The sequence below is a fragment of the candidate division TA06 bacterium B3_TA06 genome (genome assembly GCA_005223075.1).
Taxonomy (GTDB): Bacteria; Hydrothermota; Tepidihabitantia; order B3-TA06; family B3-TA06; genus B3-TA06.
Genome location: NJBO01000007.1, coordinates 1 through 56,951, shown reverse-complemented (window position 1 = coordinate 56,951; position 56,951 = coordinate 1). Strand labels below are relative to the sequence as shown.

The following is a 56,951-nucleotide window of genomic DNA, read 5'->3' as shown; positions in this document are numbered from 1 at the left end:
GGCAGCGATCTTAAGACCCTCAAGAAGCCAGGGTAGATAGTGTGATGGCGTGACCCAGTTGATGTTGTGAACGCCGGCTTTCTGGAGCTTAAGCATCCCCTTTGCGAAGTCCTCAATGGATATATTCACGCCCTCACCCTCCAGGCTCAGCTGCCAGTTCTGGCAGTATCGGCAGCGCAGCGAGCAGTGTGAGAAGAAGACCGTTCCGGATCCGCGCCAGCCGGAAAGCACCGGCTCCTCGCCAAGGTGTCTGATGAACGAGGAGACCCGCAGCACGTCACCAGCCTTGCAGACCCCCTTCTCGCCCTCAAGTCGCCTGATCCCGCAGGCGCGTGGGCATAAGTTACAGTTTTCCGCGAGTTGCCACGCTCGTCTGATTCGTTCGTCCAGCTCGCCGGAGCGCACCAGGCCAAGGTAGCGGGGAAAACTATCGCTCATTCGGGAATTTTATTCATTTATAGAAGGGGGTCAAGGGGCTGCAGGTTTTATGGACAAAAACTGGACAAAAGGTGGTCAGAAGGTAGACAAAAGTTGGACAAATGACAGCTCACGGCTGACGGCGAACCGTATGGGTCCCCGGGCGTACACGAAGCGGACATCTGGGGTAAAAAAAGCTGGACATTGTTCCGAGGTTCCATAACCAACCTGCGCCGGATAGCTTGACTTTTTTGAAATTTCATTATCATATAACCAAACCGAGGAGGATTGAATGAATGAGCAAGAAGAGAAATCAGTTTTTCCGCCTGAAGAGCCTGATTTTGAAGACCCTAAATTCAACTGGGAAGAATGGGATAAGCTGGGGTTCAAAGGAGTTGCGGAGAATATTGTTACCGATATTGAAGCATTTGGAACGCCACTTATCTATGGGGTTTACGGTCGTTGGGGTAGTGGTAAAACATCAATGATGCGTGCAATTCAGGATTGCCTTAAGGCACGTAATGGTTACAAAACCGTTTGGTTTGACCCTTGGTGGTATGATCATGCAGATAAGGAACAGCTATTCCTGGGTTTGTTGAGGAAGATAGAAAAAGAGATTGCGCCTCAAGATAATACAACTCTCACAGAGATAGGTGTTAAGTTTACCGCAGGTGCGATCGCGGCCTTACGACTTGTTGTTGACGCGGGAACATCATTGCTGGGAATCGGTAAAGTGACAGAAGATGCTAAGAAATTCTATAAAGAAGCTCTGGAGTTAATCGAAGGAGAACAAAAGAAACAGATCGATGCGGTGGAGGAAACCCGAACCAATCTTTGCAAGGCGATTGACAGCCTGTTGAAAAAAGACGAGACTTTAATCCTGGTCGTTGACGATTTGGATCGGTGTCTTCCTGATCGGGCAATTTTATTGCTTGATCAGTTAAAGAATTTTCTTTACTTATCGAGGGTAGTGACTGTTTTAGGTATTGATGATGAAGTATTTGCTAATATGCTAAATATACATTATCAATACCACTGGGGACATCAATATCTAGATAAAATCATTAGACATGCGTATCGACTTGGAAAAGGAACAATCGAGAAGTGCCTAGCGACTTATTTACCGTATTCTGATTGGTTGCGTCGCAACGAGAATATGTACTTCCTACGTGCGCTCGCAAATCTTTGGTCTATGACAGGAGAGATAAACCCCAGGATAGTGCACAGAACGATGACAACCTTTCTGCAGATCATCAAAATCCGACCTTTAGAAAGTATGAGCTTTGGATTCAAACATCCCACCGGGTTCTTTGAGGGCAATATGCGAAAGGAGTGGCTTTCATTTTTAACAAAAATGAACGGTATGATTCCTCTCCCTGTAAGTGATAGCGGAGGGGAATTTGTCAAATTCACGGAGGATCAATGCTTTGGTGTATGTCTCTGGTATACCATTGCTCTAAGTAAGCGATTCCAGTTACCTCTGATACAGGACAAAGGTGGGGTACTCCCACTTCTGTTGGATCCAACTGAAGGATTTATACCCCTTTGGGTAGTTAATCGAATCTACGAAATTTTCAAAACTTGGTTTTAATTCCATTGTACCCATTTTATTTCGATGTGCCATGAGATTGCTTCGGAGCTTCGCTCCTCGCAATGACAAAGGGAAAGGTCGGCCCCTATTATATCTGCGTAATCTGTGAAATCTGTGGTTTATTCCCCCCCCCAGTTCCCTTGCTATCTTGGCCGCGATGATTACCCATCTTGGCGGTAACGGACTGGAGAGTCCGTTCCACATTATTCCCGACGCGTGGGGTGGTTCATCCCCCAGCTCCTTTCGCAGGCGCTTTCAGCTCGTCGCCGAGGTGGTCTCTCCCATCCCTCATTATTCGCCTCTGAGTCAGGCAGTATCCTGATTTTCCGTGACCTACATCCAGCGCAGCTGCTGTATCGGTTGGAAGGTTGCTTTGATGTCAATCTGTCCGTTGATTGTATCGATGTTTATCACCTGGATAAGCCCGTAGTAGCCGTCCTGGGTAAGTATGGCGTAGGTCTCGCCTGCCTGCACGGAATCAGCGACACTCGCGTAGCCCAGCGCCGGAACTACCTCTACGTCTTCGATACCCGATACATCCAGCGCCTCGGTTATACCTGTTGAGCGCCAGCCGGTGACACCTCCTGAATAGCCTGGATCATAGATAACCCGATTTGCACTCGCCAGATAGTACAGTCCTCCGAACCCGCCGGAGAAATCAACCCAGTTGGTGAAGTAGCAGTCTATGTCATCGCGGTTGGTCGAGTCTGTCATCATGTAGATAGCTATTGACTTGGCAGCCGGATCGAATCCTACCCCGCTTGCTCCTTCGCCGTTGAGTTCCCAGACCTCAAGGGTGACAACATCTATGGGCGCGACGGAGATTTTGGCCGGATCGGTTTCCCCTGCGGAGCCAAAACCAACTACTTCTATTATATGACCGTACTCATACAGGTCGTACTCGGTTTCCTCCAGCGAGTCTGCAACCAGTTCGTCGTCCAGGTACAGGGCGTAGAGCCAATCCTCGGTTTTCCCCCAGCAGCCTGAACTATAGGGAGCAATTGAACTCCAACTGACCTTGACTCCATCGCCACCCGACAGGGCTACGACCGAGATATTGGCTATGTCGGGAGCTACGTCGAAGGTAGCGCTGAGGAAAAAAATCGCTCCCACGACAAGAAACACTATCTTGACGCTCTTATGCATTTATGCCTCCTTATGAGGATTGTCGGCCTGAATACTTTTTTGTCAAGCCCTTACCACCACACCGAGAAGTAGGAGCAGCGGTTGCAGGGTGATGGAAGGCGTCCGTCCTGGGCCAGGTGACGCTTGCGGTAATGGTTAATCGCCTGGTCTTGCCATATCTCAACGAGGCTCTTTTTACCGAAACGCCCTACCCATCCCTCAGCCTCGTAATCCAGACAGCAGATGGGCACCGTGCCGTCCCAGTAGACGTTCAGCTGGGTGAAGGGATAGATGCACGGCGGCCAGAACCTTCTCCTGCGACCGCGATGCGGGGTGTAGACCTCCGGCTCAAGTTCTATTCCTCCGATCCAGTCCTGGGGCTGTCGGACGACGATTGAATCTACAATTGCACCCCAGTCGCGGCGGGCAATGGCGACCTGATCCCAGTTTGACCCGATCAACACCATCTCAAGGTTCAATGCTGGTTTGCCGCCGCGCTTGAGTCGGGATAGCCTGCGGATGTTTTCTGCCACCACATCGAAGTCGAGCCCTATGCGGATCTTGTTATAGACCTCTGGGCTGAAGCCGTCGATGGAGACGTTTACCTCGTCCAACCCGGCATTGATGAGTTCTGCTGTGCGGCGTTCATCCAGGAGCGAGGCGTTGGTGACGATGGAGGTCCAGAGCCCCTTGGAGTGGGCGTAGGCTACCTTTGCGGCCAGTTCATTATCGGTGAGCGGCTCGCCGAATCCTGAAAGGTATAGGGTTTCGAGGCCGCAGCGGGCGCACTCGTCTACGGCATCGGCAAAGACACTCCAAGACATACGTCCCCTGGCTCGCTTCATAGCGGGATAGGTGCACATCACGCAGCGGGCGTTGCAGAATGCAGAGGTCTCCAGGGATACGGTTCGGGGGAAGTCGCTGTAGCGCTGGATGACGCGCTTGATTCGTCTGCGGTAGGCGCGGCGGTAGATCGGGTTGCGATTGAGCCATGGGTTTTTTAGAATCCGGTAAGCTGCTCTGCGCGGGGCGGCGGAGGTCTGCACCAAGCCTCGAAGGGTATTGCCTTTCATTCAACCCCTTTCCGCAGCGTGAGTGTCGGATTGATAAGGGGTTTCTTTAGCATCTTCTAGATTATTCCTCTAACACCTCAAGTCAAGCCCATAAAAAGAAGGCCAGGGGCCTTCTTGGAATTTCTCTCTATGCCTATGATTAGACCTTGGGCCGCCGGAGGCGGTTTAAGTATGTGTTTACTTTACCAGCTTGCGCCTCGGCTTGGATAAAGGCATACCCATCTTCTCGCGGAGTTCGTCCACCTCATAGTAAAGCGCTTCCATATTCTCGTGGAGAATCACATCGTTGGCGTTGGCTTTGGAGATGTCAGCACTAAAGGTCTGAAGATTCTCCAGGGTTGCTTCTATCTTATCCAGGCGGGCCTCGATCTCGTCCAAGCGAGGGCCGTAGTCGGCCCGGATGGTTGGGCGGCGCACGCATCCGGCTAATATAACCACACCTGCCAGGACCAAACCGACCACAAGGATTTTCTTTACCACGGTTAACCTCTCAACTTAAAGGAGGGAGAGGCACAGCCTCTCCCTCCGGGATTTCACGAGTAAGGGAGTTAACCCTTAGAACAGACGAAGTCCTTGAATCGGCTGGAAGGTCGCCTTGAAGGAAACCTCTCCTGTTGCATCGTCAATATTGGTTACCTCAATGATGCCGAAGTAGTCGTCTTGGTTGGAGACAGCATAGGCCGAATTTATCGTAACTTCAGTGACGTTAAAGTAGTTTTCTTCGCCAGTCTGTGCTTTAGTCCCTGGAACCGTATCGATGGCTTCGATGTCACCCTCGAGTGCATTGCTGATTCCCGTCACACGCCAGGCGTCGAAGTCGTAATCAAGCTTGCCCGGGTCGTCAACTATTTCAGAAGGGCTTGCCAGATAGTAAGGTCCTGGGAACTCGGTAGTGCCAGCCTCCCAATTGCTGAAGTAGCAATCGACTTTGTCGAGGTCATTAGAGGTTACAGCCATGGAGTAAAGGTCTATCGTTTTACCTATCACATTGAAGGTGATGCCGCTGTTGCCCTGACCGTTAAGTTCCCAAGCGCTTTTGGTCTCTATTGTTATGGGTTCTGTGGAGAATTCAGCAGGATCACTTTCCTCGCCGCCTGCGACCGCGATGATTTCATACTTGCCTGCCTTGCCTGGATCGGTATCGATGTATTCAGTGGCTGTGATCTCATCCAGCAACTCTGTGTCCTCGAAGGAGACGGTGTAGGTTACGTCTTCGCCTTCGACGGTCACTGTGTTCCAGCTAAGCTTGACGCCTGCTCCGTCGTCTGTAGCCACCCCTGTAAAACCTGTAGGAGTAGGTACTACAGGGATCGGACCGCAGCCCACCACGGACATGATGAACGCTCCAGCCGCTACAAGCAGAGCTAAACTCAATACCTTCTTCATAATGAGTCCTCCTTGGCTTTGATTGCTTTACTTGACCACTTTCCGGATGGGTCTCTTTGCGCCGCCGCCGGTGGTGACCGGTTTGCGCTCCGGCGGCTTCTTGCCATGTAACTCTTCCATGTGCTCGTCGTACTCGTCCTGAAGCTCGGTAAGGGTTACGGCGATAGCCTCAACATCGGCCTCGAGGGTCTCGACCCTGTCCTGCAGGTCAGTTATCACCTCGGCAGCGCCGCCCACCTTGCCGCAGCCCAGGACTGTGCCTGCAGCCATCACAAGACCGGCGATAGCCAGAATAGCGAAGAGTTTCTTCATTGGAAAACCTCCTCGGTTTTTGGGTTATACAGTTTCACCTTAGACTTGTTTTTATGCTCGATCGACTTCAATGCCTAATAATAGGAAAAAGAGGGGGCTTGTCAAGCCCCCCGCATTGCCTCATTAAGAATCTACTTGAAGTTGGATCGTTGCCTCACGTAAAAATCTACTCGAAAGGAGGTATAGATGATGCGGGCCGACCTTGAGGTCGGCCCCTACGGACTAAATTTACCGCAGGGAATGTAGTCCGTGTATATCATCTGGCAACTAACGATCCTGAAACCCTTTCTCGGCAGCTGTGCTCGTACCTGCGAAAAATCCTGGATGAGGTTCAGGCCCGCTGGGCTTCTAATAAATATTTCAAGCCAAGAATGAAGTTTTTGGGAGAAGGGATCGAGCATCACCGGCGAAAAAGATATATCGAATCTGTGCTTTTATTTTTGCCTCATGTGGAGGCGATTTTATTAGACTACTTAGACGATCGCAAACTGCTTAACGAAATAAGGCAAAAGAAACAAAAACTCCAATGGCGCGATACAATCGGTCCTCTTGAAGAAATGGAACTAGAAAGTTTGGTGAACGAAATTACCAAGAGCTACTTGATTCAAACCGCCTTAAAAGAAATCTGCAAATTTTCAGACGAGATTAATCCTCCATTCCCTAATAGAGACAAAATACTTCATGGAATCAGCTTGGAATACGACACGGAAGAAAACTCAGCGAAACTTATCTATTTACTCGATGCAATCTGCGAAATTACCCAAGCAGAGATCAACGAAATCAAAGGCAACCCTAAAGGACCATAAGGAACATTCCCTTCAGGAATAGATCGGGCTTGGCTACACCACTCGCGATGACGTTAACTATGAGTATGTAGCACAGGCTCAGCGTGCCCCAGTCGGGTGCTTCAGCCTGTGCATGAGATATCCCGAGGTGCTAGAGAGCTCCATAGCCGGAGGTTTTAATCTCAGCTCCCCCATTTTGCTCGTTGTGTTGCAAGCCAGGCTTCGGTGCCGATGCGGCTTCGTTCCACGAGGTTCTCGATGTGATAGCCGGGCGGGCATCCAGGGCGATCATCGGGGATAAAGCGGGCAAGTTTGGCGCACGGCAGGTCTTCGCAGAACCCGCAGTGCTCGATCCCTTTCGCCAGGCAGCACTGGATAAAGTGGCAGCCTTGATGTTGTTCCGGGATGCATCCGGCGCACTTGCGAGGATAGTTCGGACACTTCCCGCAGTAGTCCCCGCAAAAACCCGCTAGAGGATCGCTCATGCGGGGATCCTACGCTTACCGGAGTAATAGTCAAGTCGTAGGGGGCGACTTTAGCTTAATTTGCGATCTTTTACCCCTCCGGGGCACAGGTGTCTTTTGGGACAAAAGGAGCACTTCCTCGGGGCCCCCGCACGGCTGCGCAGCAGACGTGTGGGGTGATCAAAAGTACACCAGGGCGCGGTCGTCAATGCGCATGGAGCTTATAAGACCTTTTATCAGATGACGCCACAGGAAGCCAGACCCCTGCTGGCGTAGCTCATCCAAGATGAGGCGTTTAATACCCTTCCGGTAGAGGTCAACGGGTCTGTTAAGGAAGCCTTTGAAGTACTTTAAAAGGTATCGCATTTGGACAGATGAGATGTGGGGATGGTTCCACACCAAATGCATGCCACCGTAATGACGATAGGCATGATCAAAAATCCCATACTTGGAGACAATCTCGTCCCGCAAGGGTGTACGAGGATAAGGGGTGAGAACACTTAAGTTGTGGGCATCAAACCCCAACTGTTTGAAGCGAATCACATCGTCGATTAACTCCTCGGCGGTCATGTGCTCGTATCCGATTATGCAGTTACCGAACCGGAACATGCCCGGCTTTTCTCGGCTACGACGGGCGTACTCTATGACCTCTTCGATCTTATGTCTCTTCTTTACACTGTCGAGAGAACTTTGTGTCATTGACTCCACGCCGATTGCTGGCATGCGCAGCCCGCGTTCATACCATACATCCAGATAACGCCGGTAGAGTGCAGCACGCGATTGCACCCACCAACGCATCTTGTAGTGAGCTAAAAGACGGGTGAGTTTATCCGCGAACTTGGGGTGGGTACCGAACAACTCGTCCATGACGGCTATATCGTTGATGCCTATCTTGTGATAGTACGCTACTACTCGCTTGATGCTCTCGAAGTTGATGACGAAATGGCGGGATTCAAAAGCCTGAGTCTGGCAAAACGTGCACCGAAAGGGGCAGCCGTGCGTGGTGTAGAGCAGTCCGAGCGTAACGTGACGTAGGCCCAGGACGAAACAGACATGAACCATCATCACCGGATGCTGGATATCTTCGTCTTTGACCCGATGGCCGAAGACCTGGGCGATTCTATCCTCCCCAGGGCCGATAAAGACGCGATCCACCAAGCCGGGAATATCATTGTCAAGCGCTCCGTAGCCGCCTGCCCAGATTTCTCGAACCCCGTGCCGTCGGGCCTCTTCTATCATCTTACGGATCTCACCGATATGGATCTGGAAGAAGCTGAATCCGACTACGTCCCAACCTTGCTTAAGCTTTTCTACATACTCGTGCCAAAGTGGGTACTCAAGGATCTCGACTTCAGGAACGTTCTGCTTGATGAAACGTAATCCGGGGCTCACCCTGAGCGCCATCCCTGCCCTGGGGTGGCTGTAGACAGCTCTGCCTGCGATGTCCATGTAGTCGCCGCGAAATCGGCGATAAACGGTGCATAAAAGCACGCGGGGATTGGTTGAAAGGCTTTTCATGAAAGCCTCCTCCTTATACTTATCCAACCTATCTCTTAGACGATACGCTCCCCTTTCTCATCGCCCTCGGAAAGACGCCCCAAATCTTAATGTCAGTCGATAATACCAAAATATCTTTGTTTGTCAAGCCGTCTGAGGTTTAATGTCCCGATGCCTAGAGAGGGGGCGGGGCGAATCTCCCCAGGCGTCAAGGGGACGCTCCGATAGAACGACGCTAGGTTACCCGGTGCCAATAATTGCTTCAGTAATGGATCGCCGCTCACAATGGCCAGGACTTCTGAGAGGGTCTTTTGTGAAGTCCCCTTCTGGTACTTCTAAACGCTTTGCCTGAGGGTTAAAGGCAAGGGTTCTCCGAAGCCGGCAGATCAGATTCGTGGGGTATACTTCACTCCCAGCTGACTTCCCAGCAGCATCCGTCGCCCCCCTCTTCCCAGCGGCAGGAGCGCTCTCTTACCTTGACCTTCGAGCCGCTGAGAAGTCCGCATACCCGCTGTAGCCACGTTCGTGTAACGAAGCAGTGCAGGGAGCCCCCCTCGTAGCCCGAAATCACCAGCACCGCATGCCTGAGCCTCTCGTCCACAGAAAGGACCTTAAACTCCCCGCAGTCCTTGAATCTTGACCACAGATAGGGGATACGGGCCACCACCCGGGGCATGGGAATCAACGCCAGACGGGACCTGGGAGCACCACCAAGCTCCGCATCCGCAATTGCGCTGCCTAAGTTCTCCAGAACCTTCCCGTTGCCGTTCCCCAGATGAACTGCGATGCCCTCGTAAACCTCGCTCAGATACTCCAGAGGATACCAGGACCATCCTTCGCCCTTGGAGAGCACGCGCGCCACAGGGGGCCGCATCTGAGAGAGAAAGCCTCTATAACCTTCGCTCTTCAGACGCCCGGAAAGCCACTGGCTTATGGCTACAAAGGCACTTCCACGAACGCTTGCCACTAAACCTCCTAGAATAGTATCATCGCCTAGCATAAATAATAACGCAAACCGGCCAAGTTGTCAAGCCCGTAAGTCATCGGGGTATACTGTTTATGATTAATATATCGTTACTAGGCAGTAGAGGCTAAGGGGAATGCCTTTACCCAAGTGCGTACAGCTAAGATGCAAGGTGTCACCCTCTCTTTTATTCTACCCGACGGGGGCAGTTCGTAGCCTGTCTAAGGGAGAAGACGGCAAGGAATTTACTCTCCCCCGATCGAAGAAAGAAGATGAAGACGGCAGGGAAACCTGTTCTCTTCCTTCGAGGAAAGGGAATGGTAAGCCGACCGCCTTTACATGTATTTCCCCCTCCCTTGACAGGACAGCGTGCCCTGTTAATCCCACCGTCTGGGGCCGTCGGGTAGGCGGCCAGGGTGATCCTTTAAGAGGAATCAGTCGTTGCGAGGAAGCAATCTCACAAAGATTTTGACCGTGCTGAAAGAAAGTATCCGCGTATGGGGAATTGATTGCCCCCTTGCCGCCCATATGTAAAAAAAGTCTGTCTGCGCATTCATTCTGCAGCCAAGAAGTTGTCGCGCTTTTTCAATAACTCCCCTGACCTCATACCCCGGCAGGGATCTTCTGGTGCACAGATTATACCCCCTTTACCCGCTTCGATTTATGACTATAATTTATTCGTGAGTATTCCACGACGTCGCGATCGGCTGCCCCGCGCAAGGATCCTATCCAGGCCGATCCTTATATCGCTGGTTGTGATCCTCGGGCTTGTTCTCAGCCTGTATCTGCTGCGCAGGAAAGTGGCGCCGCCTGAGGCAATAGATACACTCCAGGTTGCCTCGCAAGGGCTCAGCCTGAACGGCGAAGAAATCTCCTTAAAGGAGCTTTGGGAAAGATACGCAAAGGTGCGTACCCCACGCAGGATAGACGTGATCTTTGACACCCAGATGCCGTGGGGCGAGAGCTGGGCGATCCGCGATACACTCAAACGGTTGACAGAACTCCAAGCTAACCTTACGATCACCGGGCTACAGGAGTGGTAGAAGCACTCATCATCCATCCTGTGACTGGGCTCCGCATAGCCATCATACTCCTCGCCCAGGTCCGTCCGAAAACGAAGATCCCGAATGCCTCCCATTGCAACACACCCTTAAGAATTGACAAAACCACTGGATTCGGATATAATATTTAAGTATGCAAGGAGTGGTGATTATTCCTACTTATAATGAGCGTGAGAACATCGTTCCACGCTCAGGCGGCAGGCGCGATCCTTCCCGCTACGGGATAATCGATGCGGTGCACGAAAATCTGCCCCAGGCGGATGTATTGGTTATCGACGATGCATCCCCTGACGGTACGGCTGAGGTGGTGAAGGAAAAAATGAGGAACGACTCCGGGCTTCACCTCCTGGAGCGCGAGAGCAAGCTGGGCTTGGGTACGGCATACATCCTGGGGTTCGGCTGGGCGCTTGATCGGGGCTACGACTACGCGTTCGAGATGGATGCCGACTTCTCGCACAATCCGCATGATCTCCCGCGGTTCGTGGCCGAGCTAGAGAGTGGGGCTGATCTGGTGATCGGCTCCCGTTACGTCTCCGGCGGCGCGATAGTAGACTGGCCGCCCAAACGGATGCTGCTGTCCCACTACGCCAACATCTACGCCCGCTTCGGCACGGGCACACCCATCAAGGATATGACCGCAGGATACAAGTGCTACCGAACCGAGGTGTTCCGCCACATCCACCTCGATGATATCACCGCAGACGGCTACGGATTCCAGATAGAGATAGACTACCGCGTATGGCGTGCCGGTTTTCGTGTGCGTGAGATCCCGATAATCTTCCAAGACCGACGCGTTGGGGTCTCCAAGCTTAGCAGACGCATCATCTGGCAGGCGCTTTTCCTTGTTCCCCGCTTGGGATTGTGGAACCTGTGGAGATGACGTTAGCTCGTGGCCGCCAGCACTCCTCGATCTAGAAAGAACCCCACCCCAATTGTCTCCGTCATAATCCCTGCATATAACCCCGGGAAACTGCTTGAGCGATGTCTTTCCTCAATCCCTCGCAAGGGGACAGAGGTAATCGTGGTTGACAACGGGTCAAAAGAGGAAAGCCTGCAGGAGGCACGAGAGCGCTTCCCACGCGCACGCTTTATCTTCCTTGGACGTAACACCGGCTTTGCCTACGCATGCAACAGGGGAGCCGAACTCGCACGCGGGAAGGTGCTTTTGTTCCTAAACCAAGACGCGGAGATCGTTGAAGCAGGCTATCGCGCTGTAGTAAAGTTTTTGCTTGCAGATAAAAGTCGGGCTATTGCATCTGGGCGGATTCTTTATCCTACCGGTCTCATACAGGAAACACTGCGCCGTTTTCCAAACTACTCCAGTTTCTTATTCGGACGCCGCACTCTCCTCACCAAACTATTCCCCGGCAACCGGTGGAGTCGTTACTATCTCTGCAAGGATATCGATCTGAATAAAACCCAACAGGTAGAGGTATGTGCCGGTATGGTCCTCATGGTACGTGCCAACGTGTTCCGCAAGCTGGAGGGGTTCGACGAAGGGTTTTTCTTCTATGTGGAGGACACGGATTTCTGTAAACGCGCGGCCAATTCAGGGTGGGAGACCTGGTTCGTTCCTTACAAGGTAGCCTTGCACCATGTCGGAGAGAACATTCAGGGAACAAACCGCACATACGTCAAGATGCACCACTACAAGGGGGCCTACCGCTACCTCGTCAAGCATAAGCATCCCGGCCCCATACTTAAGGGTCTTCTTTGGCTTGGAGCAGGACTCTCCATCGTAGCGCATCTGGCCGTTAGAGGTATTCCTAGATAGCTCTGAAACACACCCGCGATCCTTCCACCCTATAGAATTAGTCTTAGGGAGACTAAACTTTTTTAAGACTTAGTTGCCCCGGGCTACGGCGGTTGAGGTGGAAAGCACCAGCGTGTAGCTTGCCTCCGATGCTTCGTAGTTGAAGGAACGAATCCTCACAAAAACCTCGCCAGGTGCAACCCTCAGGGAGTCCTGGATAGTGTCTCCGGCGGCATCCGCGCGATTTCTGTCCAGAAATTTCTGCGTGGAGCTGTAGAAGGTAATCTCAGGCATCAATACGGAAGGAACCGTCAACCGGTAGATGAGCATAAGCGAGTCCGCGCCACCGATGTTAACTTGATAATAATCCTCGTCCTCTTCAGGCTCTATGGTTGCTGTGATTGTTCCAAGAGAGATAAGTGCAGCATCCTCAAAGGTATCGTTAGGCTCGTAGTCGTCGGTGTAGACAGGCACCTCGCAGAAAGTCGCAAGGACAAGCAGGACAGCTACAACTGGAGGCAAGAGCCCACGCTTGAAGGTCTTAGCAAACATTAAACCTCCTCTCAAGAAAGAAGTTCGTGAGTAGAGAAGAAGAAGTGCACCTCACGCAAGGGATTTTCATCCGGGCTTGCGACGTGCACCCCGTTGTGCCGGGTGTCGGTACCGTAGATTGCGCGCAGGGTGCCGGGCTTGGCTTTAGAGGGATCGGTGTCACCAACTATCTCTCTTAAATATCGCACGGCATTCTCTCTGCCCAAACAACAGACGATGATGGGGCCGTAGGTGATGAAGTCTATGAGCTCCTCAAAAAACTCCTTGCCCTCGTGCATATGGTAGAAGAGCTCAGCCGCCTGGGGAGAAAGCACAAGGTGCTTTAGACCAAGGATCGTAAAGCCCTCCTTCTCCAATCGAGCCAGTATCTCTCCGGTTTTATGCCGGGCAACAACGTCAGGTTTGATTATGAGGAGCGTTTTCTCCATTCCTCTTGACCGAGCTTGAAGCCCACATCCAGGGCTTGCAGGTTAAGCTCCACAAATGCCCTGCGCACACGGTGCTTTATGGCCTTCTTTAAGGAATCAAGCTTAACTATGCCGGTGGCAGCCGAAAGCACGCCGAGCATAAGCATGTTTGTTACGACCTCTCGACCCAGCTCCTCGCGGGCGGTCTCTGAAAAGGGCATAAGTATTACATCCTTGCGATCGGTATGGACATAGAACGAATCGGCAAATATAAGGCCATTCTTCTTCACCTGTGGTGCGAAGCGATCGAAGGCGGGCTGGGATAGTATAACCAGGATATCGGGGTCGTAAGCCCGTGGGTAACGTATTTGCTGATCGGAGATAACAACCTCTGAGCGGGAGGCACCCCCTCGGGCCTCAGGTCCGTAGCTTTGGGTTTGTACCACCTCCTTTTCTTCGTAGACCCCACAGGCCTCAGCAAGAACTATCCCTGCCAGAATAAGTCCCTGCCCTCCTCTGCCAGAAAGCCTTACCTCAGTGCGCATTGCGAACCTTCTTAACCAGGCGAGCGTAGCGCTCGCTGTATCCCTCTACCTCGCGGTCCACAAACACCCCGGTAACGACCTTATCCTCAAGCTCCTTTGCATCCATCTTCTTCGCCGCCTCCAGTGTCACGGTATGACCCTTGATCCAGGTAACCAGGTCCTTGGGCGCAGGGATGCGGTTCAAGCGCCCAAAGATCGTGGGGCATTGTGCTACTACCTCGATCAGTCTAAAACCCTTGCGAGCCAGCGCGGTCTTGATGAGGCGTTTAAGCTGTACGAAGTTGTAGGTGGTGGTGCGTGCGACAAAAGCGGCACCAGCACCCGAAGCAAGCAGGCAGGCATCGACAGGATCATCAATGGCCCCGTAAGGAGCCGTGGTGGCGAACATATCCCGCGGGGTGGTTGGTGACTGCTGACCACCGGTCATCGCATAGTTGTAGTTGTTAAGCACAATACACGTCATCCCTATGTTGCGCCGCGCCGTATGAATGAAGTGGTTGCCGCCGATAGCAAGCATATCCCCGTCCCCACCCACAACTACAACCTCCATATCGGGCCGTGCAAGCTTCACACCGGTGGCCGCGGCCAGTGCCCTGCCGTGAAGAACGTGGAAGGTATCTGCATCCAGATAGCCTGGCATGCGGGAGGTGCAGCCAATACCCGACGCCAGAAGCAGCTTCTTTTTGGGGATCTTGAGTTCGTGGACCGCATGAATCAATGCGCCGAACACTATCCCTATCCCGCAGCCAGGGCACCAGACGTGAGGGAAGCGCTCATCCATCCTGAGATAGGAATGGATCATGGGGCTGAAAGAGGTCTTCCTGCTGGATGCTTTAGCTGGTGTCATCGCAGCGCCTCCAGAACCTCTTTCGGGGTAAGCATCGAGCCGTCGTTGCGGGTAACTGAGACAAGCTCGGTATCTGCACCTATACACCGCTCGACCTCCCTTGCGAGCTGGCCTTCGTTCATCTCAGGCACTACAACCCGCCCGCGACCTTTTGCAAGCTTTCTAACCGTCGCGTCCGGGAAGGGCCAGACGGTAAGTGCCCGGATGTAGGCAATCGGTTTATCGGTCAAAAGCTTCGCCTCGTAGGCACTGCGTGCAGCCGAACCAAAGGCCACTATCAGGGTGTCGGCGTCGGGATCGTCGTCAACGTAGTTGTCTTCAAGGTAGGCGAGGTTATCTTCTATCTTGGCACGTAAGCGCTCGTTGTTCCAGCGGATAGTGGGTGCGTCGTTGATGGGAAAGCCGTCTGAGCGGTGGTTAAGACCACTAAAATGAATAGCGTACCCCTCGCCGAAACTTGCGTAAGGAGCGTTGTAGTTGTTGTCGGGGGCGTAGTGGATGTATTCGGAGGGAGCAACACGGGGCTTCTGCCTGTGATAGACCTCAACCTTTTCAGGGAAAGACACGATCTCTCGCATGTGGCCTATGAACTCATCCATGAGCAGAATGACCGGTACCCGCAGCCTTTGCGAGATCTCCACCGCCCGCAGTGTGAGGGTGAAACACTCCTGCACACCTCTCGGTGTAAGTGCCACAACCGGGTGATCGCCGTGCGTTCCCCAGCGGGCCTGCTGAAGGTCTGCCTGCGATCCCTTGGTGGGCAGGCCTGTTGCCGGGCCGCCGCGCATCACGTTCACCACCACCACCGCCACCTCGGTCATCGCCGCATATCCTATGCCCTCCTGCATGAGTGAGAAGCCGGGACCTGAGGTGGCGGTCATCGAAGGAACACCGGCCGCCGAAGCACCGATAATCGCCATGATGCTTGCAATCTCGTCCTCCATCTGGATGAAAACACCGCCCACTCGAGGAAGCTCCTCGGCCATAAGCTCCGCGATCTCGGTTGAAGGGGTTATAGGATACCCACCGAAGAACCGGATACCGGCACGAAGAGCCGCCTCAGCACAGGCCTCGTTACCTGAAACCAGCCTCCTCATGACTCCTTCTGTTCCTTCTTCTCGATAAAGATCGCAAAGTCAGGACAATGCCACTCGCACAGATAACAGGCGATGCAATCGGTGGGGTTTACCACGTGAACCTTGAGATCGTCACCCAGAGCCAGGATATCCTTGGGGCAAAGCACCACGCACAAATCGCAGCCCTTACATAGATCCGGGTAGATATAAATGAACCCCTTCGGCTCCTCTATCGTGGTTACGGGGAATGCCTTACGTTTAAGCTTCATGCAACCTTTCCTTAAGTAGCGTTGCGATCTGGGCAGGTTCTTCGGCGACCGGTACGCCCGCCGCGTTGAGTGTTTCCACCTTCTCCTCGGCGGTTCCAGACGAACCGGAGATGATGGCACCTGCGTGACCCATCCGTTTGCCTTTGGGTGCGGTGCGGCCTGCGATGAACGCAACAGCCGGTTTGCCAAGCTCTTGTTTTATGAAGCGGGCAGCCTCTTCCTCGTCGGAGCCGCCGATCTCGCCCACAAGCGCCACCGCTTCGGTTTCCGGATCGTCGCGGAAAAGCTCAAGAACGTCCAGGAAGTTCGAGCCTATCACAGGGTCGCCGCCGATCCCCACACAGGTCGACTGACCGAGCCCGGCCTTTGTGATGTGGCTCACTATCTCGTAGGTAAGGGTGCCTGAGCGTGAGACGACACCGATCTTTCCAGGTGCGAAGATCTGGCCGGGAAGGATGCCAACTTTGGACTTCCCTGGAGAGATGACCCCGGGACAGTTGGGGCCGATGAGCCTTGTGCCCTTCTTGGCAATATAACTTACCACCCTTAACATGTCGATGACAGGAATACCTTCACTGATGCATACGACCAGCTTTATCCCGGCGTCGGCGGCCTCTATGATCGCATCGGCAGCAAAACGCTGCGGCACGAAGATGACCGAGGTGTTGGCCCCGGTCCGCTGCACCGCCTCGTGCATGGAGTCGAATACCTCAAATCCCTCCACCGTCTGAGAACCCTTGCCAGGCGTCACACCGCCTGCTACCTGAGTGCCGTATTCGCGCATCTTCCCAGCATGGAACAATCCGTCACGTCCGGTGATCCCCTGGACCAAAACCCTGGTATCTTCATCCACAAAGATACTCATGAAGCCACGAACCCCTGAATCAGGGGAACCAACCATAAGATAACTATAACCACAGTAAGCCCGATCACGATCAACTTCAATATGAGGTGCATGGTCCAACTGCTTATACGGAAGGGACTACCTCTGCTGTTTTGTTTACCTGTAAGATGAAGATTCTCAGCTACTTGGCTGCGCTCTACGTTCTCCCGCTGTATTCCCATCTGCCAAGACCCGACAGAAAAATAACTTCCAATTCCGTATATCCCAAAAGCACGCTCGATATCCTTGATTCGCTCGTTCAACATCTCTACCCATCCTCGGTTCCGCTCATAGATCAGCCACCACGCCCAAATAAGAATTATGGCAAGAATAGCAAGAGGGGCACGTTGTAAGAAGACCTCGACGCCGAACTCCCCGTTCAAGCGTAAGCCCAAAGCGGTAACAAAGGAAGAAGCCCCTATAAGAAACGCTCCCACAACCCACGAAAGACGGTCATAATGGGTTGACTTTTCATGGCAGACCTTATACTCCTGCAGGAGAAAATCTACGGTACGATCCGGGAAGTCTTTACACTCCTTCCCCTTTTCCCGAAGCAACTCTTTAGTCCGCTTGAGCTGCTCGTCATCAAAAACTTTTCTTTTAGGCATTGCCGTCTCCTTCTGCTACTTCTATAGCCTTCTTTGCACCGTCGGCCATGTCGGCGGCGGGGATAAACGATGTCCCCTCAAGCATCTCGCGTGCCGCATCTTCGTTCGTCCCGGTGAGCCTTACCACCACAGGAACCGTTAAAGGCCTCTCACGCGTTGCCTCAAGTAACCCCTTGGCTATATCGTCGCAACGGGTGATGCCGCCGAATATGTTCACAAAGATCGAGCGAACGCCCCTATCACGCGTTACGAAATCAATCGCCGCAATCATCTTTTCAGGAGAAGATGATCCGCCCACGTCGAGGAAGTTTGCAGGCTCACCTCCGTAGCGCTTCACAAGGTCCATGGTGGCCATTGCAAGCCCAGCACCGTTCACGATGCAGCCCACGTTACCCGAAAGCTTGATGTATGAAAGCCCCTTACCCTTCGCCTCCTGCTCAAGCTTCTCATCTGCAGAAAGGATGCGGTAGCCCTCAAAATCAGGATGTCTGAAAAGACCGTTGTCGTCGATTATCACCTTTGCGTCAAGTGCTATGACTTTGCCGTCATTAGTCACTACCAGGGGGTTGATCTCAGCCAACGAAAGATCGTTGGCAACATACATCTTGTAGAGTTTAGCGAGAACAGATGCGAGTTGTTTTTGGATATCCTTCTCTTGCGTGAGGAACATCGCTGCCCGGCGGGTCTGGTATGCCTGAAGGCCAAGAAGTGGGTCTACGGATATCTTAAGTATGCGCTCGGGTGTGGAGCGAGCGACCTCTTCGATGTCCACCCCCCCGGCTGGTGAGACCATGAGAAGAAGGGTGCGGTTCGCACGGTCGGTGGTGACGCTTGCGTAAAACTCTTGCTCGATATCCACGGCGTGGCAACAAAGAAGGCGTTCCACACGTTCTCCCTTGATCTCCATGCCAAGGATCGCATCCGCGTTGGATTCGACCTCCTCCATCGTGTGGGCGAGTTTGACTCCTCCAGCCTTCCCCCGACCACCTACACCTACCTGGGCCTTGAGGACGCAAGGCAGGTCTATCTCCTGGGCGGCAGTGCGCGCCTGGGCTCCGGAAAGCACAAGTCTCTCCTGCGGGATGGGTATGTCGGCCCGATCGAAAAACCCCTTGGCCTGATACTCCAGCAACTTCACATTAACCCTTGGCCGCAAGGATACGCCAAATAGAGCCTGTGTCAAGTTCTCGTATTGCCTCACGTAAAAATCTACTCCAAAGGAGGTATAGCTTGGCAAGTAAGGAGGTGGCCAAAAGATACAGGCAGGTGAGGAACAAAGCTCAAGTGTGGGTGTTTGAAGCGTTGAGTGATATGCGGGAACGTCTGCCATTCCCTATACTGGGTATCCATTCTGACAATGGCGGCGAGTTCATCAACGCCGAAGAGACTTAGAAATCAATACACTCAACTGAGCCCAGTCTACCTTAAAAGACAGATACTACGGTTACAAGATAAACTGTGGCGACTAAAGACGAAGCAAAGACCTGAGGCCGAGCTGAGTCTGGACATCCAGATAAGTAGCTGTGTTGACGTCGCTCTTCGGAGGTGTAGAATTTAAATGAGGCAACCAATACCCATCTCAAGTAGATCCTTACGTGAGGCAATAGGTAACCTTGACAACCAACTTAATTGACCTAGTCTTATTATATGAAAAAATCAAAAACAAACGCAACGGTGCTGTTTTTCGATCTTAAAGGCTGGTATAACCAGGTTCAGGGCAGGGATGCAGCCGATATTGCCGCCGATCTTGATTCCTTCTACGGAGGTGTCATAGAGGCGGCAGCCAAGCATGGCGGTCGAGTAGTTAAGTTCATGGGAGATGCGGGACTTTTGCTCTTTGAGAGCCCCGATAACGCGGTTAGCTTCGCCCGTGATCTGGGTAAAAAACGCGAGGCTCATGTGGGGATCGAGCATGGAGAGATCGTTCAGGGAACCTTTGGCAGGGGCGAGCTGCAGTGGTTCGACGTGATTGGAGAACCGGTCAACCAGGCCGCAAAGAACATGCAGCGCGCGGCCAAAGCTGAAAAAAACATAGTCCTTGGCCCATCGGCCTGGGAGGCGCTTTCTGCCCCTGACCGCGAGGGCCTGGCCTGCTCAGAGAATATTTAGTGCTCCTTTTGCGCTTCGCGCAAAAGATCGCAAGAACGGAATAAGACAAGGAGCTTAAGCCCCTTGTCTATCATCTGCCGTTGGCAAACCTTTCAAATTTCTTACTGCGATCTTTTTGCCTTCAGGCAAAAAGGAGCAATGTTAGAAGTACAGTGTCACATCTGCCTTGATACCCTCAAAAGGCAGCTCGTAGGCGCAAACACCGTGCTTGCAGATATAGGAGCCCTTAAACCGCCCGTAGGAGAGGGTAAGATCGAATGGGTAGGCGTTGTAGCGGATAGCGCCCCAGGGCCAGAGTTCCGGCTCTCCCTTGATCTCCGCAACTCCTCCCCCTGAGACCGCGAACGAGCGCCAGCCAAGCTCTACGAGCACGCGAGGCTCATCCCATGCCTCGGTTACTTCTTTCACGTGGCGATAGGAACCTTTAAGATGAAGCGAGAAGTCACGGATGAGCGTCTCGTAGGATAGCCCAGCCTCCAGCCGGTCGTTCTCAGGGTTAAGTGCGCCGGGTATCTCACGCTCGATCAAGGTAAAGAAGGGTATGAAGGTGTGGCCTGCCAGGTCAATACGGGGCTCAACCCCTATGCGATCCAGTGTGCTCTCCCTGGTCGAATCCCAGGCTGATGAGTATGAGGCGTCAACCCAGAGCCAATCCCATGGAGCCAGGTTCAGTGCAAGGTGGTATCCCTGCTCGTCCGCACCCTGGTTTATGGACTCTTGGTCAAGGTTGCATGGGGGTGGGGCGTTGATCCCGCCTGCAAGACCGCGGTAGTCCTTTGCCTCAAGAAGGATGCCTATGCCCTTCTGGGAGTAGGAGAGGGAAGCGGTAAGGCCAAGGCCATTGATGTTGTTGGTGCCTACCCATCCATCTGCGGAGCGGCGTCCCCAGGTGAAGCGCTGGGCCGCGGCAGCGGTTAAATCGAAGCGCCACAAGCGAAGAGTAAGATTCTCTTCGGCCCACTCCTCGAACGCGCGTCCGAACAGAGTATCCGCATCCTGGGTCGCGTCGCGCCGCAGGTAGATCGCACCAAGCTCCAGATTCTCGATGGGAAGGATCGTTGCGTTCACTGCATAGAGCCAGTCATCACGTGTTACCTTGTCTTCAGTAAGCATCCGACCCGCAAGGACTTCAACTCCCACATATTGACTCGCCCATTGCAGCCACCCCCCATCCAGGTTGCGATCTATGCGCAGGGGTTTGTCCTCAAACGATGAGAGAACCAGCCCATGCCCCAGGGTCTCGTAGTAGTTGCCAAGCCACAGACTCACAGCGTCTTTTTCATACCCAAGGTAGCGCTGGCTTATCCCTATCCTCTCCAGGGTGTCGCGAAGGTTCTCGGCATCCAGAAGGAACCGACCGCCGATGCGGAAGCGATCAACGAAAAGATCGGCCTCGGCTTCGTTATAAAACTGGGATGACCAGTGCGGGGTCTCCAGCCACAGATGGGTTGTGTTGACGCCAGAGAGCGAGACCTCCCCGAGAAGTAACAACACTAGGACCATCTCCATATTATCCGAGATACGAAGGATTTGTCAATGCCTTAGATTATCGGGTCTCTCCGCCCGCCTTCTACTCCTCAATCCGCAGGATGAAGGTTTGTGAGTCCACCTCTTCCCCGCCCGTTACTTCCAGAACGATCTTGCCCTCGGAGCCCGATGTTGAGCTTGTAAGTTGGACATGAAACCTTTGCGATGATTCGTTTGCAGGCAGCGTTAAGTTCAGAGAGTCGCCATAGCACACCTCGTCGTCACAGATCAGCGAAGACCACCCCTCAGGCAGCTCCTTCAAGGAGCCGGGGGTCTCAACATGCAAAGCCAACTCGTTGCCCGTGTGGTTCTTCAGGGTGAAGTAATAGAAAGCGGTATCCCCAGGGTTAGGTTTTGTCTGGATGGTGTCCGATTCGAGCTCTATACTGAAGTCGCCCTCATCAGGGCTGCCCCCACCGAGCTCGTATGAAGCGGCCTGATAGACCTTTAGGTCTGAGGCCTCTATCCAGACAACGGCCTCAAGCGGTCTGCCCCAGGAGCCATCGAGCGGCAGGGCGCGATCCAGGTTCACGGTGTCGCCCGCCTCAAGCGTTAAAGCGTCCTCGCCCGCGGCCTCGGGCAAGCGCCTCACGATGTGGTGAAGCAGCCCCACTGAGGCGTCCGTGAGGGTATCCTCAACCAGGGCTATGCGCAGGGTTCCCTCGATTGTTTTATCACTCAGAGCCGATGTGATTACGGTAATCTCATATAAAACGCTGTCTGCGGTCAGGGCTGCTGAAAGCTCAAGCTTTAAGGGCGAGCCGAGCTTGCGCCTGTCGACAAGCACCTGCTCCATCTCCTCGACAGGCCGCGCCCCCTCGTAAGCCTCAACCCCGTCGAAGATTATGGTAGGGAAAGTTTTGATACCGTACCGCGCTATTCGCGCTTCGGTTTCTTGGTTGGCGTATGCATCCGGCCCACCTGAAGCGGAGTGCAGAGCAAGAACGATGAACTCGCCGGAATGAGATTCGAGTAGCTCTTCGATGTTTTCTGCGGCCTCAGGACAGTAGGTGCACCAGGTACCGGTTCCTTCCTCAAGTAGAACTAACCTGTCGAATTCCCCTTCCTGGGAAGGATCGGGGAAGCGTTCTCCGCAGCTTAAGATCGCTGCTGTAACTGCAAGAAGGATCGCTCCCTGTAAGACCCTATTGAGTTTCGTCTCCCCTACACGACGTCCACCGACCACCATCTTAAGAGGAATAGTTCCCGTGAACTGCGTTACGGGTTGTCTTTATGATGGTTGCCGCGTCCTTCTTGGTGTAGCCGATCACAGACTTCAAAAGCTCCTTGTCAGGCTTTATGTAGAAGGAGTGAGGGATAGGGCTGACCTTGAAGAGGCGCAGGAGGTCTCCGTTTGGGTCGAGCAGCACCGTGAAATCCCACCCCTGACTTTTAACCATCGGTTTGACCCTTGAAAGAGTGCGGCGGCTGTCGATGTTTACCCCAACCACCGAGATACCCGAATCCCCATACACCCCGTAGAGGCTGTCGAGGAGTTTGAGTTCTTCCTTACAGGGCGCGCAGGATGTGCTCCAGAAGGATATGATGGTAAGCTTTGATCCTAAAAGCGAATCAAGGCTCCAGGTCTTCCCATCAAGGTCCTTGGCAGAGAAGTCTGGAACCGTTATAGCCACAGCGATAAGAGCCGCCGCGAGAAGGATAGGTAGTGCTTTCTTCATCATCTCTCCTCTCCAGTTTACCTGTCTTTATTATAGTCACAAAGTAGGGTATGTAAAGGTATTGCCCTATTAAGTCCTCGACGGAGACTTAACTGGGCAGGAATCCGGGTAAGTTCTAGATGAAGAAAGAAGGAGCCTCATTTGTACCGCTTTCAAAACAAAGGCCAACCTTCTGGTTGGCCTTACAAATTTGCTCTGCGATCTTTCCCCCAAAGGGGGAAAGGAGCACATTAATTACTCAAGGATGATCAGTTTGCTTACCTGCTTGTGTCTACCAGCACTGGCCCTGATAAAATATGCGCCGGCTGGTAAGGTCTCGACTTCGATAGCGATGAGGTGGCTGCCAGCTGAGAGAGCGCCCGCATGAAGCGTTTTCACCAAACGGCCGATTGCATCATAAAGTGTGAGATTGACCTGGTAGGTCGCGTCAAGTGAAAGCTCGATATAGCCATGTGCGTGCACAAGTGTCGGTACCTTGAGGGAGAATGAGATCGGGAGTGGCTTCTCCTCTATACCTTCAAGGAGCGGATTCGCGAGAGGTATTACCGCAGCCTGCAGGATCTCCCTTAGCCTTCCTTGATATACAGTGGTGTCTTGAACAAAGCAGCCGAACTCGATATTGTCCAGGTCATCTGTGTGGTATGGCCATGCGGGGTTAATCTCGTAGTCGCGAGTGATGGTGGTATCAGCTCCCGCTGCAAGGGTTATCTCGGCTCCGTAGGCGTCGGGCAGCATGTCGCGTAAGGCAAAGTTTACCCATTTCTTGTCTTTTACCCATGAATAGCGGATGTTGGACTCGGTTATGGTGAAGTGCACCCTGCCCGTAATCTCATGCTCGCTCGTGTTTTTGATGGTGGCGGTGAGTGTTCCCCCGCTCATATAGGCGTCCTCGGTCTTCTCCAGGGTGATCTCAAGTAGGGATAGGCTGTCGGCTCGAGCCTGGAACGCAGATTCGTAGTTAGAAGCAGCGTCGGGTCCTATGTATTTGACTACGCCGTCGAAGAAAGCGGCAGGGATATAGACGGTATCGCCGGAATAAAACACTGCACGGGTCACAGATTCGTTGTTCTGGAAGGGATCGGAAAGGTGGTATTCAACGAGCAGCACCTCTCCGGGATGGTTCTCTGCTACTGCATCGGCACCAATCGCAGCGCCTGGACAGTGTACGCATGCGGTGCGGCACAGTAACTCAAGCACCACAATGCGCTCTGCTGCAAAAAGTGCGAACGGTAAGACAATGAGGGCTGCAACCACGATAAGGGTTTTCTTCATAGCTAATTATCTCCTCTCCCCGTTCTTGGGAACGTAGTTTTTGCCGAGAGCCTTTCGGCTAAGTTAACGAAGGACGGGACCCTAGGATCCGGTCCATTACAGTATCTAGATCCTCAATGCAGGATTACGAGCTTGCTTACCTGCTTGTGTCTACCAGCGGTGGCCCTGATGAAATACGCGCCGGCTGGTAAGGTCTCGACTTCGATATCGATGAGGTGGGTGCCGGCTGAGAGACTGCCCGCATAAAGCGTTTTCACCAAACGACCGGTTGCATCGTACATGGTGAGTTCAACCTCGCAAGCGGCATCAAGCGCAAGCTCCACAGAGCCGTGTCCCTTCAGCAGGGTCGGAGCGTTTAACGAGAAGGGAACGGATGAGACCTCTTCCTCCTCGACTCCGGTGCCCAGCGGGTTCTCCAGAGGGATTATCGCGGCCTGCAGGATCTCCCTGAGCTGCCCTAAGGATGTAGAATCTTGAACAAAGCAGCCGAACTCTATATTCCCTAAATCGTCTGTGTAGTTTACCCAGGTGGGATCAATCTCGTAGTCGCGGGTAATAGTGGTATCAGCGCCTGCTGCAAGAGTAATTTCCGCCCCATTGGCATCGGGGAGCATGTCGCGTTCGGCGAAGTGAACGAAGGTCTGGTTCTTCCATGGATAGTGGATGTTGGACTCGGTTATGGTGAAGTGAAGATATCCTGTAACCTCATCCTCGCTGGTGTTCTTGATGGTTGCGGTGAGCGTTCCCTCGGAGTCGCCGGTCTTCTCCAGGGCGATCTCAAGCGGCGGCTCGACGCCGCGACGAGTGTTGAACGCGGGATTGTAGTATGGAAACATCGACTGATCTGTAAAACCACCAATAATGGTGTCGATTCCGTCGAAGATAGCTGTGGGGTAGCCACGGATCACGTGGCCCGAACCACTGCCATAGAAGTCTTTACGTATTGTGCTATTTGTGTTTTCGAACACATCATTACCGCAGTGATACTCAACGACAAGAACCTGGCCTGGATGGGCATTCACTAAGTCTTCTGCACCCATTGCAGCACCAGGGCAATACCCGCACCAGGTCCCGGTGAATATCTCAAGCACGACTATGCGGTCCGCCGCAAAAAGCGTAAGCGGTAAGGCGACGAGTGCCGCAACCAGTAAGAAGGTTTTCTTCATAGCTACTATCTCCTTTCTCCGTTCTTGGGAACGGAGTTTTTTGCCGAGAGCCTTTCGGCTAAGTTAACGATGGACAGGACCCTAAGATCCGGTCCATTACAGCATCTAGATCCTCAATGCAGGATTACGAGCTTGCTTACCTGCTTGTGTCTACCAGCGGTAGCCCTGATGAAATATGCGCCGGCTGGTAAGGTCTCGACTTCGATATCGATGAGGTGGTTGCCGGCTGAGAGACTGCCCGCATAAAGCGTTCTCACAAGGCGGCCGCTTGCATCCAGGAGAACGAGTTCAACATCACAGACTACGGGAACCGAAAGGGCTGCCAGGGCTTTGTCCCTAACAATGGTGGGGAGGCGGAGCGAGAAGGGTGCTGAGGAGGGGGAACCTTCCTCAACGCTTATAGGCTGGGTATAGGTACACATCGAACCGTCACCTGACCCGGCACGGCAGATGAAATTGAAGATGGAGCCGTCGTAGTCCGGGCTCGCCTCTATCACTAGATCGTTGCCTTCGACGGTGTAGCTTCCTCCGGCCGCGATCTCCTCTACTACGGCTCTCCCGTCAACCACGGTGATCTCTTCGTTATCTACCTCGAGGAAAACGTGTATATTTCCCATCTTCTCGTCGGAACCGTTGGTGACGGTAACGTGAACATCGGCCTGTTCTCCGGGGCTCAATACCCCGTCGCCCGAGGCGTCAAACACCCTTATGTCCGAAAGAAGCAGCTCCCTCTGACCGGTGACCTTAACCTTGGCAGCCTGCAAAATCTCCTTGGGCATCGCGCCCACGTTCTGACACCAGAACACCAGCTCGCAGCTATCGGCATCTGGGATGTGATCGGTGCCATCGGTAAGGGGGATGGTATCATTAACGTCGAACTCCCTCTCTAGAAGCAGGGTTTCGTTGGCCTCGATGGTTATCTCGGTGCCGAGGTGGTCGGGCAGCATACCGATCACCACCTGGTGATGGACCGGGTCGCCGTTGGTGCCGGTATAGTGGACGTTGCTTTCGGTCAGGGCCCCGAACAGGATGAAGGTACGCTTATTATCTGTTTCGTTGGTAATCTCTATCAACAGAGAGCCTTCTCCCTGTACCTGGTGGAACTCGAATGGGGTGAAATCGCGGTAGAGGTTCAGGTCAAACGGGGACTCTTTATTAGACCTGGTGTCTATGGTTGATCCCCAACTGCCCTGCGAGGAGCCTACCACGGTGCCGTCTACCACCAGATAGGGAATGGCGTTGATGCCGTAGAAGGACCGTCGGTTGTTGTTCATTCCCGAATTGTAGTGGTAGAATGGATCGTTGCCCGGGCTTGGCCAGTTCATGTGGAAACGAACTACAGCCAGGTAATCTTCCCTCGTCTTCAAGAGTGAGGTGAGTGTTGCGTTGCCGCCAACACAGTAAGGGCAGGTTGTGCTTGTAAACAGCTCTGCCAACACCATTCGCTCCGCCGCGATCATTAAGGCGAAGACACCCAACAAAAGGACCAGGATTTTTTTAGCCACATCTAACCTCCGGTTTTTAAGGCTAACTCTTAGATTGTATCCAAGATTTCAGCTTGTCAAGCCCCTGCCACCCCACACGGACGCTTTTGTGTCCGTGTGGGGACCCCGAAAACATGCTCCTTTTTGCCTGCGGCAAAAAGATCGCAATAGAAGAGTGCAGTCCGTGAGCTAACACATCCTTTCCTTTTCTCCGATCTTTTCGCTAGCGCGTAAGCGACCCAGCGAAAAGGAGGATTATGTACCTTGACATCGGCCATCTCTTCACTAATCTTAGATGCTAAGACACGAAGGAGGTCCACCATGAGCATGAGGCTCACAGGACGCCGCATCGAGATTTCCCCCCAACTCAAAGATTATATAGACCGCAAGATGGCGAAGCTTGACCGCTACTCGGTGCACATCGTTGATTCGGAGCTAATCCTTTACTATGAGAACCACTTTGCCTGGGCCGAGGGGATCCTTCACCTTAAGAACGACAAGATAACAACCCGGGTTAAGGCTGAGAGCTTGAGAAAAGCTGTGCATGACCTGACAGATAAGCTTGTGAGGCAGATGGAGCGCTTCGAGGGAAGGCATCGCTCTAAGATCAAGTCGCGCCGAACACCCGGCCCAGGCCGTGAAGAGACCGTTGTATGAAAAAACCCAAGCGCCTTTCTGTAGCTGAGCTGTTCGAGGATAGACGGGAGGAGCTCAAGCTTGGGGTGATTGCAGGCAAGCAGGGGATGGAAAAAAGCTTCATCTCTTCCATTGACATTCACCGCCCTGGTCTTGCACTGGCAGGTTTTCTAAGCGAGTTCCCGGCCGACCGATTGCAGGTCCTTGGCGGGACCGAGATGGCATTCCTTGAGACCTTCGATCATGAGGCCAGAAGGTTGGCCATTAAACGGGTGGTGGAGCTTGCTCCGCCCTGCTTTGTCATAACCAACGATACCGATGCACCAGCGGAGCTGGTGGAAGAACTGGATGAAGCAGCCATTCCCCTGCTTGTCTCACGTTTGCCCGGTGCCGGCTTTATTCACCTCGTCTCCGACTATCTTGAACTCCGTCTTGCCCCGGAGACCCACATGCACGGAACCCTGGTTGATGTCTACGGGATAGGGCTTCTTCTGGTAGGGGCTTCAGGGATCGGCAAGAGCGAGACAGCGCTTGATCTTGTAGAACGAGGACACCGGCTTGTGGCCGACGATCTTATTCGCATACGCAGGCAACGGACTATTCTTCTGGGTGAGGGCGCGGAGCAGCGTCCCGCTTTCCAGCACCATGTTGAGATACGCGGGCTGGGGATCATCAACCTCTACTCCATCTTCGGGATTCGCTCAATCCGCCTGCAGAAACGAATCGAGGTCGTCGTCGAGCTCAAGCGCTGGGAGAAGGGGATGGTCGTAGACCGGTTGGGACTCGAACGCAAGGCCCGCAGGATTCTGGGTGTAAACATACCGCTCATCACGATCCCTGTGCTCCCGGGCCGAAACCTGGCGATGATCTGCGAGGTGATAGCCATGAACCACCTTGTGGTGCTCAGGGGGTATCATCCTGTGCAGCTCTTCGACCGCGAGCTCAAGAAGCTTCTTTTGCAGAAGGCAAAGGTAGCAAAGGAGATAGAGGAGGACGTTGAGTAGTCGGATTCACACCGCGATCGTGGGACATTGGACCTTTCCGCAGGGGCTTATCTCCGCGGCTGAGCAAATTGTAGGCAAGAAGGAGGACGTGGTTCCCATCTCCAACGACAACCTGGGAGTGGAGGATCTTATTCGCCGTTTGGAGAAGGAGCTTGACTTAGCGGATGAAAACCTGTATATTTTCGTTGATCTTGTAGGCGGCAGCTGTTTTACGGCCTGTCGCGCTTTGATGCTCGAGCACCCGGAGTGGGTTTTTATTGCAGGTGTAAGCCTGCCGATGCTCGTGACCTACTTAAACTATCGCGCGCGGCTTGGGGGTGAGGAGTTGATTGCCAAAACCCTTGAGGCTGGCCGGCATGGCATGGAACAATTCTGTGTATAAACCGTTGATACCCAGGAGGAAGAGTAATGGAAGTACCCACTGTTCGTGGCCCGCTTGAGGTAAAGACCTTGCCGAGGATGTTTGCCCGCTCGGCCCAGGCCCATCCAGACAAGGTTGCTCTACTGATGGAAAGGGAAGGGACAAGACAGGAGTTCACGTATAGGGAGCTCAAGGAACGCGTAGAGAGTCTGGCACGCTCGCTTCGCAAAATGGGCTACAGAGCCGGTGATAAGATCGGCCTCATCGGGGAGAACTGCCCGGACTGGGAGGCTGCTTACCTTGGGATCCAGTGGGCAGGATGTATCGTCGTGCCCCTGGACAGGATGCTTAAGGTGCCCGAGGTTCGTCATATCCTGCGTAACTCCGACTCCATAGGAGTTATCGCCACCGCCGACTACACGGATACGGTGGAGGAAGCCCTTTCAGAGATAGACCGCAAGTTCAAGCGGGTAGCCATAGGGCACACACCGAAAGGCTGGCTCTCCTTCGAGTCGTTGATTACCGAGGGCTCAGAACTGGAACCGATCGAACCACCAGAAGAGATAGAAAAGCTCGCCGCTATCCTCTACACCTCCGGCACCACCGGTCAGGCAAAGGGCGTGATGCTTACCCACGCGAACATCGCCTCCAACGTCTGTGCCGCCTACCAGGTACTTGACTTTGGCGAAGAAGACACCTTCATCTCCATCCTCCCCCTTCATCACAGCTTCGAGGCGACATGCGGCTTCCTGACCCCGCTATGCTGCGGCTGCAAGATCGTCTTCTCGCCCAGCCTCAAGTCAAAGGAGATACTCGAGACGATGGCCAACCACAGCGTTACCCTGATGCTCGGGGTTCCGCTTCTTTACGAGAAGATAGTTGAGGGCGTGCAGCGCAATGTGCGTGATGCCTCGGCCTTCAAGAGGTTTATCTTCCACGCCGGGATGAACATCGGCAAGATAGCCAAGGGCATATCCAAGGCGATGTTTAAAAGCGTTCGCAAGGCGATGGGCATGGACAAGGTCCGCTACCTCGTCTCAGGCGCAGCAGCCCTTGCACCTTGGGCGTCAAGCTTCATGGAACGCCTTGGGCTTCCCGTGCTGCAGGGTTACGGGCTTACCGAAACCTCACCGATCGTCTCCGTAAACCGCTTGGCAAATCCGGATAACGTATCGGTCGGTCCTCCTGTTCCCAGCTTTGATGTTAAGATAGACAACCCTGATGAAAACGGCAACGGCGAGATAGTGGTGCGCGGCCCCTCTGTGATGCAGGGCTACTACAAGAACCCTAAGGTCACCAGCGATGTGCTCTCCTCCGACGGCTGGCTGCGAACCGGTGACTTGGGCCGCCTCGACGAGCGGGGTATGCTTCACATCACCGGCCGAGCAAAGAACCTGATCGTGACGGCCGCCGGCAAGAACGTATACCCGGAGGAGGTAGAGGCGGTGGTTGGACAGAACCCCTACATCCAAGAGATCCTGGTGGTGGGCCAGCTCAACGAGGCCACCGGGCGCGAAGAGGTTCACGCTATCATCGTTCCCAACTACGAGCTCATCGATGCCGAGAAGCCAGAGATCAGCGAGAGGGAGATCGAGGATTGCATGCGGGAGCAGGTCAAGAAGGAGTGCGCGAAGCTCGCCGACTACAAACGCATAAAGCACTTTGAGCTGCGAGAGGAGGAGCTGCCAAAGACAACCACGAGAAAGGTCAAGCGGTATCTGTTTGCCAAGAAGCCTGTTCGAGTGTAGCCTGTTTCTGCTTGCCTCTTTTGTCTGGGGCAGCGACTTTATAAGGGCAGGGGATGCCTACGCGCTTTCAGCTCGTGCGGCCGGGGCAAACGCCTGTTACAACGTTGCGATGCTTGAGGACCCCAGGCTTTCGCTGCGGATGGACTTTCTCTTACGCAAGAGCCGTGTAGGTCGAGAGCTGGGGGATGAAGAGTTGGCCCAGGCCATACTGCTGCGAGCCCAGAACCTGGCGGTATCCGGCAGTGAGATCGGACGGACAAGCTTCCTTCTGGGGCTGAACGCGTTCTTCGTAGGCGAGTATGCCTCGGCTCAGTCCTTCTTCTCCAAAGCACTTCTTTATCATCCCGATCCTCCACTTGAGCTGCTCTACTATCTAGGCTGGTCACTCTACAAACGAGGCAACTACGATGCGTCGCGGAATGTGTTTCTCAATCTAGCGGACCTTAACCAGGGGCAGTTCTCTTCAGAAGAGCTCAACACCCTTCTTGCCGCAACGGACTTCAACACCGCCAGCTTGGAGGTGGCAAAAACGCGTCTGCGTGATGCGGCAATCTACCCCAAAGGCACATGGTACCGTGAGGAGGCCCTTTATCTTGCGGGCTACTCGGCGTTTCGTATCGATAGCATAAATCAGGCCAGGCGTTTCTTCTCCGATCTCGAGGACAGCACGCGGCGCATCTACAGCCTGGCGTGCCTTGAGTTGGCGGATGGGCATTTTGAGGAGGCCACTTCCCTCTATTCCCGGCTGGACAGTGAAGCCGCAAGGTATGGACAGGCGGTTTCCCTTTATCTGGCCGGTAGGTTAAGTGCTGCAAAGGGCCTGGGGAAAGATTACCTGGAAGGAAACCCCCAGGGTGCTTTTGCAGCTCAGACATATCTGCTGCTCGGGACGATCGAGCGCGACCGCGTGTTGTTTCGCCAGGCGGTAAGCTTGATTGAGCGCGGGCTTGAGTTGGATTACGACTACCGGCCGGCCCTGCTGCGAGCACTTGCCGAAACCCAGTTTGCCCGCAAAAGATACCGGGATGCGCTCAAGGCTTTCTCGGAACTGTTCACCTCCTATCCAGAGCATCTTGGCGACGAAACCGCCAGACTGCTTGCCGCACGCAGCCTGTTCTATCTCGGGGAGACCGACTCGGCAGAGGCCAGCCTGAGAGCACTGCTTGACGTGACCCGCGATGAGGTGATAGCTAACGAGACTCACTACTATCTGGGCGAGGTTGCCGCACGCAGAGGGGATTATCTTGCGGCCGCAGAGGAGTTTGCCAGCGTAAAGCAAGGATCCCTCTATGCGCGCGCCCTGAGAAGAAAAGGAGAGATGCTTGCCAAAAGCGGAGAACACACCCAGGCCGTAGAGGCTTTCCGGGCAGCACTTGGTGTGACAACCTCCAGGGATGAACGAGAAGGCATCTTGCTTGCCATAGAGGAGAGTCGGTTGGCACTGGGAGTCTATCCTGACAGAATCACTATGCTTAAGAGCTTAATTGAACGCTACCCTGATGCGGCGCACAACCCCGAGCTTCAGCTGCAGGTTGCACTTGAGCACGTTGAGGAGGGCAACTGCATCGCCGCCCTGCATGAGATCAACAAGCTGCTTGCTCGCTACCCCAACTCACAGGCCGCTCCGGAAGCACTTGAGTATAAGGCACGCTGCCAGCGCCGTCTGGGTAAGATAGATGAAGCCATCGCTACATATCGCGAGATTCCTAAGCTTGCTCCATCATCCGCCGTGCTCCTGCGCTCCCAGGTGGAGCTGGCCCAGCTTCTGCTCTCCCTTGGGCGCGACGCCGAAGCCCTTGCCGTTTACCGCGAGCTTTCAACAACCAGCCGCAGTGCCGCAGATAGAGCAACCTTCACCTTAGCCATGGCCGAGATTTACTACTCCCAGGGCAACTATCAAACCGCCGTAGATCTTATCCGGACCGTGATTAACGAAAGCTCCAGCGCTTCGGTCCTGAAGAGGGCTTTTCTCTTAGGGATAGACGTGGAGCTTGCACGGGGCGAGATCACCACTGCCGGCTCCTACGCCAAGCGTTACCGGAACAGATTCGGCGAGACCGCGGATTATCTTTCCCACCGTGCCTTAATTGACCTGGCATCCGGCCGGATTCAAGACGCGCTTTCTGGCTATCGCAAAGCGGCTTCCCTTTACCCTCAGCGTTCGGAATCCCGCATAGACGCTTTGATCGGTGCTGCTGAGGCCGCTCGATTGCTCGGGCGCACGGGCGAGGCAAGAGGGTTGCTTGAGCAGGCGGCGCTTGAGGTCCAGATAGATCGTCAGCGCATCGAGATAACCCGAAGGCTGCAGGCCCTTGAGTAACAACACCTCTCCGCGTATACAAAAATTCCTCGCCGGCTGGGGATTGGCCTCAAGGCGAATGATAGAAGGCTGGATTCGCGAGGGACGGGTGCTCATCAACAAAAAACCGGCCAAGCTCGGGGATACCCTGCGGGGGGAAGATGAGATCATTGTCCTTGACGTCGATAGAACCGTCCTTTACCGTGCCACCTTGAGAGGGGTCTACGATGAACGCTCTTCTAGATGGCTCAAGCGCGGCTTCGAGTACTGGGCGGTCAATAAGCCACGAGGTGTACTCGCCTCCACACGAGATCCCCACCACAAGAACATGGTTACACACCTTGTCCCGTCATCAACAAGGGTATTCCCTGTCGGGCGCCTGGACAAGGAAAGCGAGGGATTAATCCTTTTGACCTCGGACGGGGATCTCTGTCATCGGCTTACCCATCCTCGTTTCGGGGTCATCAAGCGCTACCAGGTGACACTTGATTGGCCTGTTTCAGAAGAAACGATTGCCGCCATCGAGAATGGCGGGGTTATGTTGGATGAGGGTCCCACACTACCTGCGAAGGTCAAGGTTATCTCCTCACGCTGCCTGGAGCTTTCCATGCGTGAGGGGCGAAAACGTGAGATCCGCAGGATCTTCGAGCGCTTCGGACATCGCGTCGTTCGACTGGTCAGGGTGGGATTCGGACCTATCGAGCTGGGTGATCTGCCCCCGGGCAAGGCCCGCGAACTGACCTCAGATGAGGTAGCCGCCCTGCGCCGGGCGGTGAGGCGTTCTCACCACTCGGTTGAGAATAAAGCAACTGAGAGGGTTACTCGACGTCCTGCATCGGGCAGGCCAGGCCAGCACTGGGGCCTGCGGTCAAGCAGATCATCGGCACGCAGGAGCAAGCGAAAAGGCTCGCGTTCATAGAAAACCCCGCACCCCAGCAGCGCATAAGAGGATTCATAAACCTCTCCACTTCGGCGTTCACCACTCGCCCCTATCAACACAAACGCTTCCCACCGGGCAAGCTTCACAGACATCGAGTCAGTGAACTCCCAGAGCGGCGTCCATGGGGTCTGGGGTTCTGAAAAGAGGAAGAGGAGCTTTCCAACAAGGGAGAGCTTGTCTCGTTCCAGTTTTGCTGCCACCCGGCCTCCTGTTTGAGAGAAATCAAACAATCCAACCTGGGGATACCCTTGGGGTCCTGCTTGCCAAAAAAGGCCCTCCCCCTGTTCGGTGAAGATTGATACCTCTACGCCTTCATACCCTGCTCCCACGCGAAGGTGATCGGTAAGTATGTGTGGCTGCACCTCTGGTGCGAGGGTTGCCTGGACAGGAGCAAGCAGCATGGAGTCGAGCAGTATAGGGATTTTGCGGCGGTAGGAGCCCTCGAATTCAAGCGATAGATTGCCAAGCACGGCAACTAGGTTCAGGCTGGCCCCTGCTCCTGCCGGATTATCCTGCGTGGGGGATAGGCGTCCCTGCAGAGCAGGGGTGATAAGCATGAAGCTCGCCTGATATTGGAAAACAGCATCGGTTAAGAATTCCATCCCTTCCGGGTTTATCCTAGCCTGATTTCTTGAAAGCAACCTGGCCCACGGCCTGTCTACAAAAACCCGTGCCGTAGCCTGGCCTCCGCTGCGGTGGTTCCCGCTCATCGTGGATGTGTAGGCTTGCGCCTCGACGCCGGCGAGCAGGTTCCAGTGATGCCAAAGGCCTCGAAGCCAGGCATCTGCATATGAGCGAGGCTCGGGGTCGTTTGCGGCCTCAGGATGCCCGAACTCCTCCGTGAGATCGGTATTTGCGTAGCGCAGACCCTGTATTCCCGAAGCAATCTGCAGCGATTTGATGTTGGCTACAAGCTGGGTCTTTCCCAGTTGCTGGAGTCCGTGGAAGTGGTCTGCTCTCTCGTGAATCGAGAGAGCGGTGCGGCCGGAGAGGATGGGGCCGTCCTGGCGGGCCAATAGCTCAAACCCGAAAGGAGCGCCCAATGCCATACTTACACCCAGGGTGTCATGTTCGAGAGGAATAACCACCGGTCGTTCGAGTGGGGGCTCAAGCTCAGGAGGAGGTGGGAGTTGAGGTATGATGGGTTGGTTGATCAGGAGCAGGGCAATAAGACAACTCATCGCCGCAGGCTCTTTGCGTAGGGAGCAGAAAGAACGCCTTTCTCAGTGATAATCCCTGAGATTAGTCTTGCAGGGGTTACGTCAAAGGCGGGGTTTGCTACAGAAGCGTCTCTAGGCGCTGTACGGCAGGAGCCGAACGTGCGCACCTCATCCGCAGAGCGCCTCTCTATAGGAATCTCTGCTCCATCCTTCAGGCTTAAATCCACACTGGATGACGGCGCCACAACGTAGAATGGCACCTTGAAATGCCTGGCCATTATGGCTAAGCCGTAGGTCCCTACCTTGTTCGCCACCTCGCCGTTTGCGGCTATGCGGTCGGCCCCAACGAAGATCGCGTCAAGTTCTCCCACAACGCTTGCAAGCGCGGATTCCGTTACCAGGGTATATGGAATCTTCCACTGCGAAAGCTCCCACGCGGTTAAGCGTGAGCCCTGCAGAAGCGGGCGCGTTTCAGATACAATAACATGGATCCCTTTACCTGCAAGATGAGCCTTGATAATTACACCGAGTGCCGTGCCAATACCTGGTGCGGCCAGTGCGCCTGTGTTGCAGTAAGTGCCTACTCTCATACCCTTACGTATAAGTTTCTGACCGTGCTTGGCTATCGCTAAGGAGTAATCCTTTTCTTCCTTCCATATATTCAATGCCTCCGCAACAATCTCATCCCTGGAATCTCTGTTCTCAACAACAGCCTTCATCCTGTCCAGAGCGACAAAGAGATTGACAGCGGTTGGCCGTGTCGCGGCAAGTTTCTTGATCCCTCTAACCAGCTCTTGCTGAGTAGCGCCCTTACGTGCGGCGTGGGCTACGGCCAGGGCGGCCGTTACCCCGATCAGCGGCGCGCCGCGGACGGCCAGCGTGCGGATGGCCTGGCAGGCCGAGGTTATATCCGCAAGCCTCAGATAGCGTTTTTTGAGTGGTAGTTCGCGCTGATCAAGAACGGCAAAACTTCTTGAGTCCCACCTTAATGCATGATAAGGAGGCTGGAAAGAAGAAGGGGGGCGCTTCGGCCCCCCTTGTGTTTGGGACATTACTTAGCGACTGCTTCACGAAGGGCTTTCCCGGCTTTGAAGACCGGGCGCTTACGGGCTTTGATCCTGATCTCTTCGCCCGTGCGCGGATTGCGGCCCTTACGTGCCTTGGTGCGGCGCACCATGAAGGTGCCGAAGCCGACGAGCGGTACACGCTGGCCTCTCTTAAGAGCCTTCGTGACCTCATCGATCATTGTATTTACGGCTACCCCGGCCGCTTTCTTAGTGACGCTCGCGTTTTTTGCGATCTTTTCAATCAGTTCTGCCTTTGTCATTTATGCGCCTCCTTGATCAAAGGTTGCTAAGATTATAGTAAAGACGGGGCTTTTGTCAAGGTCTCTCGTGCTAATTCGCTTGAGTCAACACTTTCTCTATCTTAGGGTAGATAGAGTGAATATATAGTTGAATTTGCTGGGAAGTATGTTTGTAGATTTCTATAGAACCTCCTATAGGGTCGTCTATATTCCGTCCATGGGGCCAGGGTTCGGGGAATCCGCTTAGAAGGAACGCCCGGTCAGCAAATCGCGCATACAGGCGGCGGATGCGTAAAAGATGACTGCGGGTCATGGCAAATATGAGATCGGCCCAGGCGGCAAGCTCATCAGTTATTGCTCTGGAGCGGTGATCCTTAAGTGTAAGACCAAGTTCTTGCATCGCCTTCTCGGCGAATTGAGCGGCCTCAGAACCTCGGGCCGCGGACAAGCCCGCACTCCGAATATTCACGCGGGGCGAGGAGCAACGTGTTCTAAGGAAAGTCGCAGCCATAGGCGAGCGACAGGTGTTGCCGCCGCAGACGAAAAGCACGTTGAGTTCCTGGGGGGGCGTAAGGTAGGGGGTTTTGCCTAGCCGTCTCTTAACGGTCCAGATCGAGACCGCACCTTTGCGAAGGATGGCCGGCCTTTTGTGGGTAAGATCGATAACACTGGAGGCGATGGGTTTTGGATCGAGGCGATTCCCAGAGGCGTCCTCTTCTACCAGCGCTACTTCTTTAAGCAGCTTTGGGGGCAGGTTGGCTGGATCTCGCAGCTCCTTGCCCGACAGGTTGGACGAGGTGGCGATCAACGGGCCTGTGCGGCGAACGAGCGCCCGCAGAGAAGCATCCATGGGGAGCCTCGCACCCAGAGTCCCTTCCTCTTTGTTTGCGGAAGGAAGAACCAGGGTTACCCGTCCAGGCAGCAGACGTTTCAGCGCCAGTCTCTGCATCTTGGTTCTCACCCTTACCCTTTCGGCAAGCTGCTTGCGTGAGCCGAACATCCGGGCAAAGGGTTTCTTACTGCCCCGGCCCTTCAGTCTCAGCAATCTCTCTTCGCCCTCAGGGGTATCCTTTACAAAGAGGCCGGGTACGGTATCGGTGGGCAGAATAACCAGCTCGCCTCGCTTGAGCACCGCTGCGGCGCGTTCAATCGCTTGCCGGCTCAACATGAACGATCACATCCTTCAAACGCTTTTCGCATCTTAAGAGCTCCCTTCGTATTCTGTCGGCAATATCGTGTCCATCTTTAACCGACAGTTTCCTGTCTACGGTTATGGTGATCTCAAGGAAGTAGTAGGTCCCTACGGGGTGGGCTCGCATGTGGCGGAGCTTGTGGATATCTTTGAATTCAGCCAGTCGGTTCTTTAAAGGGGTAAAGAATTCATCGGAGGGTTGAGCGTCTAAGAGTACCTTCAGGTTATCCTTGACGAGCTTTATTCCGGTCCAGATGATAAAACCGGCTACGATCACGGCGGCCACCGAGTCGAGGAATCTTACTCCAAGGAAGGTAAAGAGGATGCCAAGAAGCGCCGCCGAGGTGGCTAGGATGTCGGCGCGGTGGTCTGCAGCTTGCACCTCGACCGCAGGTGAACGGTAACGTTTGACCGCCGATCGGGCGTAGAAGTAGAGGGAGAGCTTGGCTGCGATGGTAACCGCCGATGCGGCTAACGCCAGCCAATATAACGAGGGAAGCTCTTGCATGGGGGAAAGGATGTTTTTTATACCATCATAGACTATAAAGCCACCCGTGGCGATGATTATGAGAGCGGCGATGAAGGCAACGAGAACCTCGATGTTGCCGTGTCCGTAGGGATGATCCTTGTCTGCAGGCCTTGCTGCCATGCGAAAGGAAACAAGGATCATCACCGAGAAGAATATATCAAGGGTGGAGTTCACGCCGTCGGCGATGAGCGCCCGCGAAAGCGTAAGGAAGCCGATTCCGAGCTTCATTCCCATAAGCAGCACGTTAGCGACGGTGCTTGTGATCAGCACCGCTCGAACCCTCTTGGCGCTCATATAAGCCGCAGTCAGCCCTTCTTGCAGATTTCCTTCAGCCTCTGGCAGAACCGCGCGGCGTTTCGCGCACCGGCGCGTCCCACGCTCATGGTGGCGACAGGAACGCCATTGGGCATCTGCACGATCGAAAGAAGCGAGTCCCACCCGGAAAGGGGCGAGGTGTCAAGTGGTACCCCGATCACCGGAAGCAAGGTGTAGGCCGCGATTACTCCTGGCAGGGCCGCCGCGTAGCCAGCAAGGGCGATGATTACCGAAAATCCGTTCGATGCCGCAGTCTTTGCAAACTCAGCTACTTCTTCCGGTTGTCTGTGGGCTGAGATGTAGTGGGTCTCGTATTCGATGCCCGCAGCTCGAAGCTCCTCCTCTGTAAGCTTCACGCAATCCGCATCGTTCTTCGAGCCCGCAACGACCGCTACCTTAAAGCTCATTTGCCAGCCTCCTTATACCTTTATCGCCTATGTCCCGGCGGAAGTAGATGCCGTCGAAGTAGATACGCTTCTCCTCAAGCGGTGCGTAGGCACGCTCCTTGGCTTCTCTAAGATCGGATGCGAACGCGGTGACACCAAGCACCCGGCCGCCCGAGGTCAAAAGCTTTCCTTCCTGTTCCTTGGTCCCGGAATGGAAGCAGACAAGATCAGAGTTCTCCTCTACATTCAACCTTATCTGTTTCCCTTTTTCGTACACCCCTGGATAGCCGCCTGAGGCCGCCACAACGCATAAAGCACTTCCCGGACGAGTCTTTACCCTGCGGGTCGTAAGCCTACCCCTTGCAGTATCCACGAGTAGCTGGAGCAGATCTTCATCTATGAGCATCATCAACGGCTGGTTCTCCGGATCGCCGAACCGGCAGTTGAACTCGAGCACCTTTGGACCTTCTTGAGTCACCATCAGTCCCATGTAGAGAACCCCGCGGTAGCCGATGCCCTCCATCTGGAGTCCTGCGAGAACTGGCTGGATTATCTCGTCCTCTATCCGCTCAAGGAGAGGCGCATCGACCAGCGGCGCAGATGCGTAGGCCCCCATACCGCCAGTGTTTGGGCCGGTATCTCGCTCTCCTATCGGTTTATGATCCTGCACCGGGGGGAAGGTGATGTAGTTGACGCCGTCAGTGAGTATCAGGATGGATACCTCTTCACCCACCAGCCGCTCCTCAACAACGACTCGATCCCCTGCCCGGCCGAACTTGCGCTCGGCCATCATCTTATCAACGGCGGCGAGCGCCTCCTGCGGGGTGGAGCAAACGATCACCCCCTTGCCCAAAGCAGGGCCGGATGCCTTAACGACCAGGGGAGAGTCTTTGCCTTCCACATAGTGTTTTGCCGAGGCAATATCGGTGAAGACCTTGAAGGAAGCCGTAGGGATGTGGTGTCTTTTCATGAACTCCTTGGCAAACGCCTTCTCCTGCTCAAGCATCGCGGCCTTTGTTGAGGGCCCCAAGACGCGGAAGCCCTCCTGTGTCAGACGATCGGAGATCCCTGCAAACAAAGGTGTCTCCGGGCCGACAACCACGAGGCCTGGTTTATGTTCCTTTGCAGCCGCAAGAACCGCATCAACATCCGTTGGAGAGATAGGCAAATTCTCGCCCAGCCTTGCCGTTCCCCCGTTACCTGGCAGGAAGAAAAGCCCATCTACATCAGCCGATTGCGCAAGCTTGTAGCCCAACGAGTGCTCTCTTCCGCCCCCTCCAAGCACAAACACCTTCATGGACTTAATATACGGTTGTAGGTGGCGAAGTCAAGGCAGGAGCTTCGTCCTGGAGGTCAACCAGTCATGTGTATCTAAAACTGCCCGGCGCTCCCAATAATGTCTTTGCTCGATCACGCCTTGGCCCGGTAGTCGCAGGATAATGAGGGAGTCCAGAGAGCCTCGATGGAGACCGTACGTGTATAGAAGCCTTAAGGTGTCTTCGTCCCACAACACCGTAAACGTCGAGTCCTGCCAGGTACGGAAAATGGCACTCTCGGTCGGATAGAGCTCGCTCATGAAGAAGACGGGCGAGAACAGGGAGTCGTCCTTGAGTCCCACGCTATCCCCTATGTCCCAAAAGGAATCCGAAGAAAGAACGTAGTAGAGACGTTCCTTGTCTGCGAAGGTATTATCTACATTTACTGTATATTGCGAGGTGTCCCATTCTGTAGTATCCCACTCGTTAGGGGTCCCCAGAACGTAGAATCCTTTCAGTTCAACGATTTGAAACGTCTGAGACCGGCCAGGTTTAAGTGGGAAGTAGGTATCTTCAAGTCGGTAGCTTACCAATCGTCGAACGGTGGAAGGAGAGCTTAAAGGCCGGTTCGCATCAAATGCCTGCACGCGCCAGAAGTAGGTGGCCGGTGCAAGGCTGTCAGGCCACTGCAGTGACGTGGAGCCTGTCGTTGTATCGAAGAAAGGCTCCCTGAAGTCGGCATAGGAGGAGATGGTAAGGTTGTAAGAGGAGGCACCAGGGTAAGCTCCCCATGAAAACTCGGGCCAGGCGGTGCTGTCGTAGGCCGCAGGAGAAAGCAGCCCAACTCCGCTCTGGACGTGGAACGTTTCGGGTTCGCTCGGGTTGCTTTCTACTCCCTGCAGATTACGAGCAATTACCCGCCAGTGATACTCCTGCCCCAGCTTTAGGGTATCTGCCAGAATGAACGAGGTGTCTTTGAATATAATGCTATCGATCGTTTCGGCAAAGCTCTCCTCCGCTGATATCTCCACAGAGTAAGATCGAGCGTCAGGTGTTGAATGCCATGTGAACTTCGGTGTTGCGGTCATCACAGTCTCACCGTCTGCGGGTGAGATAAGCTCAGGCTCCTCAAGGCCCGTGCAGCAAAGCGTCACGAGCACAAGGAAGGGTAGGAATCTTTTCAAACAGACCTCCATTCGCTAATCTTTAAGAATAGGGAAGGGATTAAGGATGTCAACCCTCTCCAGATGAAAGAAGCCCCTCAAGCCGGGCGTGAAGGCGGTCGAGTTCCTGCTTGAGCTGACGATGTCTTATGGTTACTTCCCGCAGCCGGTTCACATCGGCGTAGAGATCTGGATCGCTCATCTGGTTCTCAAGATCCGCGACTTCTTTCTCCCTGGCCTCGATCTCTGCAAAGGTGCGGTCTATCTCCTGCTCAAGGAGTCTGCGCTGACGTTCCTTGTCTTGTTTTGACTGCCCTCGAGGTTTCGGCTTGGGTGTTGGCTTGGTCTGCTTCAGAGGTCTAACCGGCGCTGTCTGAGGCTTCACTTTAAGACCTTCGCGCCAGCGGGCAAAATCCGTCCAGTTGCCAATGTGCAGCAGCGCCTTACCCCCGCCGATCTGGACCACCTTGTTGGCGAGACGATCTATCAAGAACCTGTCGTGCGCGGCGAAGACAACCGTTCCCGGATAGCGGCGTATAGCCTGCTCAAGCACGTCACGGGCACGAAGGTCAAGGTGGTTGGTAGGCTCATCGAGCAAGAGCAGATTGGAGGGAGAAAGCATAATCTTGGCTATGGCCAGACGCGACTTCTCACCGCCTGATAAAACACTCACCTTCTTGTCCACATCGTCCCCTGAGAAGAGGAACGCACCGGCAAGCCCTCGCAGAACAGGCAGAGGTTCACCTGGAGCAACCTCCTCAAGCTCTTCAAGGATGTTGTGTTGCGGGTTAAGGCGCTCCTCAACGATCTGGGTGTAAAAGGCGGTTTGTAGTTTGGCGGATTTCCATATCTCCCCCTCTGACGCGTCAAGCTCCCCGGCTATGATCCTTAAAAGCGTCGTTTTCCCTTCTCCGTTCGCCCCAACAAATGCAATCCTATCACCCGGCTCGACGGTTAAATCAACGCTGGAAAAGACCTCGTGATTACCAAAACTCTTACGAACACCCTCAAGCGCCATCACCCTTCCTGAGATGCGCGGCGCGTCCGGGAAACGGATCGCCATAGTCTTTTTCGTCTCCCTGGGCAGCTCTACCTTGGGCAGTCTCTCAAGCATCTTCTTGCGACTGCGCACCAACGCCGCTTTCTTTGGATAACTCCTGAAGCGATCAATGAAGCGCTTCAGGTGCGCGCGGGTCTCGGCTATCTTCTTGAGTTGCTTCTCGATCTGTTCCCTGCGTCCCTGTTTCTGGTTAACAAACGAGCTGTAGTTGCCCTTATAGGCAGTGATGGCTTTATAATCAATGTCCCAGATTACCTCCACCATCCTGTCCAGGAAGTAGCGGTCGTGTGAGCTTATGAGAAGCGAGCCTTTGAAATCCCTTATAAAGCCCTCCAGCCACTCGATGGAAGGCAGATCCAGATGATTGGTGGGCTCGTCCAGAAGCAGTAGATCAGGCTCCGAGAGCAGCAATTTCGCCAACGCTATCCGCATCTGATACCCGCCTGAGAACTCACGGCACGCTCTTGTGAAATCTTCCTCCTTGAATCCAAGACCGGTCAATACCTCTGCTGTCCTCGCCTCAAAGGTATAACCGTCCTTAGCGTAGGCTTCTTGCAACCGGCTGTAGCGGTTAAGCATCCTCTCCATCTCCTGGGGATCTGTGGAGCTATCCTCCATCTTTCCCTCAAGCTCGTGCATCTTTGTCCGAATCTCGTGAACGTGATCAAAGGCCTTTACCGCCTCATCGAATACGCTCTCCTCTTCAAGTACGATCTCTTCCTGGGGCAGATAGCCTATCCTTAGATCCCTGGGCATATCAATCGAGCCCTCGTCAGGGGGCCGCTCGCCTGCGAGCAGTCTAAACAGCGTGGTCTTGCCGGTTCCGTTTTTCCCCACCAGGCCGATGCGCGAGCGCTCCCCTGCGGCAAGGTTTACCTTGGCAAAGAGTCCTCTTGCGCCGAAGGAAACACCAACGTCTTTTAGCTGGATCATAAAAACTCCTAACCTGTAATTCTATCCATTAATGCAGATCACTGCAACCTTCTGAGAATGGCTGACAGCACACAGCTCACAGCTGACGGCGCTGGCTGTTTGGTCTCGTTCATTTTTCTATTTGCAATTTGATATTTGCATTTTACAATGAGCGATGCTCCGCATCGCGCCGCTATCCACTCCTCTTGAGCTTGCCTTTGCGCTTTGCCCAGCGTTCGGCCAGGCTGAATACCGCAAAGCCTACCGGGATGAGCACCACACCGATTCCGGCCAATAGAAGGATAGTCGGTGCCAGCTCTTTAAACGATGCCCCTTCAAGCAGTGCGGCGCGAATCGCCCGAAGCGTGTAGGTCGCGGGCGATGCGACCGAAAGGGACCTTATCCACGCGGGTAACACGTCCACCTCGTAGTATACTCCGGAAATCAAGAGGATCACCGCCTGAAAGATGTGCGAGGCCTGCGCACCCTTCTCAGTGGAGAGCACAGGGAGGATGGCCGCGATAAGCCCCAGACCTATGAACGATAGCCCGGAGACCACGAGTACCACCAGCGCCCCTGCGATGTTCGCTCCCTTCAGCGAGAGACCCAGGAATAAGACGAGCACGCCCAAAAGAAGCGCAGAGCGCAGGACACCGTAGACAACCGCATAGAAACAGTTGCCCAGAAGGTAGGTAAGCCGGTGCATGGGCGCCATGAAGCTGTACTCGATGGTGCCTTCCCAGCGCTCCCACTGGACCTGCTCGGCAAGTTCGTGGAACAGAAGCGACAAAAAACCCCAGATAAGAGCGCCTATCACCAGGTACAACACGTGCCCCTTGCCCTGGGTCACGCCGATAAAGGCAATGCAAAGAGCGTTAATAATGTTGTAGAACACGAATACTACTTCCCAGCCTATGTAGCGCTTGATTAGGGCGAAGTTGCGCTCAATAAGCGCCAGCCACCGCAGCCTCATGCGAGGTTCGGAACCGGCGGGCACCATCGGTTCGAGCGTTGGTATCCTTTGCATGTTTTCTCCTCCCTATCTTCGTTAGTCTTTTTTATCTGTTTCGTCTTCTTCCACGTCCTCTACCCACTCCTTGTGGGTAAGTTCGAGGAAGACGTCCTCGAGTGATACGTGGTCGGAGCCGCGCTTGCGGGCGAGAATCTGTTTCAGCATCTTGGGTGTATCCAGGGCCACGATCCGACCCTTATCAATGATCGCCACCCGGTCGCACAGGTGGTCGGCCTCGTACATGTCGTGCGTGGTGAGGAAGATGGTAAGCTCGGTTTCCTTTCTTAACCGCTCGATGTAGGTCTCCACCTCGCGCTTGGAGCGCGGATCAAGACCGGTGGTCGGCTCATCCAGGAGCAGCACCTGTGGCCGGTTGATCAAGGCTCTTGCAACCGCGACCTTCTGCTGCATCCCGCGCGAGAGGTCCTCCATCGAGTCGTTGAACCGCCTGGCAGGAAAGCCCAGCTCGGCAAGAACGTCCAGGGCGCGCTGTCTGGCGATTCTCAATGGCACACCGTAGAGCCTGGCCGAGTAGCGCAGGTTCTCCCAGGCGGAAAGCTTCTTGAAGAACGCGGCATCCACCGAGACCCGGCTGATCAGTTCTCGAACACGGTAGGGCTTGCGAACCACATCAAAGCCGCAGACATGAGCCTGGCCCTGGTCAGGATAGAGCAGGGTCGAGAGGACGCGGATGAGCGTGGACTTACCCGACCCGTTCGGCCCGATGAGCCCGAAGCACTCACCAGAGCGAACATCAAAGTTGATGTCTACCAGCGCACGAACCGGCTTTTTCCTTTTTAAGATGCCGCCCTTGAAGGTCTTATGCACTTTGCAGCAGCTTATGATCGGTTGCACTTCACCTCCGCGGTTTTGTTATTTATCGTACCGATCCTTGAGACCTTCGTCTCTTCGAGGCTTCGGTCTTATAGAAGTTTCGCTTTAACGAAACTTCTATAGCAGAAAGCCCCGGTTGCGCCGGGGCTTTCTGCTAATTAAAAACCCCGGGCGGGATACCCGGGGTTAAATTCTACAAGAACAGTAGGATTAGACTACGGGCTTCCCTTGGAGCCGTACAGAGTAAACCCAATTGCCGGAATCAGGCCCCACTGGTTATCAGTCCAATCCTTGATCATCTCATATCCTCCTAAGCAGTTCAACGATTAACAATAAATTATACAGACTCGGATCGGCTTGTCAAGTCTGTGATAACTTTTTGGGGGCGGTTAGGCGTCGGATCCGCCGCATGCAGGACAAGCAACAGTCCCTGTCCCCTGGCAAGCTTTACAGACCACGGCTCCTTCTCCCCCGCACCGCGGACAGGGTTCTTGCTCCCTGAATTTGTAATAACGTGCGCCCCCGCATTTGGGGCACGTTGTATAGCCCTCTCCGTTGCACTGCTTGCAGGCTATCTCGCCGCTACCTCCACATAACCTACACTCAGACATGCTTCTCCCTGTGTTGCATGTTTGTAAAGGGCGTTTAACTTTGCCCTCATTATACCACTCCTATCAATAAATGTAAAGACTTAAGCTTCTTCCTATTCCTCCTTCAGTTTTTCTTTAGACTCCTCCGGTTTACTCACCATTTTAATCACAGCCTTTAATGTGTAGCCCAAAGCTAGTAATGCAAACGATGACTCCCCTAGCATAACAACCCACCGCCAAAGATCCCGAGAAATCAGAGGCCCTGCTAGAAGAGATATAATGCCAAAACCCATTGTCAAAGCAGATAGAAGAATTGACGGATATATATAACGGCTGAGGCCTCGAGAGTAGGTAATCAGGTCTTCATAATAATTAACCTTGGCCTTAAGACGTTTTCCCCAAAAATCTCTAGACTCTCTCAACCTCCTCTTGGCCACTTTAGGATCATCTAATTGCTTCTTAGCGAATTCGACTACCTCTTTGCCATAAAGCAGCTTTAAATGATCTGTAAGTTTACCTGGGGTTAAGATGCTTTTGGATTCATTGTCAATGAGATCAATAAAGGGTATCATAGATTCAACAGTTGATTTGATTCTGCTCCGTAGAACACCTCTTCTATAGATATAAAACATCGCGGTCAGCGCAATCAGCGCGGCGAACGCCTGGGCTATGGCGCTGGATAGGTAGTGGTAGGCCTGAAGAAGCACTTCCGCATCAACCATCACATAAAGATATGCAGCAAGCCTTACTTGTCAAGCCCGTAACACCCGTACCCCTTCGGGGCAGAGCCTGCCCCTTGAAGTATTTTATATTTCATAGGGTATTGTCATAATTATTCGGAGCTTACGCTCCGCTCACAAGGAAATACCCTTGCGGGGCATCTCCATAACTTCCTGGGGCTAACGCCCCTTAATCAAGGAAATACCCTTGCTGGGCATCTTCATAACTTCCTGGGGCTAACGCCCCTTAATCAAGGAAATAACACCCGTAACACCCGTAACATACCTGAAATCATCAACCTATCTGGAAACGTTGTCATCGCGAGGATGTCGAAAGGTAAAGCTGCAAAACAATCTCATCATTTCTTTACTTTAACGAGGACTCGCATTTCTCTTGACATGCCTGCGGCTTTGCTTAGAGTTTGATTAGATAATATGGAGGAATCCTGAATGGACGAATACATTAACGCCAACCGTAGGCACTGGAACGAGTTGGTTGAAATCCACGCGAAATCCAAGTTCTACGACGTTGAAGGCTTCAAGGCCGGGCGCTTGACACTTGATCGCATCGAACAGGAGGGAGTAGGTGACGTTAAGGGCAAATCCTTACTCCACCTTCAGTGCCACTTCGGGATGGACACCTTATCCTTCGCCCGGCTAGGGGCTGAGGTTACAGGAATAGATTTCTCCACCAAGGCCATCCGCCTGGCTAGGGATTTGAGTTCTGAGCTGGGTCTCAATGCAAGCTTCGTTTGCTCCGAGATCTACGATTTACCCAAAAAGCTTTCGGGTGAGTTTGATATCGTCTTCACCTCCTACGGTGTTCTTCCCTGGCTGCCCGATTTGAAACGCTGGGCAGAGGTCATAACTCACTTCCTCAAACCGGGAGGTATCTTCTACATAGTGGAAAGCCACCCCTTTGCGCACGTGTTCAACGATGGGAATGTATCCGACTTGCAAGTCCACTACCCCTATTTCGCCAAAGCCCCCATGAGGTTCGACGAACACGGTTCCTACGCTGATGCTGAGGGAACCCTTGAACATACGGTCCACTACGAGTGGATGCATCCGATGTCCGAGATTATCAGCTCGTTGATTGCAGCCGGTTTAACTATCCAGTCGCTTAAGGAGTATCCGTTTACCCCCTACAAGATGCTTCCGTTTATGAAGCAAGACCAGGAAGGGTGGTGGCGTCTGCCAGACGGCCGGGAAGACGTCCCGCTTCTGTTTTCGCTTAAAGCGACCAAGAAGGAGTGCTCCTTTTGACGTGTTCCACGCCAAAAGATCGCAGTCCCCTCACCCCTAACCCCTCTGCACGCTGTCCCAAAGGGAGAGGGGAGTTACCTTGACTAGTGGTTTCAAAGGCATAGGCTTGAAGTATGCTAATGCTCCTTTTTGGCTTCGCCAAAAAGGTCGCAGGTCGAAAATATGCTAGCTTGACTAATAAGATAAGAGGCGTAGGGTTAGATATGCCCACCTATCTCCTGATCATCGTCATCGTTGCAGGTTCAATCCTGGGATTCGTTTTCTTATGGCTGACCCTGGTCAAAGTCGTGCGCAAGCTGTGGCGATTCCCGGCTCCCTCATATACAGGGTGGTTCCTGGACTCCTGGTTCCGTCGCTGGATGCAGCCTGCGGATAAGCTCATCCGCCGCAGCGGGATCAGTGAGGGAACGCAGGTTCTGGAGATAGGCTGCGGGAGCGGTGCTTATACCACTTTCGTGGCACGAGTTGTTGGGAAGAAGGGCAAGGTGTATGCCCTGGACATTCAGCCCAGGATGTTGGCACAGCTCGAAAACAAGTTATCCAGACCTGAGAATCAAGATATCACTAACATCAAACTCATCCAGGCGAGTGCTTACGAGCTGTCGTTTGAGGATTCGACCCTTGATCTGGTCTACATGATAACCGTTCTGCAGGAGATACCCGACCGGCACAGGGCTTTGCTGGAGGCACACAGGGTCCTGAAACCTGCCGGGATACTTGCTATCACCGAGTTTTTCCCTGACCCGGATTATCCCCTCAAGCGCACTACCATAAAGCAGGCCACTCAAGCGGGCTTCGTTGATGCCAAAGTCCTTGGAAACTTTTGGAATTATACTGCCCGGTTTATCAAACCGAAGGAGTCGATATGTCTATAGATCGCCGAGTTATGGCACTTATGATCCTTGCGTCCCTGATGTTGCCCGCTGCAGGGTTTGCCCAGGACAGGTTGGAGCTTGTGGGCTTCGACGTGGTGGAGCTTGAGGATGCCCTAGAAAGAAGCGCCACGGAGAACTGGTTAGAACATGCCGAGACAGGCCAGCGTGTTGTTGAAGGCCTGGACTTTCTCCTCGTAATCTCCCCTGACTCTAAATGGATTCTGTTAGGTCAGCCAATCGAGGAGGAGGAGGGCGAGGAGGGCGAGGGGGGCCTGGACGTTGTAACCTACAAGCTGTTCATCGTATCCACCGCTGATCCCCAGCTTATTGCTTTGGTGGATCAGGCGCTTTACGCCACCTTCTCCCCCACCTCGGATTACCTTTTTGTTGCCACCGTGCCTAATCCCATCGTTTATGACCTGGAAGATATGCGGGGTGTGGTTCTTACCGCTATCCGGTCCGGGCTTGAGAACTACCCTTGCTGGGTATCACAGTGGTCAAAGGACGGCAAGGTGTTGATCATCCACCAGCAGTTCAGCTTCGACGATTCCTCCAACCCACGCGCCTGGAGGGTTGAGTTGAGGTAGATTCATCTCAAATAAAAGTGAAAAGTAATGGTTGCAATCCTTTTGGATACCTGAGCCGGCTTGAACTTCCAGCGAGCCAAGGTCTCCTTCACCTCGTTATCCCAATTAGTATAGCCGGTGCTTCGGACGGCCAGCATCGTAGGGAGAACGTTTCCATCCTTATCTACTCTGAACTGAACCATTATGGTTACATCGGACAATCCCCTTTCCTGTGCCCACCGGGGGAACTCAGGCTGAGGCGATTTCACGATGTCGGTGGCAGAGACATCGCCCTCCAGCGTAAAGCTCGATTTCGGTATGGAGGATGTCTGGCTTGCTTTTGGTTTGGTGTCCGGTATTTGAGGGCGGATCGGCGGCCCCATAGGTCCCCACCCATTGTCCGGCACTTCTCCGCGCCAGCCAAGAGGTGGTCGGGAAAGTATCTCCTCGGTGCGGATTTCAGGTTTCTTGCCTTTTATGAGTTCGGCCTGGACTAACGCGATACGATGAGCTTCCCTCCCCTGAGCTAGGTGTGTCGCCCACAGCAGCCGCCCGAAGCTCACCTCGTCGGTAGCCGAGATGATTACCGTTTTATAACGCGAACGTTGCAAGAGACGCTCAATAAGCGGATCTAGATACTCGTTTTGAGTGGGCTCGGAGTTTAAAAACACCGGCTGATCCGGCTTCAACTCGATGAAAACGGTAAGGTCGGGGCTGGCAAGCAGGTACTCCAGGTCGAAATACCTCTGGGCTATGCAGGGGATATTCCGGTCGGCCTCAGAGACCTCCGGGAACACCATCACCATCAGAGGGTTGGAGAAGCTATCCGAGATATTGAACTCTTCGGCTGAAGGGATACCTCCTGCGATCTTAAATAAGGAAGCAGCGTAGGCTTGAGGATCAAAGAGGAGTTGCACTACATAAAAAGGGTATTCACCCAATCTGTCTTCAACCTGCATCAGATTTCGAGACTCGCCAGGTCCGGAAACGAACTCTTCATGGATAAGAACCTCACCTTCTTTTGTCACTTCGATGGGCAGGAAAGCATCGGGTATGGGCAGTCCCAGATCGAAAGCCAACCGGTATATGCGCTCTATCTGAGCAGGATCGGCCTTCCCTTTGTTATCCTCTTGAGATCCGAGGAATAATCTCAGGAACTCCCTGCTCTCCCTGATATAGGAAAGGCCCTCCCTTCCGAACCGTTCGTGCGCCTTATCAAAGGCCAGGAAGGAGAGTCCTTGAGAGCGACAAAGCCTTCTGGGGATATCCACGATCGCTTGTTTTAACCTCGACTCATAACCGGGCCCCAGGCGGGCACCCTCGCTCAAGGATTCCTCGATGAGGAACTCTCGCCTCAACACCCTTTTGACGCAGGTGTATTCTTCCCGGGTCAGTGGCTCAGTGGGGCATCCGGTGATTGTCACCAAGACAGCTGTCCCCAAAACCAAACCGTGACGCAAATGAATCTTCATAGTTACCTCCTGGATAGATTCGCCCAAAAGAATACATTCGATTACAAATCTGTCAACCCCCCGCCTCCGTGTTACCTACTTTATCGTTCCTACCCTTTCTATGTATCGCACCAGCAGGGAGTTGGCCAGGGTGCCGGTGCCTTTCTTGATCTGGTCTACATGATAACCGTTCTGCAGGAGATACCCGACCGGCACAGGGCGTTATTGGAGGCACACAGGGTCCTCAAACCTGCCGGGATACTTGCTATCACCGAGTTTTTCCCTGACCCGGATTATCCCCTCAAGCGCACCACCGTTCGCCTTGCCTTAAACGCGGGCTTTACCAAAGACGCGGTCGAGGACAGCTTCTTCAACTACACCGCAAGGTTCGTGAAGGCGGCTTAAAAAGCGCCCCTTAAGAGTCCCGCCCCATTTGGCGCAAGAAGTTTGATAAAAAGCAGCGGCTTGACAAAGAGGTAACTTGAGTTATAGTTACCAAGAGGAGTAAAACCTTGAGCCTTGATAAACTTTCTTTTGATTTTCCATGCCCGCGTTGCGGCTTTTATAATTATGTATACCTTGGTCAAGTCAGATTGCGCGATGTTATTATCTGCAGAGGGTGTAAGAAAAATCTTCAATTGGATGATTATATGAACGAGTACCGTAAAGCGGAGAGAGAGTTCAGAAGGGCTCTTGAAGGTTTATCGAGAACTTTCAAATTCAACATTAGACTTTAGGAGGGCTTGTGGATACCGCTTATGTCCAGAACTTGCGTTACAAACTGCAAAAACGATTCCGAAGAGTTAACTCGGCAGACTTAAAATTAATTCACGTTGCACTTAAACAATTTTGGAGTTTTTTGCATAGTTACCCTGTTTTCGTAGGCATACTCAAAGACTTGAAATCACGCGTTTCCGATTTGGATATTGTAGCGGTGAACATAGAGAATGGTTCAGTAAGTAATTACTTTCCAGATAATGAATTGCAGGCTGCAGGCATATCTTTTTATGTAATTAGTAAGTGCTTAAAATCAAGCAGGGAGGACAGTGAATACCTAATCGGTGCGCATTACGGAGAAACTAGCGATGCTTTTGAGGCGTTAAATAAGTTCAGGGTATTTTTTGTTGAACCCTTGTACGAGTACCTAGATGAGCAACTTGACGATCAACGGGCAATACTAGCTCTTTTGAGAAGATACAAACACAAATGTGAATGGTTTCAGAGGAACGAGCTCCACAAAATGTGGGAAGATGATAGATCGAGGGGTGAGAAGAAGTTGGCACTTAATCTTTACGAATACTTGCATGATCAGGGCCTTGATTTCAATATTGAACCGTGGTCGATCTCAGGAGAAGCCGATTTGGTCGCGGCTCAAAAGAGTGATGAACCTTTAATCGCTGATGTTAAGGTTTTCAGTGAACCCAACAAAAAGAATTACATTATCAATGGTTTTGGTCAAATATACCGATACACCAGAACATTCAATGAACCCTTCGGTTACTTGATTATATTCAACACTTCCGATGCCGATTTAAAATTGGCGTTACTGCACCAAGAACAAGCAACGCCTTTCGTAGTCTCCAATGGGAAAACCATTTTTATGCTGACTATAGATATTTATCCAGTCATAAAAACTGCTTCCAAAGAAGGAAAGCTTAAGACAGTCGAAATTACCGAGAAGGACCTAGTAAAGGTTGTTGAAGAAGAGCAATTAAAAAGTTAAACTTTCAATTAACTTCTACTGCCAAGTTAATCGGGGATGTAAAACGCCCTGAGAATACCCCAAAAACCCTCGAAATTGTCCCATTTTTGACCAGCTTTTGACCAACTTCTGACCAGCTTTTGTCCAGCTTATGGCCGGTAGCCTGTCCATCTTTTGTCTATCTTTTGGGTAGCTTTTGTCCATCTTCTGACCAGCTTTTGACCAGCTTTTCGGGCCTATTTTATTACCCCCATCTTTTTCACGTACCGCACGAGAACGTCGTTAACCAGCGTACCTGTGTCATATACGTCTTTGCCGTCCTTGAGTATCTCGTATCCGTCACCGCCCGCGGCAAGGAAGTTGTTGGTGGCGATCTTGTAGGTCTTGGCAGGATCGAGCGGCTTCCCACCTATACTTATATCCATCGCCTTGCCTTCGACTTCCTTATACTCGACCACGGCAAGATGCAGCGTGCCTCCGGAGTGTGGGCCAAGGGATATGTTGTAGTCCAGAAGCTCTTGCACCTGATCTGCAGTGAGTTCCATGGTAACCAACGTGTTGGCAAATGGCAGGGCAGTGAGGATATCTTGCATGGTGACATCGCCCGGAAGGATGGCGGCTCTCACCCCGCCCATGTTGGTGAACGCGAAGTCAACACCGGTCTCCTCAAGCATAACTCTAGCTAAGAGGTCGCCTAGGGAGAGCACGTCCGTTCGGTCACCTTGAAGCCCAGGCACAAGTGCGATCTCGGTCTTGCCGATGGGTACGCCCAGCTTTTTGTCGAGCTCTTGCCCGGCTTCGGCTATCCTTGCCGCAATATCCGGATCCTCGGCTATCTTCCCTGAGAGCAAAATAAGCTCGTATGAGTATCCCTTGAGGCTGCCCTTTTTGAGTTCCATCTCCAATTTGCCAAGATAGACTGTTCTTGCCCCTGCCTGTACGATGAGGGAGTTTTTGATCTTCCTCGGCTCCTCGATGATCGTATGTGAGTGTCCTCCGACGATGAGGTCGATCTCAGGCACTCGCTCGGCCATTACAGAATCAGCGGTCCAGCCCCTGTGCGTCAGGGCTATCACGAAATCCCTCTCGCCGTACCCGAGCGAGTCAATCAAGGCAGCGATCACCGAATCCGCTGGAAGAAAGCTGAGTCCTTCAACGTTGGCCGGATGTGTGCCAATCGGGGTCGCTTCGGTGGTCAAGCCCACTAGGAGGATGCGTTCCTTGCCTGCCTTCTCCTCCACAAAGGCCTGGTAAGGCCGGTTGTTCAACTCGTCTACGACGTTTGCTGAAAGCACGGGAAACTCCGCGATCTCCACAAGCTCATCAAGATTAGGCTGGCCGAAGTCGAACTCGTGATTGCCCACAACCATGGCGTCGAGCCCCATCTCGTTTAAGAGCTCGAAGTCAAGCTTCCCTTTGCTCATGTTTGATACAGGCGGCCCTTGCAGGGCGTCGCCCGCGTGAAGGAAGTAGAATGTGCGACCCTCTGCCTCAGCCTCAGATCTTAACGAATCTACCAGGTAGGCAACCCTTGCAAATCCGCCGTAGGTCGCACCGTCTTTGGCTTCCACAGGTTCAATCTGCCCGTGGGTGTCGTTGATGTGAAGGATGGTTAGCTTCTCTCCGGCAAAGAGGAAGGCAGGAAAAGCTACTATCAAGGAGAGCACACCCAATCCCTTCAATAACCTGGACATCCGTCCTCCTATTCTCGCGTGTTATCTCTTGCCTCCAAGGGGTGATTTTGCAGAAGCAATGCTGCACCCCGGAGGTTGCTAATCGATCAGCTTGAACGTTGCCGATATCTCGTAACTCAAAGCCACTCGCGGCAATGAGTTCTTTCCTCCCATATCTTTTGCCGAAAAGTCCCAGCTCGAGTACGGGTCCCACACCGAAAGATATCCTGAATAGGGTTCCGAATAATCGGAGTCCAGAATCTCGCCTGCCTTCAAACCGTGAGCGGCTGCAGCCTGCTCGGCCTTGGTTTTTGCGTCGGCCAATGCCATCTCCTGTAGCTCAGGCAGATAGACGCTCGGGTCTTTGACGAAGTAGTTAACCGTGTAGGATGAGATCCTCGAGCCTTCGGATTCCGAGGAAGTCGCTGCAAGTACCACAAGTATATCGTCAACCTTGGAAAGATCGTCCACAGCGCAGTCCAGCCGGAGACCGTACACGTGTTCCAGCCGCTGCGATTCCCAGTTAAGCTCGGAGTAGATGTCTGCCGGGCCGCTCTGGATAAGGGGTTGATCTACTCCCGCCTTGCGTAACTCTTTTGTGATCTCTGCAGTCAGATCGTTTGCCTTTGCGATGACTTTCGACATATCACTGGCACGGATCTCGATTCTGAACTCCACGGTGGCCGCATCAGGCAGAACCAGAATCGAAGACTTACCGGTCACGTAAGCGGTGCTATCTGCGAGATATATCTGTGCCGCTGACAGCGCTGAAGCAAAGAACAAGAGGGCAAGGATTCTTCTCGCCATGTTTAACCTCCTTTTGAGGATTTTAGCGGCGTTACTTTAAGAACGCCGCAAAGCTTAGATCTATTCAACCAGTTCGTAAGTGGCGGTTACTTTGCACTCCATGAGCAATCTAGGCAAGGGACTGCCCGCGCTCTTGTCTTCCGACTCGAAATTCATCATCCCGAAGCTCTGGAAGGCCATTGAGCCTACCGAGAGTTCCTCCTCACCAAAGTCTATAAGATCGCCTGGACGCTTACCCTGAATCGCAGCCAACTCAACGGCTTTTGCCCTGGCATCTTCCAGCGCCTTCTTTCGCAAATCGTTCACATAGGGGGAGGGGTCCTTTATCGTATACTGTATGGTTGAGGGAGAAGCGACCATGCTTGCATCCGAGTCTCTTAAGACATGCGTGGGTAACACGCCAAGCAAATCGTCAATAATCGAAAGGTCATCAACAATCATAATCACGTTAAGACGCAACCTGTATTCAACTTCCTCTGAGTACAACTCGGGGGTCAAACTTGCATATCCGTCTTTTCTTAATGGTTCCTTGAGGCCGGCTTTCGCCAGCTTCCGTGAGAGCTTGGCCAAGGATTCATCGCTTTTCTTATGCAGATCGGAGATGTCCTTTGACCATACATTAACATTCAGATTCACTGTTGCGGCGTCAGGTAAAACAAGGAAGCAAGCGTAGCCCTGTGCAGAGACGGTATTGGTTTCGCTGGCAAGAAGCGGGAGAGTTGCGGCGAGCAGCACTATAGCGCAGACTTTTTTCACGTTACCTCCTTTGTGAGATCATGTTTATACTCCTTATTTAGCGGAGCGCTCTATGTGCTCCTTCCACTGACGATCCACCCACGCCTCCCAGCCTTCTCTTTTGATGGCCTCGAAGTTCTCCAATGTCTTGAACTTACGCACACCAGGGTTTTCGGAAAGCATCTTGCACGGGAACGCAGGGCACTCCGAGCAGTGGGTTAGTTCCTTTGAGTGGCAGCATGCGCGGATGGAGCAGCGGTCGCCAACCCCTCCCTCCTGCTGGCAGCCGGAGCAGATCGAGGTCGTGGAGAGTCTCGCCATGGCCTTTGCGATCTTTTCTCCCTCCTCGCCGAACAGCTTGGGGAAGCCATCGAACTCGGCAAGCATGCGCCGCGTGCCCTCGCTTTGGGCGCGGATGCGACCGCTGAACCAGTCGCAGGTATGGCAGTAGGAGCCGCAGCATGATAAAAACACCCGCTTTTCAGTCTCGTACTTCATGCATCCTCCTCTTGGACACAAAAGTCTACATCCTTCCTCGCGCTTGTCAAGTAAAACCCCACCGCGTCCCTCAGCGATGTGGACCCCGGTCAGCAACCCGTGACGTAGCGGCAGCTCCGCGTTGGCATTTTATAACCCTTGACTCGAAAGCCAGCTCGTTTAGAATCGGGGATGCATAAAGAACTCTCGCACGAGGAGGCGCTTTTCTTCCTTAACCGGTTCCACGGACACATCGGCCCTTATCTGGTGCTCGGCTACCGCGCCGGGCTTATCGCCAACAGAATACTGGGGGATGATCCTTTTGCCAAGCGTGCGCATACCATGACAGGGTCAAAAACCCCGATCTCATGCTTTACCGACGGTGTTCAGCTCGGTTCGTGCTGTACCCTTGGCAAGGGCAACATCACCGTATCCGACGAGGGCGAGCCGCGTGTCCGCTTTGAGCTCGCTGACGGCTCCGAAGGCATTGAGGTCTGCCTGACCGATGAAGCCAAGGCGCGAATAGCTACCGCCCACGACTGGGACGGCGCGGACAGGCTGGGACGCCAGATGCTTACCGAGCCTGAGGAAGAACTTTTCGTAATTAACCACACCATACCTGCACCCGCTGACTCTTAATATCTTCTTAACATGGACTCTAGTGCTATCGTCGGCGGGTAAGTTAATATAGATTAGGGAATTATCCATCACAGCGGACCAATTTGACAAGCTGTGAGTTGATAAGTTCAAATAAGTCAACAGCTTGCCTGTTATTAAACCTGAATTCCAGCTCCTTCAAGTAAAGATACAGTTTTAGAGGCGAAATACCATGATATTTGGCCAGTCGTTCCTTGGCATAAGCCCAGAAACTTTCTATGCTGTTGATGTGTGCCTTACCGTTAGCGAACTCTTTATCGTGGTCAATACGGACGTGCTTATAGCCGTTGACGATCAGTGAACTGTAACTGCTGAAACCATCGCTGTAGGTCAAGCTACCTGGTTCTATAGTCTTGGTAATAAGACCCATTAATGTCTTCTCCTTAACGTCAGGCACTACCTCAACCACGACCTTGCCTGCACGTTCCAGCATACCAAATACCGGAACCTTACCAGCTGCTCCACGAC

Annotated in this window: 59 protein-coding genes and 1 pseudogene (1 of these 60 running past the window's edge); 19 read left to right on the top strand and 41 right to left on the bottom strand. The window is 53.4% G+C overall.

Annotation, left to right across the window (positions count from 1 at the left end):
• Positions 1-438 carry the start of a radical SAM protein gene (locus CEE36_05760; GenBank protein ID TKJ42990.1) on the bottom strand. Its footprint begins 546 nt before the window's first position, so the window shows 438 of its 984 coding nt (coding positions 1-438); it begins with the start codon at positions 436-438; the stop codon falls past the left edge of the window.
• A 271-nt stretch (positions 439-709) separates the two neighbouring features.
• On the opposite strand from CEE36_05760, the gene CEE36_05755 reads away from it, so the two are divergent.
• Positions 710-2,008 carry a hypothetical protein gene (locus tag CEE36_05755; GenBank protein TKJ42989.1) on the top strand — a complete coding sequence of 433 codons (1,299 nt, stop codon included), beginning with the start codon at positions 710-712 and terminating at the stop codon, positions 2,006-2,008.
• 333 nt (positions 2,009-2,341) lie between these two features.
• Here CEE36_05755 and CEE36_05750 read toward each other — a convergent pair whose 3' ends face one another.
• The 5 genes from CEE36_05750 to CEE36_05730 form a co-directional block, all read right to left on the bottom strand.
• Positions 2,342-3,154 carry a hypothetical protein gene (locus tag CEE36_05750; protein ID TKJ42988.1) on the bottom strand — a complete coding sequence of 271 codons (813 nt, stop codon included), beginning with the start codon at positions 3,152-3,154 and terminating at the stop codon, positions 2,342-2,344.
• A 50-nt stretch (positions 3,155-3,204) separates the two neighbouring features.
• The gene (locus tag CEE36_05745) at positions 3,205-4,206 is read right to left on the bottom strand and encodes a hypothetical protein (protein TKJ42987.1); all 1,002 of its coding nucleotides are present in this window, start codon (positions 4,204-4,206) and stop codon (positions 3,205-3,207) included.
• 177 nt (positions 4,207-4,383) lie between these two features.
• On the bottom strand, positions 4,384-4,686 hold the full coding sequence (locus CEE36_05740) for a hypothetical protein (GenBank protein TKJ42986.1): 303 nt from the start codon (positions 4,684-4,686) through the stop codon (positions 4,384-4,386).
• A gap of 75 nt (positions 4,687-4,761) precedes the next feature.
• The gene (locus tag CEE36_05735) at positions 4,762-5,592 is read right to left on the bottom strand and encodes a hypothetical protein (protein ID TKJ42985.1); all 831 of its coding nucleotides are present in this window, start codon (positions 5,590-5,592) and stop codon (positions 4,762-4,764) included.
• Between the two features lie 27 nt (positions 5,593-5,619).
• The gene (locus CEE36_05730) at positions 5,620-5,904 is read right to left on the bottom strand and encodes a hypothetical protein (protein ID TKJ42984.1); all 285 of its coding nucleotides are present in this window, start codon (positions 5,902-5,904) and stop codon (positions 5,620-5,622) included.
• Between the two features lie 380 nt (positions 5,905-6,284).
• On the opposite strand from CEE36_05730, the gene CEE36_05725 reads away from it, so the two are divergent.
• The gene (locus tag CEE36_05725) at positions 6,285-6,710 is read left to right on the top strand and encodes a hypothetical protein (protein ID TKJ42983.1); all 426 of its coding nucleotides are present in this window, start codon (positions 6,285-6,287) and stop codon (positions 6,708-6,710) included.
• 182 nt (positions 6,711-6,892) lie between these two features.
• Positions 6,893-7,162, top strand: a complete 270-nt coding sequence (locus CEE36_05720; protein ID TKJ42982.1) for a hypothetical protein — start codon at positions 6,893-6,895, stop codon at positions 7,160-7,162.
• Between the two features lie 171 nt (positions 7,163-7,333).
• On the opposite strand, the gene CEE36_05715 is transcribed toward CEE36_05720, so the two are convergent.
• Both CEE36_05715 and CEE36_05710 read right to left on the bottom strand, forming a co-directional pair.
• Positions 7,334-8,671, bottom strand: a complete 1,338-nt coding sequence (locus CEE36_05715; protein TKJ42981.1) for a radical SAM protein — start codon at positions 8,669-8,671, stop codon at positions 7,334-7,336.
• A gap of 385 nt (positions 8,672-9,056) precedes the next feature.
• The gene (locus CEE36_05710; protein TKJ42980.1) at positions 9,057-9,617 is read right to left on the bottom strand and encodes a hypothetical protein; all 561 of its coding nucleotides are present in this window, start codon (positions 9,615-9,617) and stop codon (positions 9,057-9,059) included.
• Positions 9,618-10,294: 677 nt separating this feature from the next.
• Here CEE36_05710 and CEE36_05705 point away from each other — a divergent pair.
• The 3 genes from CEE36_05705 to CEE36_05695 all read left to right on the top strand — a co-directional run bounded on the left by CEE36_05705 (position 10,295) and on the right by CEE36_05695 (position 12,449).
• The gene (locus CEE36_05705; protein ID TKJ42979.1) at positions 10,295-10,657 is read left to right on the top strand and encodes a hypothetical protein; all 363 of its coding nucleotides are present in this window, start codon (positions 10,295-10,297) and stop codon (positions 10,655-10,657) included.
• A 151-nt stretch (positions 10,658-10,808) separates the two neighbouring features.
• Positions 10,809-11,555, top strand: a complete 747-nt coding sequence (locus CEE36_05700; protein TKJ42978.1) for a dolichyl-phosphate beta-D-mannosyltransferase — start codon at positions 10,809-10,811, stop codon at positions 11,553-11,555.
• 9 nt (positions 11,556-11,564) lie between these two features.
• Positions 11,565-12,449, top strand: coding sequence for a hypothetical protein (locus CEE36_05695; GenBank protein TKJ42977.1), 885 nt, complete (start codon positions 11,565-11,567; stop codon positions 12,447-12,449).
• Positions 12,450-12,518: 69 nt separating this feature from the next.
• On the opposite strand, the gene CEE36_05690 is transcribed toward CEE36_05695, so the two are convergent.
• Genes CEE36_05690 through CEE36_05650 form a run of 9 tightly spaced genes read right to left on the bottom strand, consistent with a single transcriptional unit; the run spans position 12,519 to position 18,753 of the window.
• On the bottom strand, positions 12,519-12,980 hold the full coding sequence (locus tag CEE36_05690) for a hypothetical protein (protein TKJ42976.1): 462 nt from the start codon (positions 12,978-12,980) through the stop codon (positions 12,519-12,521).
• Between the two features lie 11 nt (positions 12,981-12,991).
• Entirely contained in the window at positions 12,992-13,408 is a 417-nt protein-coding gene (locus tag CEE36_05685) for a nucleoside-diphosphate kinase (GenBank protein ID TKJ42975.1), read from the bottom strand.
• Complete coding sequence (locus CEE36_05680; protein TKJ42974.1) at positions 13,387-13,932, bottom strand: 2-oxoglutarate ferredoxin oxidoreductase subunit gamma; 546 nt, start codon at positions 13,930-13,932, stop codon at positions 13,387-13,389. Before CEE36_05680 ends, CEE36_05685 begins: the two co-directional genes overlap by 22 nt.
• Positions 13,922-14,734: a hypothetical protein gene (locus tag CEE36_05675; protein ID TKJ43033.1), complete on the bottom strand. Its 813-nt coding sequence runs from the start codon at positions 14,732-14,734 to the stop codon at positions 13,922-13,924. The genes CEE36_05680 and CEE36_05675 overlap by 11 nt, the downstream gene beginning before the upstream one ends.
• A 41-nt stretch (positions 14,735-14,775) precedes the next feature.
• Positions 14,776-15,876: a 2-oxoglutarate synthase subunit alpha gene (locus CEE36_05670; GenBank protein ID TKJ42973.1), complete on the bottom strand. Its 1,101-nt coding sequence runs from the start codon at positions 15,874-15,876 to the stop codon at positions 14,776-14,778.
• A complete protein-coding gene (locus CEE36_05665) occupies positions 15,873-16,124 on the bottom strand; it encodes a 4Fe-4S ferredoxin (protein ID TKJ42972.1) in 252 nt (83 codons plus the stop codon). Before CEE36_05665 ends, CEE36_05670 begins: the two co-directional genes overlap by 4 nt.
• The gene (locus CEE36_05660; protein ID TKJ42971.1) at positions 16,114-16,989 is read right to left on the bottom strand and encodes a succinate--CoA ligase subunit alpha; all 876 of its coding nucleotides are present in this window, start codon (positions 16,987-16,989) and stop codon (positions 16,114-16,116) included. Before CEE36_05660 ends, CEE36_05665 begins: the two co-directional genes overlap by 11 nt.
• The gene (locus CEE36_05655) at positions 16,986-17,615 is read right to left on the bottom strand and encodes a hypothetical protein (GenBank protein TKJ42970.1); all 630 of its coding nucleotides are present in this window, start codon (positions 17,613-17,615) and stop codon (positions 16,986-16,988) included. Before CEE36_05655 ends, CEE36_05660 begins: the two co-directional genes overlap by 4 nt.
• A complete protein-coding gene (locus CEE36_05650) occupies positions 17,608-18,753 on the bottom strand; it encodes a succinate--CoA ligase subunit beta (GenBank protein TKJ42969.1) in 1,146 nt (381 codons plus the stop codon). The genes CEE36_05655 and CEE36_05650 overlap by 8 nt, the downstream gene beginning before the upstream one ends.
• A gap of 509 nt (positions 18,754-19,262) precedes the next feature.
• Here CEE36_05650 and CEE36_05645 point away from each other — a divergent pair.
• Positions 19,263-19,724 carry a hypothetical protein gene (locus CEE36_05645; GenBank protein TKJ42968.1) on the top strand — a complete coding sequence of 154 codons (462 nt, stop codon included), beginning with the start codon at positions 19,263-19,265 and terminating at the stop codon, positions 19,722-19,724.
• 141 nt (positions 19,725-19,865) lie between these two features.
• Here the strand turns inward: CEE36_05645 and CEE36_05640 are convergent, their stop codons facing one another.
• The 6 genes from CEE36_05640 to CEE36_05615 all read right to left on the bottom strand — a co-directional run bounded on the left by CEE36_05640 (position 19,866) and on the right by CEE36_05615 (position 26,873).
• A complete protein-coding gene (locus CEE36_05640) occupies positions 19,866-21,218 on the bottom strand; it encodes a hypothetical protein (GenBank protein ID TKJ42967.1) in 1,353 nt (450 codons plus the stop codon).
• Positions 21,219-21,294: 76 nt separating this feature from the next.
• The gene (locus CEE36_05635) at positions 21,295-22,440 is read right to left on the bottom strand and encodes a hypothetical protein (GenBank protein TKJ42966.1); all 1,146 of its coding nucleotides are present in this window, start codon (positions 22,438-22,440) and stop codon (positions 21,295-21,297) included.
• A 1-nt stretch (position 22,441) separates the two neighbouring features.
• Entirely contained in the window at positions 22,442-22,933 is a 492-nt protein-coding gene (locus CEE36_05630) for a hypothetical protein (protein ID TKJ42965.1), read from the bottom strand.
• A 231-nt stretch (positions 22,934-23,164) separates the two neighbouring features.
• Entirely contained in the window at positions 23,165-24,202 is a 1,038-nt protein-coding gene (locus CEE36_05625; protein ID TKJ42964.1) for a hypothetical protein, read from the bottom strand.
• Positions 24,203-24,315: 113 nt separating this feature from the next.
• On the bottom strand, positions 24,316-25,368 hold the full coding sequence (locus tag CEE36_05620; GenBank protein TKJ42963.1) for a hypothetical protein: 1,053 nt from the start codon (positions 25,366-25,368) through the stop codon (positions 24,316-24,318).
• Between the two features lie 113 nt (positions 25,369-25,481).
• A complete protein-coding gene (locus tag CEE36_05615) occupies positions 25,482-26,873 on the bottom strand; it encodes a hypothetical protein (GenBank protein TKJ42962.1) in 1,392 nt (463 codons plus the stop codon).
• Between the two features lie 300 nt (positions 26,874-27,173).
• On the opposite strand from CEE36_05615, the gene raiA reads away from it, so the two are divergent.
• From raiA to CEE36_05585, 6 genes and pseudogenes are all read left to right on the top strand, one after another.
• Entirely contained in the window at positions 27,174-27,509 is a 336-nt protein-coding gene (gene raiA, locus CEE36_05610) for a ribosomal subunit interface protein (protein ID TKJ42961.1), read from the top strand.
• Positions 27,506-28,492, top strand: coding sequence for an HPr(Ser) kinase/phosphatase (hprK, locus tag CEE36_05605; GenBank protein TKJ42960.1), 987 nt, complete (start codon positions 27,506-27,508; stop codon positions 28,490-28,492). Before raiA ends, hprK begins: the two co-directional genes overlap by 4 nt.
• Positions 28,485-28,874: a hypothetical protein gene (locus CEE36_05600; GenBank protein ID TKJ42959.1), complete on the top strand. Its 390-nt coding sequence runs from the start codon at positions 28,485-28,487 to the stop codon at positions 28,872-28,874. Before hprK ends, CEE36_05600 begins: the two co-directional genes overlap by 8 nt.
• A gap of 26 nt (positions 28,875-28,900) precedes the next feature.
• Positions 28,901-30,601, top strand: a complete 1,701-nt coding sequence (locus CEE36_05595; protein TKJ42958.1) for a hypothetical protein — start codon at positions 28,901-28,903, stop codon at positions 30,599-30,601.
• Positions 30,576-32,921 (top strand): hypothetical protein, encoded by a 2,346-nt coding sequence (locus tag CEE36_05590; GenBank protein TKJ42957.1) that lies wholly within the window; start codon positions 30,576-30,578, stop codon positions 32,919-32,921. Before CEE36_05595 ends, CEE36_05590 begins: the two co-directional genes overlap by 26 nt.
• A gap of 58 nt (positions 32,922-32,979) precedes the next feature.
• Positions 32,980-33,069: pseudogene (locus CEE36_05585) on the top strand (hypothetical protein).
• Between the two features lie 614 nt (positions 33,070-33,683).
• Here the strand turns inward: CEE36_05585 and CEE36_05580 are convergent.
• The 12 genes from CEE36_05580 to CEE36_05525 all read right to left on the bottom strand — a co-directional run bounded on the left by CEE36_05580 (position 33,684) and on the right by CEE36_05525 (position 46,277).
• Positions 33,684-35,021, bottom strand: a complete 1,338-nt coding sequence (locus CEE36_05580; GenBank protein ID TKJ42956.1) for a hypothetical protein — start codon at positions 35,019-35,021, stop codon at positions 33,684-33,686.
• Entirely contained in the window at positions 35,018-36,052 is a 1,035-nt protein-coding gene (gene mtnA / locus CEE36_05575) for an S-methyl-5-thioribose-1-phosphate isomerase (protein TKJ42955.1), read from the bottom strand. Before mtnA ends, CEE36_05580 begins: the two co-directional genes overlap by 4 nt.
• Entirely contained in the window at positions 36,052-36,327 is a 276-nt protein-coding gene (locus CEE36_05570) for a hypothetical protein (GenBank protein TKJ42954.1), read from the bottom strand. The genes mtnA and CEE36_05570 overlap by 1 nt, the downstream gene beginning before the upstream one ends.
• 70 nt (positions 36,328-36,397) lie before the next feature.
• Positions 36,398-37,474, bottom strand: coding sequence for a hypothetical protein (locus tag CEE36_05565; protein TKJ42953.1), 1,077 nt, complete (start codon positions 37,472-37,474; stop codon positions 36,398-36,400).
• Complete coding sequence (locus CEE36_05560) at positions 37,452-38,321, bottom strand: hypothetical protein (GenBank protein ID TKJ42952.1); 870 nt, start codon at positions 38,319-38,321, stop codon at positions 37,452-37,454. The genes CEE36_05565 and CEE36_05560 overlap by 23 nt, the downstream gene beginning before the upstream one ends.
• Positions 38,322-38,332: 11 nt before the next feature.
• On the bottom strand, positions 38,333-38,749 hold the full coding sequence (locus tag CEE36_05555; protein ID TKJ42951.1) for a 5-(carboxyamino)imidazole ribonucleotide mutase: 417 nt from the start codon (positions 38,747-38,749) through the stop codon (positions 38,333-38,335).
• Positions 38,739-40,025: a phosphoribosylamine--glycine ligase gene (locus tag CEE36_05550; GenBank protein TKJ42950.1), complete on the bottom strand. Its 1,287-nt coding sequence runs from the start codon at positions 40,023-40,025 to the stop codon at positions 38,739-38,741. The genes CEE36_05555 and CEE36_05550 overlap by 11 nt, the downstream gene beginning before the upstream one ends.
• A 30-nt stretch (positions 40,026-40,055) precedes the next feature.
• On the bottom strand, positions 40,056-41,168 hold the full coding sequence (locus CEE36_05545; protein TKJ42949.1) for a hypothetical protein: 1,113 nt from the start codon (positions 41,166-41,168) through the stop codon (positions 40,056-40,058).
• A 49-nt stretch (positions 41,169-41,217) separates the two neighbouring features.
• Positions 41,218-43,140, bottom strand: a complete 1,923-nt coding sequence (locus CEE36_05540) for an ABC transporter ATP-binding protein (protein ID TKJ42948.1) — start codon at positions 43,138-43,140, stop codon at positions 41,218-41,220.
• 172 nt (positions 43,141-43,312) lie between these two features.
• Entirely contained in the window at positions 43,313-44,119 is an 807-nt protein-coding gene (locus tag CEE36_05535; GenBank protein ID TKJ43032.1) for an ABC transporter, read from the bottom strand.
• Positions 44,120-44,167: 48 nt separating this feature from the next.
• Positions 44,168-44,974 (bottom strand): ABC transporter, encoded by an 807-nt coding sequence (locus CEE36_05530; GenBank protein TKJ43031.1) that lies wholly within the window; start codon positions 44,972-44,974, stop codon positions 44,168-44,170.
• 694 nt (positions 44,975-45,668) lie between these two features.
• The gene (locus tag CEE36_05525; GenBank protein TKJ42947.1) at positions 45,669-46,277 is read right to left on the bottom strand and encodes a hypothetical protein; all 609 of its coding nucleotides are present in this window, start codon (positions 46,275-46,277) and stop codon (positions 45,669-45,671) included.
• Between the two features lie 447 nt (positions 46,278-46,724).
• Between CEE36_05525 and CEE36_05520 the strand changes: the two genes are divergently transcribed.
• The 3 genes from CEE36_05520 (at position 46,725) to CEE36_05510 (ending at position 49,002) form a co-directional block, all read left to right on the top strand.
• A complete protein-coding gene (locus CEE36_05520) occupies positions 46,725-47,540 on the top strand; it encodes an SAM-dependent methyltransferase (GenBank protein TKJ42946.1) in 816 nt (271 codons plus the stop codon).
• 359 nt (positions 47,541-47,899) lie between these two features.
• On the top strand, positions 47,900-48,415 hold the full coding sequence (locus CEE36_05515) for a dimethylmenaquinone methyltransferase (protein ID TKJ43030.1): 516 nt from the start codon (positions 47,900-47,902) through the stop codon (positions 48,413-48,415).
• Positions 48,406-49,002 carry a hypothetical protein gene (locus CEE36_05510; GenBank protein TKJ42945.1) on the top strand — a complete coding sequence of 199 codons (597 nt, stop codon included), beginning with the start codon at positions 48,406-48,408 and terminating at the stop codon, positions 49,000-49,002. Before CEE36_05515 ends, CEE36_05510 begins: the two co-directional genes overlap by 10 nt.
• A 2-nt stretch (positions 49,003-49,004) precedes the next feature.
• On the opposite strand, the gene CEE36_05505 is transcribed toward CEE36_05510, so the two are convergent.
• Positions 49,005-50,453, bottom strand: coding sequence for a hypothetical protein (locus tag CEE36_05505; protein ID TKJ42944.1), 1,449 nt, complete (start codon positions 50,451-50,453; stop codon positions 49,005-49,007).
• Between CEE36_05505 and CEE36_05500 the strand changes: the two genes are divergently transcribed.
• Together CEE36_05500 and CEE36_05495 are read left to right on the top strand one after the other, a co-directional pair.
• A complete protein-coding gene (locus CEE36_05500) occupies positions 50,442-50,837 on the top strand; it encodes a hypothetical protein (GenBank protein ID TKJ42943.1) in 396 nt (131 codons plus the stop codon). The two genes, CEE36_05505 and CEE36_05500, sit on opposite strands and share 12 nt — an antisense overlap.
• Before the next feature lie 340 nt (positions 50,838-51,177).
• Positions 51,178-52,155, top strand: coding sequence for a hypothetical protein (locus CEE36_05495; GenBank protein TKJ42942.1), 978 nt, complete (start codon positions 51,178-51,180; stop codon positions 52,153-52,155).
• Between the two features lie 215 nt (positions 52,156-52,370).
• On the opposite strand, the gene CEE36_05490 is transcribed toward CEE36_05495, so the two are convergent.
• From CEE36_05490 to CEE36_05475, 4 genes are all read right to left on the bottom strand, one after another.
• On the bottom strand, positions 52,371-53,828 hold the full coding sequence (locus CEE36_05490) for a hypothetical protein (protein ID TKJ42941.1): 1,458 nt from the start codon (positions 53,826-53,828) through the stop codon (positions 52,371-52,373).
• A 78-nt stretch (positions 53,829-53,906) separates the two neighbouring features.
• Positions 53,907-54,614: a hypothetical protein gene (locus CEE36_05485; protein ID TKJ42940.1), complete on the bottom strand. Its 708-nt coding sequence runs from the start codon at positions 54,612-54,614 to the stop codon at positions 53,907-53,909.
• Between the two features lie 60 nt (positions 54,615-54,674).
• Positions 54,675-55,370, bottom strand: coding sequence for a hypothetical protein (locus tag CEE36_05480; GenBank protein TKJ42939.1), 696 nt, complete (start codon positions 55,368-55,370; stop codon positions 54,675-54,677).
• Positions 55,371-55,403: 33 nt separating this feature from the next.
• Positions 55,404-55,847, bottom strand: coding sequence for a hypothetical protein (locus CEE36_05475; GenBank protein ID TKJ42938.1), 444 nt, complete (start codon positions 55,845-55,847; stop codon positions 55,404-55,406).
• Positions 55,848-56,018: 171 nt separating this feature from the next.
• On the opposite strand from CEE36_05475, the gene CEE36_05470 reads away from it, so the two are divergent.
• Entirely contained in the window at positions 56,019-56,465 is a 447-nt protein-coding gene (locus tag CEE36_05470; protein ID TKJ42937.1) for a hypothetical protein, read from the top strand.
• A 61-nt stretch (positions 56,466-56,526) separates the two neighbouring features.
• On the opposite strand, the gene CEE36_05465 is transcribed toward CEE36_05470, so the two are convergent.
• Positions 56,527-56,951, bottom strand: a 425-nt coding sequence (locus CEE36_05465) for a DDE transposase (GenBank protein ID TKJ42936.1), incomplete at its 5' end; no start/stop codon positions are given.

What these genes read in the sequence shown, in the direction of transcription:
- CEE36_05540 (TKJ42948.1), bottom strand. Translation starts at nt 43,140, where the DNA reads ATGATCCAGCTAAAAGACGTTGGTGTTTCCTTCGGCGCAAGAGGACTC.
- CEE36_05625 (TKJ42964.1), bottom strand. Translation starts at nt 24,202, where the DNA reads ATGAAGAAAACCCTTATCGTGGTTGCAGCCCTCATTGTCTTACCGTTC.
- CEE36_05745 (TKJ42987.1), bottom strand. Translation starts at nt 4,206, where the DNA reads ATGAAAGGCAATACCCTTCGAGGCTTGGTGCAGACCTCCGCCGCCCCG.
- CEE36_05655 (TKJ42970.1), bottom strand. Translation starts at nt 17,615, where the DNA reads ATGCCTAAAAGAAAAGTTTTTGATGACGAGCAGCTCAAGCGGACTAAA.
- CEE36_05525 (TKJ42947.1), bottom strand. Translation starts at nt 46,277, where the DNA reads ATGGTTGATGCGGAAGTGCTTCTTCAGGCCTACCACTACCTATCCAGC.
- CEE36_05550 (TKJ42950.1), bottom strand. Translation starts at nt 40,025, where the DNA reads ATGAAGGTGTTTGTGCTTGGAGGGGGCGGAAGAGAGCACTCGTTGGGC.
- CEE36_05635 (TKJ42966.1), bottom strand. Translation starts at nt 22,440, where the DNA reads ATGGTGGTCGGTGGACGTCGTGTAGGGGAGACGAAACTCAATAGGGTC.
- CEE36_05570 (TKJ42954.1), bottom strand. Translation starts at nt 36,327, where the DNA reads ATGACAAAGGCAGAACTGATTGAAAAGATCGCAAAAAACGCGAGCGTC.
- CEE36_05630 (TKJ42965.1), bottom strand. Translation starts at nt 22,933, where the DNA reads ATGATGAAGAAAGCACTACCTATCCTTCTCGCGGCGGCTCTTATCGCT.
- CEE36_05490 (TKJ42941.1), bottom strand. Translation starts at nt 53,828, where the DNA reads ATGTCCAGGTTATTGAAGGGATTGGGTGTGCTCTCCTTGATAGTAGCT.
- CEE36_05620 (TKJ42963.1), bottom strand. Translation starts at nt 25,368, where the DNA reads ATGAAGAAAACCTTCTTACTGGTTGCGGCACTCGTCGCCTTACCGCTT.
- CEE36_05485 (TKJ42940.1), bottom strand. Translation starts at nt 54,614, where the DNA reads ATGGCGAGAAGAATCCTTGCCCTCTTGTTCTTTGCTTCAGCGCTGTCA.
- CEE36_05520 (TKJ42946.1), top strand. Translation starts at nt 46,725, where the DNA reads ATGGACGAATACATTAACGCCAACCGTAGGCACTGGAACGAGTTGGTT.
- CEE36_05735 (TKJ42985.1), bottom strand. Translation starts at nt 5,592, where the DNA reads ATGAAGAAGGTATTGAGTTTAGCTCTGCTTGTAGCGGCTGGAGCGTTC.
- CEE36_05680 (TKJ42974.1), bottom strand. Translation starts at nt 13,932, where the DNA reads ATGCGCACTGAGGTAAGGCTTTCTGGCAGAGGAGGGCAGGGACTTATT.
- CEE36_05730 (TKJ42984.1), bottom strand. Translation starts at nt 5,904, where the DNA reads ATGAAGAAACTCTTCGCTATTCTGGCTATCGCCGGTCTTGTGATGGCT.
- CEE36_05690 (TKJ42976.1), bottom strand. Translation starts at nt 12,980, where the DNA reads ATGTTTGCTAAGACCTTCAAGCGTGGGCTCTTGCCTCCAGTTGTAGCT.
- CEE36_05660 (TKJ42971.1), bottom strand. Translation starts at nt 16,989, where the DNA reads ATGAGTATCTTTGTGGATGAAGATACCAGGGTTTTGGTCCAGGGGATC.
- CEE36_05475 (TKJ42938.1), bottom strand. Translation starts at nt 55,847, where the DNA reads ATGAAGTACGAGACTGAAAAGCGGGTGTTTTTATCATGCTGCGGCTCC.
- mtnA (TKJ42955.1), bottom strand. Translation starts at nt 36,052, where the DNA reads ATGTCCCAAACACAAGGGGGGCCGAAGCGCCCCCCTTCTTCTTTCCAG.
- CEE36_05665 (TKJ42972.1), bottom strand. Translation starts at nt 16,124, where the DNA reads ATGAAGCTTAAACGTAAGGCATTCCCCGTAACCACGATAGAGGAGCCG.
- CEE36_05560 (TKJ42952.1), bottom strand. Translation starts at nt 38,321, where the DNA reads ATGAGCGCCAAGAGGGTTCGAGCGGTGCTGATCACAAGCACCGTCGCT.
- CEE36_05670 (TKJ42973.1), bottom strand. Translation starts at nt 15,876, where the DNA reads ATGAGGAGGCTGGTTTCAGGTAACGAGGCCTGTGCTGAGGCGGCTCTT.
- CEE36_05565 (TKJ42953.1), bottom strand. Translation starts at nt 37,474, where the DNA reads ATGTTGAGCCGGCAAGCGATTGAACGCGCCGCAGCGGTGCTCAAGCGA.
- CEE36_05685 (TKJ42975.1), bottom strand. Translation starts at nt 13,408, where the DNA reads ATGGAGAAAACGCTCCTCATAATCAAACCTGACGTTGTTGCCCGGCAT.
- CEE36_05470 (TKJ42937.1), top strand. Translation starts at nt 56,019, where the DNA reads ATGCATAAAGAACTCTCGCACGAGGAGGCGCTTTTCTTCCTTAACCGG.
- CEE36_05675 (TKJ43033.1), bottom strand. Translation starts at nt 14,734, where the DNA reads ATGATCCATTCCTATCTCAGGATGGATGAGCGCTTCCCTCACGTCTGG.
- CEE36_05715 (TKJ42981.1), bottom strand. Translation starts at nt 8,671, where the DNA reads ATGAAAAGCCTTTCAACCAATCCCCGCGTGCTTTTATGCACCGTTTAT.
- CEE36_05580 (TKJ42956.1), bottom strand. Translation starts at nt 35,021, where the DNA reads ATGAGTTGTCTTATTGCCCTGCTCCTGATCAACCAACCCATCATACCT.
- CEE36_05755 (TKJ42989.1), top strand. Translation starts at nt 710, where the DNA reads ATGAATGAGCAAGAAGAGAAATCAGTTTTTCCGCCTGAAGAGCCTGAT.
- CEE36_05595 (TKJ42958.1), top strand. Translation starts at nt 28,901, where the DNA reads ATGGAAGTACCCACTGTTCGTGGCCCGCTTGAGGTAAAGACCTTGCCG.
- raiA (TKJ42961.1), top strand. Translation starts at nt 27,174, where the DNA reads ATGAGCATGAGGCTCACAGGACGCCGCATCGAGATTTCCCCCCAACTC.
- CEE36_05500 (TKJ42943.1), top strand. Translation starts at nt 50,442, where the DNA reads ATGAATCTTCATAGTTACCTCCTGGATAGATTCGCCCAAAAGAATACA.
- hprK (TKJ42960.1), top strand. Translation starts at nt 27,506, where the DNA reads ATGAAAAAACCCAAGCGCCTTTCTGTAGCTGAGCTGTTCGAGGATAGA.
- CEE36_05505 (TKJ42944.1), bottom strand. Translation starts at nt 50,453, where the DNA reads ATGAAGATTCATTTGCGTCACGGTTTGGTTTTGGGGACAGCTGTCTTG.
- CEE36_05700 (TKJ42978.1), top strand. Translation starts at nt 10,809, where the DNA reads ATGCAAGGAGTGGTGATTATTCCTACTTATAATGAGCGTGAGAACATC.
- CEE36_05535 (TKJ43032.1), bottom strand. Translation starts at nt 44,119, where the DNA reads ATGGTGCCCGCCGGTTCCGAACCTCGCATGAGGCTGCGGTGGCTGGCG.
- CEE36_05645 (TKJ42968.1), top strand. Translation starts at nt 19,263, where the DNA reads ATGAAAAAATCAAAAACAAACGCAACGGTGCTGTTTTTCGATCTTAAA.
- CEE36_05510 (TKJ42945.1), top strand. Translation starts at nt 48,406, where the DNA reads ATGTCTATAGATCGCCGAGTTATGGCACTTATGATCCTTGCGTCCCTG.
- CEE36_05515 (TKJ43030.1), top strand. Translation starts at nt 47,900, where the DNA reads ATGCAGCCTGCGGATAAGCTCATCCGCCGCAGCGGGATCAGTGAGGGA.
- CEE36_05750 (TKJ42988.1), bottom strand. Translation starts at nt 3,154, where the DNA reads ATGCATAAGAGCGTCAAGATAGTGTTTCTTGTCGTGGGAGCGATTTTT.
- CEE36_05555 (TKJ42951.1), bottom strand. Translation starts at nt 38,749, where the DNA reads ATGAGCTTTAAGGTAGCGGTCGTTGCGGGCTCGAAGAACGATGCGGAT.